Consider the following 57,118-nt stretch of genomic DNA (forward strand, 5'->3'; position numbering starts at 1 on the left):
CACCCGTTCCCATTCCGAACACGGCAGTTAAGCTCTTCAGCGCCGATGGTAGTTGGGGGTTTCCCCCTGTGAGAGTAGGACGCCGCCAAGCCATTTCAAAAGATCAGCCATCCGGCTGGTCTTTTTTTTGCATAATGCTAAGAAAAATCATTGGATATAAAGGGATTATCAATTATGGAAACTTTTATAAAGACATACACGTAATGAAATTCTTCATCATACATTGTAAAAAGCATCCCCGGTTCTCTTAAACTATTTAAATTAATGTATGCGAACAATGGTTTTTGGGGAGAATGCAGGTATGGAGGTGGAGATGTTGGGGACAACAACAACCAAAACAACGGCAGGGGAAACATGCGCGGTTTGTGAAGAAATAAAAGGGATGGGTATACATCTATATACGACTTTTATTTGCGAGGAATGCGAAAGGGATATGATCGGGACGGATACGAACGACCCCAAGTACCAATATTACTTAAAGAAATTAAGAAAAATCACTAATCCTGAAATATTATCATGAAAAAATAGTTTGTGGAAAGTTAAAGAGTCAGAGAAAAAAGAAATGGTGTGTTTCTTTAGTCTCTGATTCTTTTTTTGGTACTTTAGAAGAATGCTTGCCAACACGCTTCAAGCTGCAACCAGACTGTTCGGGGATACATAATCGCCTTCCTATTGTCGTAATATGAGATAAAATTGAACTTATTTGATAAAATGAAAAAATACTATGACGTGAGGGAAGAGAAAAATGAATCAATCTCAGACACCATTGTTCGATGCAATGAGTGCATTTCAAAAAAAAAGCCCAATATCCCTGCATGTCCCAGGACATAAAAATGGATGGGTGTTTAGTAAAAAGGGCCAAGCTTTATATAACTCCCTGCTTGGTATTGATGCCACGGAGTTAAGTGGTTTAGATGACCTGCATGCTCCAGAGGGCGCCATTTTAAAGTCCGAGCAACTACTCGCTGACCTATATGGGGTAAAGCGGAGTTATTTTCTCGTTAATGGGTCAACCGTAGGCAACATTGCCATGATTCTTGCTACCTGCAGGGAAGGCGATAAGGTCCTTGTCCAAAGAAACTGCCATAAATCAATTTTACATGGCTTGATGTTAGCGAATGTACAACCAATCTTTTTACAACCGGTTTATTATGAGAAATGGGGCATTGCTGGCGGTGTAAGTTCAAAATTAATTGATGAAGCCTTGAGTGTACATCCAGATGTAAAAGTGATCATTGTTACCTATCCTAATTATTATGGTCTTGGTGAAGACTTGACGGAAATGGTAAGACTCGCACATCAAAAGGGGATTCCGGTGCTGGTGGACGAGGCACATGGCGCTCATTTTCAGGTAGGAAGCCCGTTTCCAAAGCCAGCCATATTGGCAGGGGCAGATGCCGTTGTCCATTCTGCGCATAAAACACTGCCGGCCATGACGATGGGGTCATTTCTTCATGTGAATTCATCCTTAGTTGATGTCGATCAAGTAGCCTTCTATTTACAAATGCTTCAGTCGAGCAGTCCATCTTACCCGATTATGGGATCGCTCGACTTGGCCAGGGCCTACTTAGCCGCTTTTACATCAGAAGATAAAAGTTCCCTTATTGAAAGGATATTAGATTTCAGAAGCGAATTAGGTGCCCTGGATACAGTAAGGGTGCTGGAGGCGCCACTAGGCATCGCGGCGGACCCGTTGAAAGTGGTCATTCAATCAACAAATGGTTTAAGCGGGTTTGAGTTACAGCAGCTATGTGAAGCCGAAGGCATTTTTACGGAATTGGCTGATCGTGATAATTTATTACTGATTTTACCCTTATTAAAAATGGATGCCGAATTTCCTTTTCATGAAATCGTTCAAACTATAAAAAGTGCCACTGAAGGCAGAATTGGATTCAAGGAAGAGAATCTTGGGGAAAGCTTGCCTGAACGAAGGTCAATGATAGGACTTGAAATGCCATACTCCGTCATGAAACATAGTAAATCAAAACCTGTCGCATTACACAAAGCAGTGGGTGAGGTATCTGCCGAGATGGTCATTCCTTATCCACCAGGGATCCCTTTGATTATGTCCGGGGAAATGATTACTCCTGAACATATATCCACTTTGAGAAGCCTGCTAGAACTGGGATCAAGGTTTCATGGCGGTTCCTCCCTTTCAAACGGAGAATTAATCGTTTATGAAAGCGGGCAGACTGGTTAAAATGTTATACTACAAACAAAGAACCTTGGAGGTACATCGATGAAACGTGGTATTTTTATAACAATGGAAGGGCCTGAGGGTGCCGGGAAAACAACAATTACCCAAATGCTTGGCAAGGCTCTGCAACAAGAAGGCTACCAAGTACTATTAACGCGTGAGCCAGGTGGAGTACCCATTTCGGAACAAATTAGGGAAGTGATCCTTAATAAAGATAATACAGCCATGGACGCGAGAACAGAGGCTTTATTATACGCAGCAGCAAGGCGTCAGCATTTAGTGGAAGTGGTCATTCCTGAGTTGGAACGAGGGGGAATTGTCCTCTGTGACAGATTTATAGACAGCTCGTTAGCCTATCAGGGCCATGCAAGGGGTTTGGATATAGAAGAAGTTTACAATATCAATAAATTCGCAATTGGAGATATGATGCCAGATGCCACGCTCTTTTTTGATATCGACCCAGAAGAGGGATTAAGACGTATCCAGTCCAATGGGGAAAGGGAAGTGAACCGGCTGGATCTTGAAGCCCTCGACTTCCATAAAAAAGTTTGTGAGGGGTATCAATTCATTATAAATAGATGGAAAGACCGTTTCATCATCGTGGATGCAGGCCGGACAATAGATGAAGTACTTGAAGAAACGAAAGCCAGCTTGTTGGATTTTTTAGCAAAAACGGGAAACTGAATATATAGGTTTCCATATTATTCACCCAATACTATTCCAGGCAAGGACTAGTTGATATAATGGAGTTAGTAAAAATTCAGAGTAACCGGAGGATGATGAGAATGAAAATGATCATTGCTGTCGTTCAAGACAAGGATAGTCATCGCCTGCTGAATCAATTAGTGGAAAATAATTTCGGAACGACCAAGCTAGCCAGCACTGGCGGGTTTTTAAAATCAGGTAATACGACTTTTATGATTGGCACAGAGGATGAACGCGTTGACCAAGCCATTCAGATAATCAAACAGAATTGTCAGTCACGATCCCAATTAGTATCACCGGTTTCACCGATGGGCGGGAATGCCGAGTCCTATGTACCTTACCCAGTGGAGATTCAAGTAGGCGGTGCGACCATTTTTGTTCTGCCGGTTGAAAACTTTTTACAATTTTAACGGTTAGTTACAGGGAGGTTCATTATGAAAATCAACCATGATATCCCTATTAAGCTTGATAAATCGCGTCAGGATGCCAAACAGTTCCAAACTGGGAATGGAAGATTTCAACAAATGGTTCAGACACAGGATCAAAAGATGCAAATCCAAACATTAAACCGTTTGATAGGCGATATTGAAGGTGCCGGTCAGCGTTTAGTAAGGTCACGTACTTTTAGGGAATTGGCAAAATATAAAGCATTGGTGAAACGGTTTGTTAAAGAAGCGGTTGAATATGGACTGGAACTGAAACAATCTACGAGCTGGAACGAATATGGACAAAGCCGGCCGTTGAAAACCGTGGAAACGATAGATGCAAGATTAGTTGAGTTAAGCGAGGAAATTCTTAATAAAGAGAAAAGCTCGCTTGAAATATTGGAAATGATTGGCGAGATTAAAGGTTTGCTGATTAATTTATATACTTAAGTGAGTTGATGGTTTTGGATAAAACATGGCAGGACATGAGTGAAATTCAGCCGCAGGTAATGACGATGCTGCAAAATAGCATAACGAAGAACAGGGTGGCTCATGCGTATTTATTTGAAGGGGAAAAAGGGACAGGTAAGCAAGAGATAAGCATTGCCTTTGCCAAAAGCTTACTATGTGAAGCCCCGACAGCAGGTTATGAGCCATGCGAACTTTGTCGGAATTGCAAACGGATTTCAAGTGGGAATCATCCTGATGTCCATTTGATAGAAAAAGACGGTCTCTCAATAAAGAAAGAACAAATCAAGGGGCTGCAGGAAGAGTTTTCGAAAAAAAGCGTAGAGGCAGATCGAAAGGTTTATATGATTGCCGATGCGGACAAAATGTCGGTGGGGGCAGCCAACAGTCTATTGAAATTTTTAGAAGAACCTTCGGCTGATACTGTAGCAATATTGATGACCGAACAGCTTCAGAGGATTCTACCGACAATATTATCTAGGTGCCAAGTGATTTCATTCAAACCATTATCTCCGGAGAATGTGAGACGGAAGCTGATAGAACAGGAGTTAGAACCACAGCTGGCCTCGGTCATCGCACACATAACACAGAATCTGGAAGCTGGAATCGAGCTTAGCCATGATGAATGGTTTGTACAAGCTCAAAAAATAGTGGTAAAATTATATGAAGTGTTAAAAATCAATTCCTTGAAGGCATTGCTGTACCTTCAGACGGATTGGTCCACACACTTTAAAGAAAGAGAACAGGTTGACAGAGGTCTTGATTTGTTACTTCTTATATATAAGGATTTATTATACATTCAGTTGGACAAAAAGGACTTCGTTGTATTCCAAAATAAACTGAAGGAATTTGAAACTCACGCTCTTCATCTTTCCCCAAGACGCCTTGCTGAACATATGGGTTGCATTTTGGAAGCAAAAAGGAAGCTGATGTCCAACACGAATCCACAGCTGTTGATGGAACAGCTTGTGCTGAATTTGCAGGAGGGATCATGATTTGTATGATGTTGTAGGTGTCCGTTTTAAAAAGGCGGGCAAAATATACTACTTCGATCCGGGTGAATTCACTATTCCTAAGGACGATTTTGTAATAGTGGAGACTGTCCGCGGTGTTGAATTCGGTAGAGTCGTTACAGCCCGTAAACAAGTAGATGAAAACGATGTTGTCCTGCCATTGAAAAAAGTACTTCGGGTCGCTGATGCAAAAGATAAGCTGATTGTAGACGAGAACAAGGCGGCTGCAGAAGAGGCTTACTCTATATGTTGTCAAAAGGTTGTGGAGCATAAACTGGATATGAAGCTGGTTGATGTGTCATATACTTTCGACAGAAATAAAGTCGTGTTTTATTTTACAGCGGATGGTCGCGTGGATTTCCGTGATTTAGTCAAAGATTTAGCTGCCATATTCAGAACTCGCATAGAACTGCGCCAAATTGGGGTTAGGGATGAGGCAAAGATGCTTGGTGGCATCGGACCTTGTGGCAGAATGCTTTGTTGCTCCACATTTCTTGGGGATTTTGAACCGGTTTCCATCAAAATGGCGAAGGATCAGAATTTATCATTAAATCCTACAAAAATCTCAGGTTTATGCGGTCGATTGATGTGCTGTCTGAAATATGAAAATGATGAGTATGAAAGTGCGAAGGAAATGCTTCCTGATTTAGGTGAAATGATTAATACGCCTGGTGGCAAAGGCAAGGTAGTGGGGCTTAATATTCTAGAACGCGTACTTCAGATTGAACTAATCGAGCAAGAAAGAGTATTAGAGTATACTCTAGATGAGATTCTTAAAGAGGGAGCCGTTTCTATTCAAGCCACAGATTATTAAGGTGGTGGGAGAGCGTGGATAAGAAAGATATTTTTGAGTCGGTGACCAATATGGAAACCCAGATAGGCCAATTATATAAGCAGCTTGGAGAATTGAAGCAGAACTTAGCTGAAATCCTTGAGGAAAATCAGTCGATCAAGCTGGAGAACGAGCATTTGCGCCATCGGTTGGGCCTTGTGGAAGTCGAAACTGCTCCTGCTGCAGTAAAGGTCAAACAAAAAGTGAAAAACCGTACTGCAAGTGCGGACAAGGTTATGGATATCGGGGAAGGCTATGATAATTTAGCCCGTATCTATCAAGAAGGCTTTCACATTTGCAATCTGCATTTTGGCAGTTTAAGAAAAGAAGGAGATTGCTTGTTCTGTTTATCTTTTTTAAACAAGAAGTGATAATGGAATAATATAAAAGATGTTCCATCTCTTTTACGTGATAGATAGACCGTTTACAATATATAGTGATTCGGGGTCTGACGCATACTATGAGTCAGGCCCCTTTTTGTACGATAGTTATGTCGAAGCATGTTCCCTATACATGCTTTTTCCATACATGATTAGGAGGGTAACAGCAATGGTGGAACTTAAAGGAGATGAGCGCCTGGATTATCTATTGGCTGAGAAATTAAGGATCATCCAGAGCCCGTCGGTGTTCTCTTTTTCATTAGATGCCGTTTTATTATCAAGGTTCGTAAATGTCCCGATCCAAAAAGGGAAAATCGTAGATCTTTGCTCAGGGAATGGGGTCATACCTTTGCTGCTGAGTACAAGAACGAAAGGGCAAATTACCGGTGTTGAAATTCAAGAGCGGTTATATGATATGGCCCAGAGGAGCATGGACTATAATGGCGTATCCTCGCAGATCGAGATGATTCATGGGGATATAAAGGAAATACCAAAACAGATAGGGTATAGCAAATATGATGTAGTTACTTGCAATCCACCCTATTTCCCGACGCCATCTATCGAGGAAATTAACAAAAATGAGCATTTTGCAATTGCCCGACATGAATTAATGTGTAATCTAGAGGACGTCATGCGTGTTTCAAGTCAGTTGTTGCGTCAAGGTGGGAAAGCGGCATTCGTTCATAGACCTGGCCGTCTGATGGATATCCTCCATTTCATGAGGATGTACAGAATTGAACCAAAGCGACTGCAGTTCGTTTATCCAAAGAGTTCAAAAGAAGCGAATACGATTCTTATTGAAGGGATAAAGGACGGCAACCCTGATTTGAAGATTCTTCCTCCGCTTGTTGTATATAATGATCAAAATGAGTATAATCCGGAAATCAGAAGGATTTTATATGGAGAGGAATAAGCATTATTTTTATGTTTTAAAATGCAGGGACGGAAGCTATTATGCTGGGTATACCAATAATTTGGACCGCAGGATTGATGCTCATAATCAAGGCAGGGGTGCAAAGTATACACGTGGCCGGACCCCGGTTGAACTGATTTATCATGAAATATTCGAAACACAGACATTGGCCATGCAGGCTGAATATAAATTCAAGCAATTAACCAGAAAACAAAAGCAAAAGTGGATGGCAAAGGAGGATACATGATATGTGGCAGCAAAAGAGTTTTGAAAAAGAAGGATTGGAGCCAGCTCTATATCTGGTTCCTACACCGATAGGAAACCTTGAGGATATGAGTTTCCGGGCTTTAAGAATCTTAAAGGAAGCGGATGTCATTGCTGCTGAGGACACGCGAAATACAAAGAAATTATGCAACTACTTTGAAATTTCGACACCTATCGTCAGTTACCATGAACATAATAAGGAATATAGCGGAAAGCAGATGCTTGAGAGGCTTCGGTCTGGAGAGGTCATTGCATTGGTAAGTGATGCGGGCTTGCCGACGATATCCGATCCGGGATATGAACTGGTCAAAGAAGCCATTGCCGAACAGTTTAAAGTCATCCCGTTGCCTGGGGCAAATGCTGCATTAACTGCATTGATCGCATCTGGACTGATTCCGCAGCCCTTTTACTTTTATGGCTTTCTACAGCGGGGAGCAAAAGAAAAAAAGCAGGAGCTGGAAAAATTAAAAAAATTGGAATCGACTTGGATCGTTTATGAATCGCCACATCGATTGAAAGATACATTGAAACATATGCATGAAATTTTAGGTGACCGTCGTATAGTATTATGCCGTGAATTGACCAAGAAATTTGAAGAGTTCATTCGAGGGACTGTGAGTGAAGCATTGACATGGGCGACGGAATCCGAAATTCGCGGAGAGTTCTGTTTAATAATAGAAGGAGGGCAATGGTCGGAGGAGGAACCTGAAGAAGCTTGGTGGATGGTCCTTGACATCGTCGGTCATGTTAATCATTATATGGAAACCAAGCAATTCACTTCAAAGGACGCAATCAAGCAGGTCGCAAAAGATCGCAATATGCAAAAACGGGATGTATATCAAGCGTATCATATTGATATACAAGAATAATAAACATAAAAAAAACTTCCGAAGGTCGGAAGTTTTTTTTATATCATTTATTTAGAAGCAGTGAAGTTTTGTTGAATTTCTTGAATAAGTAATTCTGCACCTTCACGGCTAAGGATCAATTTACCATTAGCAAGTGTAAGGTTGTTATCGGAAACTTCACCTGTAACTTGGCAAGTCATGTTTGGTTTGTATTTTTTCAAGATGATGCGCTCATCATCAACATAGATTTCAAGAGCGTCTTTCTCAGCGATACCCAATGTACGACGAAGTTCGATTGGAATAACCACCCGGCCTAACTCATCAACTTTACGAACAATACCTGTAGATTTCATTTTTATAATTTCTCCTCTCAGTTACAATCTAGTACCCTATTTTCTATTTTTTTCGCCATTTTTCGACAAATTTTTTTATAAATTTATAATACCAGCCATTCCCAAATTCGTCAATGATTTATTTTCATTTTTTTGTAAGAAATAGCATGGCTCATTTCGTGTAACAAAAAGGCTTTTAAAGAGAAAAAATCGGTTATGCCTTTAAAAGTAAAGAAATAGCTAGACTACAAGGAACCCCTCACTTCACCAGATTTCGACAAAGTGTGCATATAAAACATACTTCATCATTATATGTTTAATATAATTTAGTTTCAAAACAAAAGTTCTGAATTAAGGATAATTTTCTGAAAAACTTTACGAATATGTGAGTTGTTGCACAAAAAAAGAAATTTAGGTATATTTTGTTGAGGTAAGAGGTAATGCTGTCATAATAAGGGTAGTCACGTCCAGATCACTTATTTTTAAATATAATTTCTTAATTCTATTAACACGATGATTAGATTAGTGATTATTGTCGCATATAGCGTTAAAATAGAGATAATAACTTAAATATATTCTTATGGCTTGGGTCAATCCTTTAGCCGGTTTTTCAAAAGATGAGGAGGGAACGTAGTGCAAGATAAATTAAAAACATTCTATATCACGACACCCATATATTATCCGAGTGGTAATTTACATATAGGGCACGCGTATACGACAGTTGCAGGGGATGCCATGGCTCGTTATAAAAGGATGCGTGGCTTCGATGTCATGTATTTAACAGGAACTGATGAACATGGTCAAAAAATCCAGCGTAAAGCGGCTGAGGAAGGAATCACTCCACAGCAATATGTAGATAATATCGTATCAGGGATTAAAGAGCTCTGGGAAAAGCTTGATATTTCATATGATGATTTCATCAGGACGACGGAAGATCGCCATAAAGAGGTTGTAGCCAAGATATTCAAAAGGCTATTGGACCAGGGTGATATATATTTGGACCAATATGAAGGGCTATATTGTACACCTTGCGAATCTTTCTTCACGGAACGTCAGGTGGAAGAAAGCAATGGAAACTGTCCTGATTGCGGCAGGCCTGTTGAGAAGGTGAAAGAGGAATCTTACTTCTTTAAGATGAGTAAATATGCGGATCGGTTACTGGAGTTTTATGAGGAAAATCCGGATTTCATTCAACCGGAATCCCGCAAAAATGAAATGATCAATAACTTCATCAAGCCTGGATTGGAAGATCTGGCCGTTTCACGTACTACTTTCGATTGGGGCATCAAGGTGCCGGGAGATCCAAAGCATGTTATTTATGTCTGGATAGATGCTTTGACCAATTATATAACGGCATTGGGGTACGGAACGGATAATGATTCTAAATACTTGAATTATTGGCCGGCCGATGTACATCTGGTCGGAAAGGAAATTGTGCGTTTCCATACGATCTATTGGCCGATCATGTTAATGGCTCTTGATGTGCCGCTTCCAAAGAAAGTCTTTGCCCACGGATGGCTTCTCATGAAAGATGGTAAAATGTCCAAATCAAAAGGAAATGTAGTGGATCCCGTTACATTGATTGATCGTTACGGTTTGGATTCTTTACGCTACTATTTATTGCGTGAAGTTCCATTTGGTTCCGATGGAGTATTTACACCGGAAGGGTTTGTTGAACGGATCAATTTTGACCTGGCAAATGATTTAGGGAATTTATTAAATCGAACAGTTGCAATGGTCAATAAGTATTTTGATGGTGTAATTCCAAATTACGATGGATCCAATGGTGAATTCGAAAAGGCTTTGCTTGAAATGAACCAAGAAACGGTAGGCAAGTATGAGGAAGCAATGGAAAACATGGAATTTTCAGTTGCACTAACATCCATTTGGCAATTAGTGAGCAGAACTAACAAATTCATCGATGAAACCCAGCCATGGACTCTTGCTAAAGATGAATCAAGGAAAGCGGACCTTGCTAGTGTCATGGTTCATTTGGCGGAATCATTACGCAGGACGGCAATCCTTTTGAAACCGTTCTTGACGCAAACACCGGAAAAAATCTTTGCTCAGCTTAGCATCAAAGATGATGTGTTGAAATCCTGGGACAGTTTAGCGGAGTTCGGTCAAATTCCTGCTGAAACAAAAGTTTTGAAGGGAGATCCGATCTTCCCTCGTTTGGATATGGAAGAGGAAGTTTTATATATTAAAGAACAAATGCAGGGCGATGCACCTAAGGCCGAGGAAAAAGTGGAAGTGGAGATTCCCGAGGTTGATGAAATCACTATTGATGACTTTACAAAAGTGGAGCTTCGTGTTGCTCAGGTCATGGAAGTTGAACCAGTAAAGAAGGCGGATAAGCTTCTTAAACTTCAGCTTGATTTGGGCTATGAGAAACGGCAAGTCGTTTCAGGCATTGCACAGCATTATAAACCCGAAGATTTAGTGGGCAAAAAGGTGATATGCGTAACGAATTTGAAACCTGTTAAACTTCGTGGCGAGCTATCGCAAGGAATGATTTTGGCGGGAAGCCAAGATGGTGTACTCTCAGTCGCTACAATAGATTCATCGATTCCAAATGGTTCAAAGGTGAAATAAACCGATGAAAACATAAAGGTGTTTCATATGAAACATTTTTATGTTTTTTTCTTTATGCTTTTGGAAAAAGTACTTTTATACAGGTTTTGTTTTTAGTGCTGGATTATTAGTTGGGCATATAAGGTCCTTTGTAATCTGTTTGTTACCTAAATGTGAAACATAAAACTTTCATTTTTTTATAAAATAGTGCTAGAAAGGAAGAAAAATAATGTTATTTGATACACATGTACATGTTAATGCGGAACAATTCAACGAGGATCTCGAAGAAGTAATAGAAAGAGCTAAGGAAGCAGGAGTCAATAATATGGTTGTCGTTGGTTTTGACCGGCCTACTATTATAAGGGCAATGGAATTGATAGAAGCTTATGATTTCATGTATGCCGCAGTCGGCTGGCATCCTGTCGATGCTATAGATATGACAGAAGAGGACTTACAATGGATCGAGGAATTATCCAACCATCCAAAGGTTGTGGCCATTGGTGAGATGGGCCTGGATTATCATTGGGATAAATCACCGAAAGATGTTCAAATGGAGGTATTCAGGAAGCAAATCCGTCTGGCAAAAAAGGTTGGGCTGCCCATTATCATCCATAATCGGGAAGCGACCGCGGATATCGTGAACATACTCAAGGAAGAAGAGGCATCAAGGGTTGGAGGCATCATGCATTGCTTTAGCGGAAGTGCGGAAACGGCTTTGGAATGCATTAATATGAATTTTTATATTTCATTGGGTGGCCCTGTAACCTTCAAGAATGCAAAAAAACCAAAGGAAGTGGCAGCGGCCGTACCTTTAGACCGTTTACTGATAGAGACCGATTGTCCATATTTGGCTCCCCATCCTTATAGGGGGAAGCGTAATGAACCTTCGTATGTGAAGCTTGTTGCTGAACAAATTGCAGAAATCAAACAACTTACAATCGAGGAAGTTTCCCAGGCGACAACAGAAAATGCCAAAAAATTATTCGGCATTAACTGACATTTTATTTTACAATATCTCCCGGGGTTCGCTAGCTAAAATCGTATTATTTTAAACTTTCTACAAATCTCGCTCCAACTATAGGCTTATTATGTCGAGAAGTCACCCTTTCTTTTTCAATATGGAATATGCATAATAGGTAGTAATTTCCTGAATGAGAAGTGAATGGGTTGACAGCTTGATAACTAAGTCTATATAATCACCGGGAGGAAGGAGGAGTTTTTCATTCTATTAAAAACTATGAAAAACCTTATTCCCAAACCTTTTGGGAAGAAGAGAATGGCAATTGCCATTTGCAGTGCTATTCTTGTTTCTACAGCATTGGGAATACTAATATATCAAGGTACAAAGGATACAGTAACAATCATGCTAGACGGAAAAAAAGAGGTAGTGCGTACACACGCGGCTACTGTAAATGATATGTTGGAAGATTTAGAGATTACCGTTCAAGCCGCAGACTATGTCCATCCATCAAGAGCCACGAAGGTTGATGATGATTTAGAGGTGGTTTGGAAGCCTGCACAAAAAATCGTCATGGTACAGGATGGTAAGACGGAGGAAGTCTGGTCCACTGCAGAAACGGTAGAAGATCTTTTAAAGGATCAAGATCTTAGTGTGAAGGAACAGGATAAGATCACCCCTTCAAAAAATACGAAGCTGAAAGCGAATATGGAAGTTGCCATAGACAAAGCCTTTTCACTGAAATTAGTGGTAGGTGGAAACGAAAAGCAGGTCTGGTCAACTTCGACTACTGTCGCTGACTTTTTAAAGCAACAAGGAGTAAAACTCAATGATTTGGATCGAGTTGAGCCAGAATTAACCGAAAAAGTTGAAGCTGAGAATACGGTAAACGTAGTTCGAATTGAAAAAGTCACCGATGTAGTGGAAGAACCAGTTGACTTTGCTGTCATAACAAAAAAAGATGACTCTTTATCAAAAGGGAAAGAGAAAATTGTCAAAGAAGGAAAAGACGGACTCATTTCCAAGAAATATGAAGTTGTTAAGGAAAATGGCAAAGAGGTCAAAAGAGAATTACTTTCAGAAAGAGTAGTTAATAAAAAGCAGGATAAAGTTGTAACGGTCGGAACTCGAACGACAGTTGCCCAGGCATCACGCGGAGTAACTAACGTTAGTTCTTCAAGTGGAAAAGAAATATACGTATCATCAACAGCTTATACTGCCAGTTGTAAGGGCTGTTCCGGTGTCACGTCTACAGGCGTAGATCTTAAGAGTAATCCGGGTGCAAAGATCATTGCTGTCGATCCAAGCGTGATTCCTTTGGGGTCGAAAGTATATGTAGATGGATACGGCTATGCTGTAGCTGCTGACAAAGGCGGAGCAATAAAGGGAAATAGGATTGATGTCTTCTTTTCCTCGAAAAATGATGCCTATCGTTGGGGTGTAAAGAGAGTAAAGGTTCGTGTATTGGACTAATAAGGTTTCTCTCGCAGGAGATGAATTCGTCTCCTGTTTTTTGCGTTTTATTTTCCACTTGTTGAAAAACCCTATGTAAAACTGTTTTAATAAGATAGACGTCTCACTATTCCATAAGATTTCAATTTATGTGTGTAAACTTTCATAAATGATTTTGACTGGATTCTCTATCCAGAAAAATTTTACGGGGGACCGGTTACGTTTATCCAAGAGCTAATCAAAGCGCTTACGCTTTTCTGTATGGAGGAAACCATGAAGAAGATTAAAGAGATTATTGTTGTAGAAGGAAAAGACGATACGGTAGCGATAAAAAGGGCTGTTAATGCTGATACAATAGAAACCAATGGTTCCGCGGTGAATGAGTCCTGTATCGAGCAGGTGAGGCTTGCACAAATGACGCGTGGAGCCATCATTTTCACGGACCCTGATTTTCCTGGTCAAAAAATAAGGAACATCATTTCAGAACAAGTAAAAGGATGTAAACACGCCTTTTTAACGAAGGAGGAAGCCCTTCCTAAGTCAGGTAGAGGAATTGGTGTGGAACATGCTTCTCCTGAGGCGATTCGTAATGCTTTAAAGGATGCCCAGTTAATGGATGAAGAGGCTTCAGAAGAGATTTCACAGCAGGATTTAATAGATGCAGGTTTAATCGGCGGGTCCGGTGCCAAGGAACGAAGGGAAAAACTTGGATCTATTTTAAAAATCGGGTTTACCAATGGTAAACAGTTATATAAGAGACTAAAAATGTTCCAAATATCAACTGATGCTTTTGAGAAAGCGATGGTACAGATAATTCAGGAGGAAAATAATGAATAAGGATATTGCAACCCCTGTCAGAACGAAAGAAATATTAAAGAAATACGGATTCTCCTTTAAAAAGAGCTTAGGACAAAACTTTTTAATCGATACGAATATCTTGAAACGTATTGTCGAACATGCCAATTTGACAGAGGAAAGCGGCGCCATCGAAATTGGGCCGGGAATCGGGGCATTGACGGAACAACTAGCGAAAAGCAGCAAAAAGGTTGCGGCCTTTGAGATTGATCAGCGTCTACTGCCCATCTTATCGGATACACTGTCTCCCTATAACAATGTAAACATCATTCACGGGGATGTTCTCAAGGCAGATGTCAAGAAGGTAATCGAGGAGGAATTCGCTGGCTTATCGGACCTGATGGTTGTTGCAAATCTGCCATACTATGTCACGACGCCGATCATTTTAAAGCTATTGTCCGAGGACCTGCCCATTAGAGGCATCGTGTGCATGCTGCAAAAGGAAGTGGCTGATCGAATTGCCGCAAAACCTGGGACAAAGGAATATGGTTCTTTATCCATTGCGATTCAATATTATACCGAAGCCGAAACAGTGATGATCGTACCCAAAACGGTATTCATGCCTCAGCCTAATGTTGATTCAGCCGTAATCCGCCTTACCTTGCGCGATAAGCCAATCGTTGAGGTCCTGGATGAGGACTTCTTCTTCACTGTGACCCGGGCGAGCTTTGCACAGCGCCGGAAAACGATATTAAATAACCTAATCAGTCAGCTGCCGGATGGTAAGTCGAAAAAAGAGCTCATACTTGCTGCTCTCGAAGCCGCAGAAGTTGATCCTTCCAGACGAGGAGAAACACTGAGCATCAAAGAATTTGGCCGCTTAAGTGATGCGTTATTGCCGAATTTCAAATAAAGATAATGTGAAAGATTAAAGTCGGAATGGGGTCACTCCCAGCTTCCGGCTTTTTTTATTTTGATATTGGCATACCATGATGGAACCGTACCCAAAAATGTAATCAATCCCAACCTTTCACCATTCAAGAATGGTTCGCATAACTTAAGAATGAAAATAAACTAGGGCGGGCTGAAAATAAGTCTTCTCATGGGGTGAGGCCATGAATATTCAAATAAACGATATTGTCGGTCGGGTTTCTTATAAATGCGACGTGTTGTTCCGGGTAATCGATATCCGTGATATTGACGGAAGGCGTGAAGCTATTCTTTATGGGGAAGATATCCGACTGATTGCAGATGCACCTTTTCAAGATTTAATGATCATTAATGATAATGAAAGAAATGATCGACAAAAATCGAATGAGGTACTTCAAGAACAATCTTACCGATTATTAACACAAGATCTAGAGCTGCAACAACAAAAAAATGGCTATCAATCGAGTAATGGCTATCGGTATAGCGGTGAATATTTTCAGATACCAGGGAGGGTCCTCCATGTTGATGGGGATGCGTCTTACTTAAGGAAATGCATGGAACTATATCAGAAATTCAGTATTCCGGTCAATGGCATCTATTGCAATGAAAAGGAAATGCCCCAAAGAATCGGGGGGTTGTTGGACCATTATCGGCCGGACATTCTTGTTGTCACCGGTCATGATGCCTATTCAAAATCAAAAGGACCGATGTCCGATATCAATGCCTACCGTCACTCAAAGGATTTTGTACAGACAGTTAGAGAAGCACGAAGGAGGGTTTCCCATTTAGATCAACTGATTATATTTGCCGGGGCTTGTCAATCGCATTTTGAATCATTAATCCAAGCGGGGGCTAATTTTGCAAGTTCTCCCTCCCGTGTTAATATACATGCTCTTGATCCGGTATATATCGTCGGAAAGATAAGCTTTACACCTTTTTCCGATCATATTCATGTTTGGGATGTCCTTCGGAATACATTAACGGGAGAGAAGGGGTTGGGGGGAATTGAGACTAAAGGGGTGTTACGGACCGGGTTGCCTTTCAAGCCATTTCAGGAAGAATGAACGAGCTGCATTTTAAAAGAATGCAGCTTGCTTTTGGTGGGGAAGAATTCGGATATCCTCACAAAAAAACGGTTTTTTTGTTTGGTAATGTCACTAAGTAATGATTTAACTACGAAAATTCGGTTTAATAATTAATGAAATAGTTCGTTTACATAATTTTTCATTTCCCAGGATATAATAAAATTGTTCGCGATTTTGCCGGATTTCAGATAAAAATATATTGACTACATTTTTAAGTGCTGATATAATTTATTATTTTGTTTGCGTATATTTGTGAATTGTGATATACTTAACTTAGTGAGGTGGACCGAAAATGCCAAAAACTCTAGCTGATATTAAAACTGCACTTGATTCAAACCTAGGTAAAAGATTGCTCTTAAAAGCAAACGGTGGAAGAAGAAAGACTGTAGAACGATTTGGAACTTTGGCGGAAACTTATCCGGCTGTTTTTGTAATTGAGCTCGACCAAGATGAAAATGCGTTTGAAAGAGTATCTTACAGCTATGCGGATGTTTTAACGGAAACCGTAGAACTAACATTTTTAAACAAACAACAAGAGATTTAACTTAGACGAGGCAGCGAACAACTATGTTTGCTGCTTTTTGTTTTGTATAAAATATCCTGTGAGCCCCAATAGAGGCTTAAAAAGGATGTAATGAAATAGCTTATGATGCAAACACTAGGCATGTGACGGCATGTGAAAGGGGTTGCTTCGCTTGAGCAGGAAAAAAGGGATTATGTCAAATGGTCTTAAAGAGGAATTGGCTAAAGAACTTGGATTTTACGATGTTGTCCAGAAAGAAGGCTGGGGAGGAATCCGGGCCAGGGACGCAGGTAACATGGTAAAACTTGCTATCGAAAAAGCACAACGTCAATTGGTGAACAAGGAGTAAGATAAACACTTAATTGTATCATGCCGTCATGTTGAAAGTAGCCAGACTTCTTATGCGATGTATAGCTCTATTCATTTTTGCTTACATTGTAGTTAAGGAGTCTGGTTTTTTTATGTATCGGTAATTGCTATTTGGATATGTAGCAAGTCTTTTGGGATTCAGGAAGTGGCTGCTCTCCCATGTGCCTACATGTGTCTATTCCCCTCTAAAGGCCAATCTTAGCTTCATTACATTGAAATTACGATGAAAAAACCTTTAGAATATAAACAAATATGATAGAATAGGACAAGAACTTTTAAGAACGTTAAAGTAGGTGGACATATTGAAGCTTATGGAAAAAGCCCCGGCTAAGATTAATTTGGCTTTGGATGTGCTTTTCAAACGGCCTGATGGGTATCATGAGGTGGAAATGATCATGACGACAGTCGACCTTGCCGATAGAATTGAACTAAAGGAAATAAAGGGGAATCATATCCAAATTCTATCCCATAATCGATTTGTTCCGGATGATCATCGGAATTTAGCTTATCAAGCCGCATTTATTCTAAAGGAACGTTTTGGAATCAATAAAGGTGTTTCTATAACTATAGAGAAAAATATACCTGTAGCCGCAGGGCTTGCTGGTGGAAGCAGTGATGCCGCAGCTACATTGAGGGGCTTAAATAGACTGTGGAAGCTAGGTCTTTCCATGGATGAACTTGCGGAAATAGGAGCTGAAATTGGCTCCGATGTTTCATTTTGTGTATACGGAGGTACGGCATTGGCCAGAGGGCGCGGGGAAAAAATCACGCATCTTCCTGCACCGCCAAAATGCTGGGTCATCTTGGCCAAACCGACGATTGGCGTTTCGACAGCGGATATATATAAAAGGCTCCAAACTTCAAAAATGGAGCATCCGGATGTACCTGGAATGATTACGGCTATTATGGAAAACAATTATCACGATGTATGCGAGGGGTTGGGCAATGTTCTGGAACAGGTGACATTGCAGTTATACCCAGAGGTTGCGAACATTAAAGATCAAATGAAGACATTTGGAGCAGATTCGGTCTTGATGAGCGGAAGTGGTCCGACCGTTTTTGGTTTGGTGGAACATGATTCGCGCATGCAAAGAATTTATAATGGACTTCGCGGATTTTGTGATCAAGTCTATGCAGTCCGTTTACTGGGTGATCGAAACAACCTTGAATAGAAACGTACATTAGTGGTATAGTTGCTATATAATATTCGGAATTCACAAAGGGGGTGTCTCAATGAAATTTCGTCGCAGCGAGAGGCTAGTCGATATGACCAATTATTTATTAGAACATCCGGGGGAACTGGTTTCGCTGACTTATTTTGCTGAAAGGTATAGTTCGGCAAAATCCTCTATCAGTGAAGATTTGACGATCATCAAAGATACCTTTGAACAACGCGGGATAGGATCTTTAACAACCGTTCCAGGTGCGGCCGGTGGAGTGAAATATATTGTTTCCATCAAGGAAGAAGAAGCCAATGCCTTCATTGACGGATTATGCGATACGATTGCTAGTCCCGAAAGGTTGCTTCCTGGCGGTTATCTATATATGACAGACATATTAGGACATCCGCAAACCGTGAATAAGGTTGGAAGGATAATCGCCTCAATGTATGCCAAGAAAAATGTCTCAGTCATCATGACAATGGCAACCAAAGGGATATCATTAGCATACGCCGTGGCAAATTATTTGAATGTTCCAGTTGTCATTGTAAGAAGGAATAATAAAGTAACGGAAGGTTCTACAGTGAGCATCAATTATGTTTCTGGCTCTTCAAAGAGGATTCAGACTATGGTACTCTCTAAGAGAAGCTTGGTTGAGGGTTCGAATGTATTAATTGTAGACGATTTCATGAAGGCTGGGGGTACCATCAACGGTATGGTCAGTCTATTGGATGAATTCAAGGCAACAGTTGCCGGAATTGCGGTGCTGGTCGAATCCGAACATACGGAGGAGTGTCTTGTCGAGGACTATGTTTCATTAATCAAGTTGACGCAGGTAGTCGAAAGAGACAAGAAAATCAATGTCAGCCGAGGGAATTATTTTACGAAAAAGGAATAGGGGGAATCATATCATGAAAACGATACATACGGATGAAGCACCGGCAGCGATCGGACCATATTCACAAGGCGTGATCGTGGATAAGTTATTTTTCAGTTCAGGACAGATCCCACTTACTGCTTCTGGTGAGATGGTGACAGGGGATGTCAAGGAACAAACACACCAGGTCTTTAAGAATCTCCAAGCTGTATTGAAAGAAGCTGGGGCTTCATTGGAAACTGTCATTAAGGCTACAGTATTCATTAAAAGTATGGACGATTTCGGTTCGATTAATGAAGTATACGGAGAATATTTTTCTGCTCACAAACCTGCTCGCTCTTGTGTAGAGGTTGCTCGGCTTCCGAAAGACGCACTAGTGGAAATAGAAGTAGTAGCGCTCGTTAAATAAACGGGCGTTTTTTATTTTTTTAAAGGCAATTCGTAATGGGTAATTTTCCTTTAATATAAGGGTGATTTTTAGTATTTTAAAAAACTAGGCTGAATTTTCTAAAAAAATTACAGATAATAGAAGGAGTTCACGTTTTTTTGTTGAATATGTACTTTAAGTTTTAACAACAACAAAAAGGGATGGTGAGCTTAAATGGAAGTAACTGACGTAAGATTACGCCGTGTGAATACGGACGGTCGTATGAGAGCTATCGCATCAATTACACTGGATAATGAATTTGTGGTTCATGATATTCGTGTGATCGACGGAAACAATGGTTTATTTGTAGCAATGCCAAGTAAACGAACTCCAGATGGAGAATTCCGGGATATCGCTCATCCAATCAATTCCTCGACACGCGGGAAAATTCAAGAAGCTGTCTTGACAGAATATCATCGATTGGGAGAACTTGAAACTGAATTAGAGGAAGCTGGAGCAGGTGCTTCTTAAAATAACATTACTTTTAAACTTTAAAATTATAATTCGTGCATCTAGAGCCTACTTCATAAGTAGTGCTCTTTTTTATTTATTCAAAATCGGATAAGTTTAGAACTTGTCCGCTCATCATGCAGATATTTACTCTAATGAATATATAAACCTACGTTGTTATCTTCAAAAGTTTAAGTACCCGTCCTTTTTAATTTTTAAACCTTTTTTGTCCACCCAGATATTGAAATTCCTGTAAGTGGAATTAAAGGGATGCCACTTAATCTAGCCATCTGGTTGAAGATGAAATGAATTGGTAACCTGATTTCGGAATGGGAGTTAACAAAGGGTGAAGTATGCCCAAATGGCTTGTACATAGGGTATGGCGCACCATGATAGTGTTTTGGGATAATGGGGTTGGCTGGTGTTATAAAAGGCAGGGGACATTGTTTCTGTATTATGCTGTTAATGAAAATGACATCGACCATGATGTAAAATAATTCTCCAAGGTCCAATAATAACATTTAAAACCTTGTCGAAAATCGAACTTTTTTCACCTGATCGGTTGACAATTATATGTACTTTTAATTGTTACCTTGAAAAGAATCACTATTTGAGATAATATTTTTAGTGGATAAAAAGGTGAAAATGGAGGCCTGTTATGAGTAATCGCTATGCAATAATATTGGCCGCTGGGCAAGGTACTAGGATGAAATCTAAGCTTTATAAGGTTTTGCACCCTGTTTGCGGGAAACCAATGGTACAACATGTTATCGATCAAGTCAATCAACTTCAAATAGAAGAAATTGTAACAGTCATCGGCCATGGAGCTGAAAAAGTTCAAGAACAACTTGGTGATTCATGCAAGTATGCCTTACAAGAACAGCAATTAGGTACGGCACATGCTGTAATGCAAGCGGAAAGCGTTTTATCCGTGAAAAGTGGTACGACCCTTGTTATTTGCGGTGATACGCCTCTGATTAAAGCGGAAACGATGAAAGAGCTTATAGCATTGCATGAGCAAAGTCAGGCGAAAGCAACAATCTTAACAGCATATGCAGATAACCCTGCTGGCTATGGAAGGGTCCTTCGCGGTGAAGGCGGACTTGTAGAAAAAATCGTAGAGCATAAGGATGCCTCTGATGAAGAAAGATATGTTAAGGAAATAAATACCGGTACATATTGCTTCGACAATCAAGCATTGTTTAACGCGCTGAAAAAAGTTTCAAATGAAAATGTCCAGGGAGAATATTACTTACCGGATGTTATTGAAATCTTAAAACAGGAAGGCGAAGTGGTGACGGCCTTCCAATCCAGTGATTTCGAGGAAACATTGGGTGTGAATGACCGTGTGGCTTTATCACAGGCTGAGCAGGTTTTAAGAAAACGCATCAATGAAAAGCATATGAGGAATGGTGTAACGATCATCGATCCGCTTACTACGTTCATTGAAGCGGATGTACAAATCGGGCAGGATACAGTCATTAACCCTGGGTCATTCATTAAAGGAAAAAGTATTATCGGGCAGGATTGCTTAATTGGCCCGAATACGGAAATCAGTAATTGTGAAATTGGTGATGGAACGGAAGTCCTCCAATCGGTTGTACATGAAAGCAGTATTGGAAGTTTTGTGAAAATCGGTCCATTCGCACATGTTAGACCTCAATCAGATATTAAGGATTCCGTTAAGATCGGTAATTTTGTAGAAATTAAAAAGACCGTTTTTGGCAAAGGAAGCAAGGTATCGCATTTGAGTTATATTGGTGATGCAGAGGTTGGGGAGAATGTTAATATAGGCTGCGGATCTATTACCGTGAATTACGACGGGAAAAATAAATATTTGACGAAGATTGAAGATAATGTTTTCATAGGCTGCAATTCTAATCTGGTTGCACCTGTAACGGTAGGAGAAGGAGCATATGTAGCTGCTGGGTCAACCATCACGCAAGATGTACCGCAGGATGCCCTATCCGTTGCCCGGGCTCGTCAAGTTAACAAAGAAGATTATGTAAAGAATTTGAAATTTAATAAATAACCGACGGAGGTCATCATGTCAAATCAGTATTTAGATCCTAATTTAAAAGTATTCTCTTTAAATTCAAACTTCGATTTAGCTCAGGAAATTGCTGCTGCAATCGGTGTTGAACTTGGAAAATGTAGCGTAACAAGTTTCAGTGACGGTGAAGTTCAGATTAATATTGAAGAAAGTATTCGTGGCTGTGACGTATACGTAATCCAATCAACAAGCCAACCAGTCAATGAAAATTTAATGGAACTTTTAATTATGATCGATGCTCTTAAACGTGCTTCAGCTAAAACGATCAATATTGTAATGCCATATTACGGTTATGCCCGACAAGATCGTAAAGCGCGTGCGCGTGAACCAATTACAGCTAAACTTGTCGCAAATCTTTTAGAAACGGCTGGTGCCCACCGTGTAATCACATTAGATCTTCACGCACCACAAATTCAAGGTTTCTTCGATATTCTGATTGATCACCTTGTTGCTGTTCCGATTTTAGCTGATTTCTTCAAGGAAAAAGATTTAAGTGATATCGTCATCGTTTCCCCAGATCATGGCGGTGTAACTCGTGCCCGTAAAATGGCCGATCGCCTAAAAGCGCCGATCGCCATTATCGATAAGCGCCGTCCAAGACCGAACGTGGCTGAAGTCATGAACATCATTGGTAATATTGAAGGGAAGACAGCAATACTGATTGATGACATCATCGATACTGCAGGAACTATCACACTAGCGGCCAATGCCCTTGTGGAGAATGGCGCTAAAGCAGTTTATGCTTGTTGTACACACCCAGTCCTTTCAGGTCCTGCCATCGAAAGGATTCAAAATTCAACGATCAAGGAATTGGTCGTGACTAACTCGATTGCCCTATCTGAAGATAAGAAAATCGATAAAATTGTTGGACTTTCTGTAGCACCATTGATTGCAGAGGCAATTATTCGTGTGCATGAGGAACAATCAGTAAGCACATTATTCGATTGATAACATAATAAACAAAAACACGGCGAGCCATCGGGCTCGCCGTGTTTTTGTTTAAAAGTTTCAGAAAATACTTAATTCTTAGTTGACAGATGAGAATAGTAATAATAAAATAGCTATACAAATTCAATTCATATTCATGGAATGAAAAACTGTACTAACGCAGGTACATACTGGTTAACGCCGATCGGACTACCGAAGGCTCCTTTTCACTTACCAATAAAACATTGGGCATCATTTTGCCTATTGTCTTATCGGTGAAGGAAAGGAGCCTTTTATTTTTATATAAATAGTTTAAGAAGGGTGTGCAGAATATGAAGAAAAAACGAAAGATATGGCTCCTATCCATTTTTTGCATCTTCATGCTGATAGTGAGTGCATGTGGGCAGGAAAAGAACAGCTCCACAAGTGCTGACGCAAAAGAATCAGAGAAAACCATCCAAATCGGTTATCAAAAATTCGGGACATTAAATATTTTAAAATCAAAAGGGAATCTGGAAACACGTTTAAAAGAAGTGGGATATACCGTCGATTGGACTGAATTCCCTGCAGGACCTCAGCTGCTTGAAGCCTTGAATGTCGGCAGCATTGATTTTGGGCACACAGGGGAGGCGCCGCCGATATTTGCACAAGCAGCCAAGGCACCACTTGTCTACATTGCCAATCAACCGGCAAACCCATCAGGAGAGGCAATAGTCGTACAAAAGGATTCACCCATTAAAAATGTGAAAGAGTTAAAGGGAAAGAAGGTTGGCTTGAATAAAGGTTCAAATGTTCATTACCTATTGGTCAAAGCGTTAGAGGAAGCAGGTCTTACTCTTGATGACATTCAGCCCGTCTACTTGCCACCGGCTGATGCGAGAGCTGCTTTTGAAGGAAACCAAATCGATGCCTGGGTAATATGGGATCCATTTTTATCAGCGGCGGAATTGGAGCTTGAAACGAAAACGATCCGGGATGGAGAAGGACTGGTTGCGAATCGAGAATTCTTCTTGGCAACTGATTCATTTGCCCGGAACGAAGAGGCTTTGAAGATCATCAAAGAAGAACTGATAAAAGTTGATAAATTGATTGAAGAAAACCCAGGGGATGTCGCTGAGTTTTTATCTCCGGAAATTGGAATGAGTGTGGAGGCATTAGAAAAAACATTAAATAGAAAAGAATACGGACTTGAGGAGATTTCCAGTACGGTTTTGGATGATCAACAAAATATTGCCGATACATTTTACAATCTTAAATTAATTCCAAGCAAAATTAATGTTCTAGATGCATCTGCAGATGTTAAAAAAAATTAAGGGGGAAATAAAATGAAAGTATTTTGGTTTTTGCCATCACATGGGGAAAGTCGCTATTTAGGATCGACAAAGGGAGGGAGAGCGATTACACTTCCTTATTTAAAACAAATTGCACAGGCAGTTGATCATTTGGGATTTGAAGGGGCTTTGCTTCCAACGGGACGATCCTGTGAGGATGCTTGGGTAGTTGGTTCTTCATTGATTTCTGCAACGGAAAGAATGAAATTTTTAGTTGCTATCCGTCCAGGTTTAATGTCGCCAACCTTAGCTGCGCGTATGGCTTCAAGCTTCGACAGGTTGTCGAATGGCCGTCTTTTGATCAATGTTGTAACTGGGGGGGACCCGGTCGAATTGGCAGGTGATGGCGTATTTCTGGATCATGGGGAACGCTATGAGCAAACAAATGAATTTCTTGATATCTGGAGAAGGGAAATGTCTGGTGAGAGTGTGGAATATGAAGGGGAGCACTTAAAGGTTGAAGGTGGAAATATTCTGTTGCCACCTGTACAAAAACCGTACCCACCGCTCTATTTCGGAGGTTCATCCGATCCAGCCATCGATATATCGGGAAAGCATATTGATGTCTACTTGACTTGGGGTGAGCCGCCGGTGCAAGTGGCTGAAAAAATTGAAAAGGTACGTAAAAAGGCAGCAGAGTACGGACGTGAAGTCAGATTCGGCATTCGCATGCATGTCATCGTAAGAGAAACGGAAGAAGAAGCTTGGCAGGCAGCGGACGAACTCATTAAATATGTGGATGATGAAATGATTGAAAATTCACAAAAGATTTTTGAACGGTTTGATTCAGTGGGACAGAAGAGGATGTCGCAACTTCATAAAGGAAGCAGGGATTCACTCGAAATCAGTCCAAACTTATGGGCGGGTGTTGGTCTAGTGCGCGGGGGCGCCGGTACAGCACTAGTCGGAAGTGCTGAAAATGTTGCCGCCAGAATGAAGGAATATGAAGAAATCGGAATAGAATCCTTTGTTTTATCCGGGTACCCTCACCTGGAAGAAGCGTATAGAGTTGCTGAATTATTATTCCCTTTGCTCCCTGTTGAACAGCAGCAAGCTCCCGTTTCAAAAGCTACTAGCCCATTCGGGGAAATACTGGCTAATGACCACTACCCTACAAAAGGAAGTGAAATTGATGATGCAGAAAAAGTTAAACAAAAAGTTCAATAGGTTCCACCTCATATCATGGCTTGTGCCCATTCTCCTTTTGGTAACTTGGCAGCTGCTGTCATTGTGGGGGATTTTGTCGGATCGGATATTGCCTGCCCCGACTGAAGTATTTCAAGCAGGTGTTGCTTTATTGGAGACAGGTGAACTTATTGATTATATCGGCATCAGTGCTCAGCGTGCCTTCATCGGCTTTTTAATAGGCGGTGTCATTGGTTTTGTACTGGGTTTATTAAATGGATTATCATCCATTGCAGAAACCTTATTCGATACATCGCTTCAGATGTTACGTAACATTCCGCATTTAGCTTTAATACCGCTGGTTATTCTATGGTTTGGTATAGAAGAAGAAGCGAAAATCTTCCTTGTCGCCCTAGGGGTTCTGTTTCCTATCTATTTAAATACATTTCATGGAGTGAAATCGGTGGATAAGGAATTAATCGAAGCGGCGAGGGTTTATGGGCTAAGTGGTTTTTCTTTATTCTGGAATGTGATCCTCCCTGCAGCCTTTCCCTCCATTTTGGTGGGTATCCGCTTCTCCCTTGGAATCATGTGGGTCACATTAATTGTAGCAGAAACTATATCCGCCAATTCCGGAATAGGATATATGGCTATGAATGCCCGGGAATTCATGAGGATGGATATTGTTGTTCTCAGTATTCTCTTATATGCCTTATTGGGAAAAATATCGGACGTTGCGGCCAAAATAATTGAAAAAAGATGCTTAAAGTGGCATCCATCATACCAATGAGGAGGTCATTTGCATGAAAAGTGGAAATTCGTTGGAGTTGCAGGGTGTAAGAAAGAATTTTGGGGAGTTTGAAGTATTAAAGGGAATGGACCTCACCTTTAAAAAAGGGGAATTCGTAGCCATTGTCGGCAAAAGTGGATGTGGAAAGAGCACATTGCTTCGTCTTGTGGCAGGACTGGAAAAGCCGACGGACGGGCAGATACTGGTGAATGGAAAGCCTTTGAATGGATTAAATAGATCGTCACGTACGATGTTTCAGGATGGAAGGCTGTTTCCTTGGAAAAAAATCCTTGAAAATATTGGTGTAGGCTTAAAAGGGGATTGGAAGCCAAGTGCTATGGAATTATTGGAGCAAGTGGGCCTTGCCGATCGAGCAAATGAGTGGCCGTCCGTTTTATCTGGGGGGCAGAAACAAAGGGTGGCATTAGCGAGGGCATTGGTGAACCAACCTGACATACTCCTCTTGGATGAGCCGTTAGGGGCATTGGATGCTTTGACTAGAATTGGCATGCAAAGGCTGATTGAGGAACTATGGAGGAAAAGGGACTTTACTGCCTTACTTGTTACACATGATGTTGAAGAAGCCGTAATGCTTGCCGATCGTGTCTTATTAATCGAAGAAGGCAAAGTCGTCATGAATAAGGAAATCAATCTGCCGAGACCGCGGAAAAAGGATAGCATTCAATATTCATCACTAGCAGCCCAAATCCTTAACCGGGTGATGCAAGTTGAGGGGGAAATGGAAAAAAAGGCGATTCACGCTTGAATCAGAGAAAAAAATGAAAAAAGTTTTTTGTAGCAAATTCCTATGTTTACCATATGTTTATCACCTTCTTGCTCCCTTTGGATTTTACCTTTCATGTTTAATGCTTCGCCATTTAGGGAAATGTTAAATATAGAGAAACTTGCAATTCATATTCAGGAAGGCGGAGGATGTATGAGTAATATATTAGCTGCAAAAGAACGTACGGATTCAAAACACTCTAATTTAAGGAATTTGAGAGAAAGCGGCGAAATCCCTGCGATAGTATATGGCAATAAAAATGACAGTACGGCCATTTCAGTCAATAATATTGAGCTTCAAAAGACAATCAAGGAAATAGGCCGTAATGGAATCATTTCTTTGGACTTGGAAGGTAAGAATTATAAAGTCATGCTCTCTGACTATCAAAAGGATCCATTAAAGAACTCCATTTATCATGCAGACTTTTTAATTGTAGATATGTCCGCCCAATTACAGGCACAAGTACGCGTTAACCTTGTAGGTGTTTGTAAAGGCGTGAAAGACGGCGGGGTCCTTCAGCAGTCTCTTCATGAAGTGACGGTTACAGCTAAACCTAATGACATTCCTGACTCCATCGATGTTGACGTTACCGAACTTCAGGTAGGAGATACAATCTACATATCCGATATTCAAACGAATAAACAAGTTACAATCGACAACGATGGTGAAGAAGTCGTTGCATCTGTTCTGGCTCCTCGTCAGGAAGAGGAAATAAGTACAGGTGAACAGCAAGATGGCGGTATCCCTGAAAATGAAGAAGGCAGGGAAACCAAGGCATCACCAGAGTCATGATGCCGGGATTAAACAAGTGAATCGTGATATAATAGGCGTAGCTCTTAACGAGTTACGTCTTTTCAATCTCTGGATCATCCATTTAAGCCGGACCATTTTTTCGTGGTCGACTCCTTTAATAGGGTTTTTACTAATTAGTTCTCCGGTAGCTTGCAGGCAAGGTTGAAATTAGGGTACTATTTTTCTAAGGTCAATGATCTTGGAAAAACTTCGTCCCAGCGTAACTCCCTAAATAACCGTAATGACGGAGTGTGAATCATGAAAATTATTGTAGGGTTAGGGAACCCAGGTAAACAATATGAAAAAACTCGGCATAACGTCGGATTTGAAGTAATAGATGAGTTATCCAAAAGATGGTCGATCCCACTTGATCAAGCAAAGCATAAGGGGATCTATGGTGCAGGAATGGTAAAGGGAGAAAAGGTTTTATTGCTTAAACCCTTAACCTACATGAATTTGTCAGGAGAATCCATTTCGGCTGTCATGCATTTCTTTAAGGTGGATATTGCGGATGTTGTCATTATATATGATGACCTTGATTTGCCTCCAGGGAAGCTTCGCCTTCGTCAAAAAGGAAGTGCAGGCGGTCATAATGGGATAAAATCTTCAATTGCCCATTTGGGTACGCAAGAATTCAATCGAATCAGAATAGGGATTGGCCGCCCGATTGGCCGTATTCCGGTATCTGACTATGTCTTAGGGCGCTTTTCGCCTGAAGAATGGGATCATGTCGGTGCAACGATCGAAAAAAGTGCAGCTTCTTGTGAAGCCTGGTTGGAAAAACCATTTCTACAGGTAATGAACGAATATAACCAATAAGCAGAGAGTAGATATAAGTAAAGAATAATATCTTCCTGTTTCGCTGAATAAAACCCCTCTATTTTTGTACATACTAACACTATTACTAAAATAGGGGGTTACCAAATGGCTCTCCATTATCGATGCCGACATTGCGGAACTAAGCTGGGCTCAATCGAGGCACACTCACTGAGTACGGAGCAGTTAGGTTTTAATCAACTTACCGATGAAGAGCGACAAGAGATGATCGTTTATGATTCTGAAGGGGATATGCATGTAAGGGCGATATGTGAAGACTGTCATGAATCGCTGCAAAGAAACCCTGATTTATATGAAAACGATTATATTATTCATTAGCGGGAGAGGGCTTTGGACAAAATCCAAAGCATTTTTCCGTTTGTCTGGAATCCAGGGCACAAAAAAGTGCCTTTAATAAAAAGGACGCTTGGTTAAATGGCCAAGTTCTAATACAAAGAATTCAAATGTTTTTCGCACGTTAAGAGAGGGGGGAAATAAAATGAATGGATTACAGAACTTGTTCTCCAAACAAGATGATGTTCATTCGTTAATAGCCGGCATCGATGAAGGACTTAAGGAGCAAATCGTCTCTGGTCTGACAGGTTCCTCGAGATCACTATTGCTGGCTTCCGTATATGAAAAGACGAATAGGCCTATTTTATTGGTTACCCATAATTTATTGCAAGCACAAAAATTCCATGAGGACTTATCCAGTTTCATTCCCGAGGAAGAATTATATATATATCCAGCCAATGAATTGATAGCGGCTGATTTGAGTGTAGCCAGCCCGGAATTAAGGGCTCAACGTGTAGAGGCATTGAACTTTTGGGCGGAAGGAAAAAAAGGGATTGTCATTGCGCCAATTCCAGGGGTACGTCGTGTGCTTCCTCCAAAGGATATTTGGAAGAGGCATCAGCTAGCATTTAATTTAGGGGAAGACATCGAGCTTGAATCAACGCTTAATAAATTCATTGCCATGGGTTATAACCGGTCTGAAATGGTTGCTTCTCCAGGTGAATTCAGTATCAGGGGCGGTATAATCGATATTTATCCGATCACCGAACCTAATCCAATACGAATTGAATTATTCGATACCGAAATAGATTCAATAAGGACCTTTTCAAGCGAAGATCAGCGATCCATCGAGAAACTCAAGAAGGTGACGATTGGTCCCGTCAGTGAGGCTTTGCTAGAGACAGAGCATATCGAAAGAATTATAACAAGGCTCGAGAGCGGATTAAGTAAAAGCTTGAAAAAACTTAAAGACGAGAAAACTAAGGAACAGCTGGTTCAAACGATCAGTTATGAACTTGAACAGCTGAAAATGGGAAATATACCTGACAAAATCTTTAAATACTTAAGTTTAGCGTATGAGGATCCAGCTAGTTTAATAGATTATTTACCGGTAAATGGTTTGGTTTTCTTAGATGAAATCAGTAGAATCCAGGAAATCAATGATTCTTTGGAAAAGGAAGAGGCTGGTTGGTACACAGACCTTTTAAGTCAGGGACAAATTATCCATGATATAAAATTGGCTCATCCCATGCAGGAATTAATAGTGAAATCCAGCAGGCCGTTTGTATACCTTTCATTGTTTTTACGGCATGTACCGCATACGAATCCTCAGAATATCCTGAATTTTGCCAGTAAACAAATGCAAAATTTCCATGGACAGATGAATGTGTTCAAAGCTGAACTGGAACGTTGGAAAAAAGGTAAATACACAGTCGTCATACTTGGACAGGATGAAGAACGGGTAAAAAAGCTGCATTCGGTTTTGGCCGATTATGATATAGAGGCCGCAGAACTGTTTAATGCGGACAGCATTCTTCCAGGTAAAGTACAGATTTTACGCGGCAGTCTGAATAGCGGCTTTGAATTACCTATGCAAAAATTCAGTATCATAACGGAAACGGAATTATTCAATAAGAAGTCAAAGAAATCAATACGGAGACAGAAACTATCGAATGCGGAGCGAATCAAAAGTTATTCCGAACTGAAGATCGGTGACTATGTCGTTCATGTTAACCACGGAATCGGTAAATACTTGGGTATTGAGACCCTTACGATCAACGGGGTCCATAAAGATTACCTGAATATTCGTTATCAAGCGGATGACAAATTGTATGTTCCTGTCGACCAGATTGATCTTGTCCAAAAATATGTCGGTTCTGAAGGAAAGGAACCGAAGCTTTATAAGCTAGGCGGAACGGAATGGAAACGTGTCAAAAGCAAGGTTCAATCATCCGTTGAGAATATTGCCGATGATTTAATCAAGTTATACGCAGAAAGAGAAGCGGCAAAGGGCTATGCCTTTTCACCTGATGGTGATATGCAGAGGGAATTCGAAACATCATTCGCTTATAACGAAACGGAAGATCAATTACGTTCCATCGTCGAAATCAAAAAGGATATGGAACGTGAACGGCCGATGGATCGTTTATTATGCGGTGATGTTGGATATGGGAAGACAGAGGTGGCCATCCGGGCCGCTTTTAAAGCCATAATGGATGGCAAGCAAGTTGCATTTCTTGTTCCGACCACAATCCTCGCCCAGCAGCATTATGAAACATTAAGGGAGCGTTTTCAAGATTATCCGATTTCGATTGGTCATATGAGCCGTTTCCGGACTAAAAAACAGCAAACCGAGACGATTAAAGGATTGAAGGCCGGCACGGTGGATATTGTGGTTGGTACGCATAGGATTTTATCCAAAGATATCGTGTACCGCGATTTGGGATTGCTAATCATTGATGAAGAACAGCGCTTTGGCGTTACACATAAGGAAAAGATCAAACGGTTAAAAACTAATGTGGATGTACTGACTTTGACTGCGACGCCGATTCCAAGAACCCTTCATATGTCCATGTTGGGCGTGAGGGATTTGTCCGTCATCGAAACACCGCCTGAGAACCGGTTCCCGATCCAAACTTATGTCATGGAGTATAATGGCTCGTTGGTAACGGAAGCGATAGAACGGGAATTGGCCAGGGATGGTCAGGTTTACTTCCTTTACAATCGGGTAGAGGATATAGCAAGAAAAGCAGAAGAAATTTCCATGCTTGTGCCCGATGCCCGTGTCACCTATGCTCATGGGCAAATGACAGAGCAAGAACTGGAATCCGTCATGTTCAGCTTTTTAGAAGGCGAATATGATGTTTTGGTGAGTACAACCATTATAGAGACGGGTGTTGATATCCCGAATGTCAATACGCTTATCGTGAATGAAGCGGATAGAATGGGACTTTCACAGCTCTATCAGCTGCGTGGGCGTGTAGGACGATCCAATCGGGTGGCATATGCATTCTTCACTTATAGGAAAGATAAAGTGTTGACTGAAGTGGCAGAAAAACGTCTTCAATCCATTAAGGAATTTACAGAATTGGGTTCAGGGTTCAAAATCGCGATGCGTGATTTATCCATCAGGGGAGCTGGAAACATCTTGGGGGCTCAACAACATGGCTTCATCGATTCAGTCGGTTTTGATCTATATTCACAAATGCTGAAAGAAGCGGTAGATGCGAAACGTAATGACCAGCCAGCCGAAGAAAAGAACACCCTTGAAATTGATGTTGAAGTGGATGCTTATATCCCTGATGCCTACATAATGGATGGACATCAGAAAATAGAAATGTATAAAAGGTTCAGAGGTATTGCTTCGCTTGAAGAAGTGGAAGAATTACAGGATGAAATGATCGATCGTTTCGGAGAGTATCCAGACGAAGTTTCCTTTTTATTCATGATTGCCGAAATGAAGGTATATGCTGAAAAGGCCGGAATTGAAAGCATTAAACAATTAAAGCAGGAAATCAGCATTATCCTTAGGGAAAAGGTCAGCAGCGATGTGGATGGACAAAAGGTGTTCGAGCTGGGATCGAAGTATGGCCGTATGGTCGGCTTCGGCATGGACGGCAATAGAATGAAGCTGGTCCTGCACATAAAGGGCGTAGAACAAAGCAAATGGCTTAATATCTTATTTGAGATGACCAAGGGTTTACAGTATGTAAAAAAAGAGACTCAAGCCACAAAAAACTGAAATTGAATGATAGTCCTCTTGAAGAAATTTTTTTAGGTACCATGGTAAAAAAATGCAACAAAAAGAAAAATTTTTTCAAAGTGCATAGAACTTACCATTAGAAAAATACTAAGTACAATAGCTGGTGATGATTTTGCTACAAAATGAGGATTTATCAAATCAATTAGATGAAAGTGAGGCAACATTAGATGAAAGCAACTGGTATCGTTCGCCGAATTGATGATTTAGGAAGAGTCGTCATCCCGAAAGAAATTCGCAGGACCCTCCGTATCCGTGAAGGAGATCCACTGGAAATATTTGTGGATAGGGATGGGGAAGTCATCCTTAAGAAATACTCTCCTATTAGTGAATTAGGCGATTTTGCTAGGGAATATGCAGAAGCACTTTATGATAGCCTTGGAAATCCAGTTATGATTTGTGATAGGGATACTTACATTGCAGTGGCAGGCGGATCCAAAAAAGAATACTTAAATAAAAGCGTTAGTGAACTAGTGGAAAAAATCATGGAAGAAAGAAATCCTGTCCTGGAGTCTCCAAATGGACAAATTTCATTCGTTGATTCCAATGATGAAGAGGTCCAATCTTATACTGCAGCTCCGATCATTGCGAGTGGCGACCCGATTGGTGCCGTCTTGATTTTCTCTAAAGATAGTACCATTGGTGAAGTGGAACAGAAATCGGTTGAAACAGCAGCAAGTTTCCTAGCTAGACAAATGGAACAGTAACCTTGGACATGCCATTATATTTTTAAAGGTGGAAAGGGCAGCAATCGCGCTGTCCTTTTTGCAATTTCTAAAAAAGAAGTGGATATGGAAATTAATTAACAGTATGGCTGGAATTGAAAAATAACCATTAGAATTATGCTATAATAACTACCACATATGAGTGAAAAGGGGAAAAAGAATGGCTGAAAAGCCTAATAAAACATCAAATGAACTTTTTCGAGGTGCGCTGATTTTGAGCGCAGCTGCGATTATCGTAAAAGTATTGAGTGCGGCCTATCGCATTCCTTATCAGAACATTGCGGGTGACATCGGGTTTTATATCTATCAACAGGTCTACCCCTTCTACGGTGTTGCTTTTACATTATCAACACTCGGCTTTCCGGTAGTCATATCCAAACTTATTGCTGAACGGGAGTCTTCCAAAAATAACTTTGCGGTCAACGACATTTTAATGACATCATTCGTCGTCTTAAGTTCGATAGGAGTCATGATGTTTGCTGCACTGTTCCTTGGCGCTGATTGGATAGCAGGATGGATGAAGGATCCTCGTTTAGCCGGTCTGCTAAGAATCGTTGCCTATTCATATCTATTAATGCCGATTTCATCTGTTTTACGAGGTTATTTTCAAGGAATAAACGACATGTTACCGACAGCAAGTTCGCAGGTCGCTGAACAATGCATCCGTGTGTTGACGATACTGGTTCTTTCAACGATATTCGTGAATCAGGGCTACTCTCCTTATGTGGTCGGCAAGGGAGCGGTCCTCGGTTCGATAACCGGCGGCATGACCGGCCTGGTACTGCTTATTGCTTTCGTTATTTTAAGAGAAGAATGGAAGCTTTTTTTACGGATGAGAATCAAACCGGTAAATTTCATCAGAATCTCCAAAGTCCTGGTTTTCCAAGGGTTGGCCTTTTGTATAACTGGCTTGATCCTTATCTTGTTTCAGTTTGTCGATTCTCTGCACCTATATTCCCTACTAAGGGAAACGGGGATGGGGGAAAAGGAAGCCAAGGAATGGAAAGGGGTATATGACCGGGGACAGCCTTTGCTTCAGCTAGGTACAGTCGTAGCTAATTCTTTTGCATTGGCACTGGTACCTGTAATATCCGGATTCGTTCAGAGGAAAAGTGAACATGAATTATTGAATAAAATCAAATTGGCGCTTCGTGTAAGCGCGACGATAGGACTCGCAGCTGCGATCGGGCTGGTGGTGACGATGGAGCCTGTCAATCATATGCTGTTCACGGATGTTAAAGGGACCATTACTTTAGCAATTTTCTCTTTATCGATATTATTCACATCCGTCATAATGGCAGAGGCGGCAGTGATTCAAAGCTTAGGTTATTCGTTCATACCGGTGATCATTACGCTTGTGGGTGTGGTCAGCAAGTGGGCTTTGAACCTTGTCCTGGTGCCTCATTACAAAATCGCGGGAGCAGCCTCGGCAACAGTGCTTGCGTTTATGATCATGTCTGTATTATTTTATGTGGTATTGAGAGTACATATTAAAAAGACATTAATTGAAAAGAAGCACGTGTTAATAATCTTGAAGAGTACGGTTTACATGGGTACGGCGGTTGTTATATTCAATGGCTTATTCGAATTGATGTCCTCAGGCGAGAGCCGGTTGTTAGCTACGATTCAAGCTTTGACCGGTGTAGGGATCGGTGCAGCCGTTTTTGTGATGACCGCCATTCGTTCAGGCTTATTTGGTGAAGAAGAACTTGCACTTATACCTGCAGGTTCAAAGCTTAAACGATTTATTATAACGAATAGGAGTATACGAAATCATGAATGAGATTACGATAATAGGCCTTGGTGCAGGGGATTTAGATCAGCTTCCACTAGGAATTTATAAAAAATTGCTGCAAACAGAACAATGCTTCATCAGAACAATTGATCATCCGGTTATCGGGGATTTGAAAAAGGAAGGAATCAATTTCACGGCGTTTGACGGGATATATGAAAAGCACGACCAATTTGAAGCGGTATATGAAGAAATTGCCGGAACATTATTACAGGAGGCTTTAAACCGTTCCGTTCTTTATGCAGTTCCGGGGCATCCTATGGTAGCGGAAAAAACGGTTCAGCTTTTGCTCGAAAAGGGTCCGGCTCTTGGAATAGCCATTAAGCTGGAAGGCGGGCAAAGTTTCCTTGATCCCTTGTTTCAGGCTGTTAAAATCGATCCGATCGAAGGGTTCCAGCTATTGGATGGAACAGATCTTTCACCAGATGATTTGCACATTACCCAGCATATGATAATCGGACAGGTGTATGACGCATTCAGTGCGTCCAATGTGAAGCTGACTTTAATGGAAAAGCTACCGGATGACTACGAGGTATATATCGTTACAGCGGCAGGAAGCAGTCAGGAAAAAGTGACAAGATGCGCTCTGTTCGAGCTCGACCGTCAGATGGAGTTAAGTAACTTGACGAGTGTTTATGTCCCGCCTGTTAGGGAAGAAGCTTTACGATACAGGGAGTTTTCTAAGCTGCGGCAGGTCATCGCAGAACTTAGAGGTCCTGACGGATGTCCTTGGGATAAGAAACAAACTCATGAAAGCTTGAAGAAATATCTAATAGAAGAGGCATATGAGCTGATTGATTCCATCGATGAAGAGGACGATGAGGGCATGGTTGGTGAACTTGGGGATGTCCTGCTTCAAGTGATGCTTCATTCACAAATCGGTGAAGATGAGGGCATGTTCACGATAGACGATGTGATTGAAGGCATTACGGCGAAAATGATTCGACGCCACCCTCATGTATTCGGAGATGTTGAAGTGAACGGCGAGGAAGATGTATTAGTGAACTGGCAGAAAATCAAAGAGAATGAAAAAGGGAGCGAAACAAAAGCATCGCAATCCATACTTGATGGGATTGAGAAATCGCTGCCAAACTTACTTCGGGCCGAAGAGTATCAAAAAAGGGCTGCGAAGGTTGGATTCGATTGGGATGAGGTTTCCGAAGCCTGGAAAAAGGTCAGGGAAGAAGTGCAGGAATTGGAAGCTGAAATATTAAGCCCGAAAATGGATGTCGAAAGAATAAAATCAGAGCTGGGCGACCTCTTTTTTGCGCTTGTCAACATTTCACGTTATTATGACATACAAGCGGAAGAAGCCGTCTACAAAGCAAACCAGAAATTCCACCGGCGTTTTACATATATAGAAGAGTGCATTCAAAGGGCAGACAAAAAGTTTGAGGAATATACATTGGAAGAACTGGATTCATATTGGGATGAAGCAAAAGCTAAAGGACTTTAATTAAGGGAGAGATTTTAATGTCGATGAGATTGGATAAATTCCTAAAAGTTTCAAGATTGATCAAGCGCCGCACACTTGCGAAAGAGGTTGCCGATAAAGGGAGAATCACGATTAACGGACAACAGGCCAAAGCAAGTTCAAATGTGAAAGATGGCGATGAATTGACTGTACGATTCGGTCAAAAGCTCGTTACGGTACGTGTCGATAAAATTCAAGAAACGACCAAAAAAGAAGCGGCTGCAGATATGTATACCATCGTAAAGGAAGAAAAGCTAGCGGAGGAGTAAGGACAGGCTTGGTTCTAATTCCGCTCTTACGGACATACACTTGTACAAAATCAGTGGTACTGTGAGGGATGAAAAAATGAGCCAATATAATGATCCGAATGCTGGTTACACAAAGGGAACGACCCAAGAGCACGATGTAACGATGAAAGGCCGCCGTTTGCTTGATATTACCGGTGTCAAACAAGTTGAAAGTTTTGATAATGAGGAGTTTCTGCTCGAAACTGTAATGGGATTCTTATCTATCCGGGGCCAAAACTTGCAAATGAAGAATTTAGACGTTGATAAAGGCATCGTCTCCATTAAGGGAAAGATTTTCGACCTTGTTTATTTAGATGAGCAATCAGGGGAGAAAGCTAAAGGCTTCTTTGGCAAATTGTTCAAATGACCTTAACGATTCAATTTTATACGTTGCTTGCGATGATAGGCATGGGCAGTGGCTTTGGAGCTGCCCTGGATACGTATAGCCGGTTCCTGAAACGATCAGAAAGGAAAAGGTGGATTGTATTCATCCATGACTTCCTTTTCTGGATCATTCAGGGTCTCCTTATTTTTTATGTTTTGTTTTTAGTGAATGAGGGAGAGTTTCGCCTTTATTTATTTTTGGCCTTATTATGCGGTTTTTCAGCTTATCAAGCACTTTTCAAAGGTTTCTATCAACGTTTTTTAGAGTTTTTGATAATACTTGTGATAAAGTTGGCGAGATTTATAACGAATTCGGTTCACATGCTGATATTTGTTCCGATAAAATGGGTAATAGTATCTGTAATAGCCATTATCTTCGGGATATGTAAGTTCGTTTTAGCATTATTAAAATGGGCGGGGAAAATACTTCTTTTCATTTTGAATATTTTCTGGAGGCCATTAAAATGGATTTTGATCTATATATGGAATTTATTGCCGGTTTTTGTTACGAAAAACGTCGGGAAGTTTTATAATAAAGGAAAAGGGATTTTATTGAAAATAAAGAATTCTATATTTAGAACGCTAAATAGATGGAGAAATAAAAAGAAATGAGGAGCGATAAAAAATGAGTAGCCTGCGTAAAAGGAAAGTGGCAAAAATAGAAAATCCCTACGTCGCTCAACAAGAGAAAAAAGTACAAACCGTAGAAAAAAAGAAGCGTGGTCTAATGCGTAGATTAACTCTTTACTCAGTTTTCGCCGCTGTCTTTTTGATTTTTGCCGTTTCCACCCTCATAACGCAAAATGTTGCACTGGATGAGAAAGTACAACAGAAGGAAGAATTGAAGGGAAAGTTAGCTGAATTGAAAAAAGACGAGACCCTTCTTAAAGAAGAAATCGTAAAGCTTAATGACGACGACTATATAGCGAAAATAGCCAGACGGGATTATTTCTTATCTGAAAAAGGCGAAATCATATTTACCCTTCCAAAAGGGAAGGAAGATAGTGACTAATATTGACACTGTTTTTTTACTTTCGTTATAATATAGAGTGAAGAGATTTTTTAACATTTCTAAGGAGGAACATTTTTTTTATGTCAATCGAAGTAGGCAGCAAGTTACAAGGTAAAGTAACAGGCATAACTAATTTTGGTGCATTTGTAGAGCTACCTCAAGGTTCAACCGGTCTTGTCCATATCAGTGAAGTGGCTGATAACTATGTCAAGGATATCAATGATCATTTAAAAGTGGGCGATACAGTTGAGGTGAAAGTCATCAATGTTAAAGATGGCAAGATTGGCTTGTCCATAAAAAAAGCGATAGACCGTCCTGAAGCTGAGCAAAAACCTGCATACACACCACGTCCGCGCCAAGGAAGAGGGAATGACAGCCGTTCCAAAGACTTCCGCTCGAAAGGTAATGGTTTCCAACCGAAGGAAAACTTTGAGCAAAAAATGGCTAAATTCTTAAAAGATAGCGAAGACCGCTTAACGACCCTTAAACGTAGCACCGAAACGAAACGGGGAGGTCGAGGAGGAAGACGCGGATAAAACTGCTGCTGAAAATAATAGTTTAGCAACTTTTCCTGTGAAATTATTCATAGTGTAGATAAAGGCAAGCTTGCCGGCTTGTCTTCTTTTAATTATCAACAACATAAAAAAAGCGCCTCTTTACACTTACTGAGATAGGTGTAAAGAGGCGCTTTTGTATTTGATGACCCGTACGGGATTCGAACCCGTGTTACCGCCGTGAAAGGGCGGTGTCTTAACCGCTTGACCAACGGGCCATTATTTTCATGAAAAAAGATAGCGGCAGAGGGGATCGAACCCCCGACCTCACGGGTATGAACCGTACGCTCTAGCCAGCTGAGCTACGCCGCCATAATGATAAGTGCTACTGAAGCACAAGTTATATCTTACATTCGTGAAGAATAAATGTCAACAAAAAAAATAAAGTTTGTCGGTTTCCATTTCCTGATTATTTATTCGTGTTATTTTCCGCAAAAATAACCTAAAAACTTTGCTTTTCTTCAAAAAAAAAAGAACACCCGTTTCTGTATTGGAAAAAAAGGCACAAAAACCTGTATACAAATGATTGTTCAAGAAGAATTTCGTCGAACGTTTTTCTTATCCGCTTATAAAATTCTGACAAAAAAATAAACAAGCCCTCTATATAATAAAAATCACTAATACGAATGGGGTGTTGAAATGGAAAAAGTAGAAAGACCTATGATGGAACCTCTTGGTGATGTTCAGTTAAAAGAAGCGAAGGCAGGGGCCATCAATTGGATCCAACAACTGCAAATGAAGACGGAAGACATATTCATAAAAAAAGGTATCTCTTTAGCAATTATTGGTTTTTTATTAGGACGGGCATTAATTCTTTCACAGCTGGCACCATTTGGACTTCCGTTTTTCGCAGCCGTGTTTCTCATGAGACGTGACAGGGCACCACTTGCTTTATTCGGATTGATTGCAGGTGGGCTGACCGTTCACTATTCTAATAGTTTAGTCATCTTTGCATCGGCGTTTCTGCTCCTGTTATTTCATAAGATCAAGAAGCCCGCCGTGGAAGGACAATTCAAGACGATGTCGATGTACGTTTTTGCTTCACTATTCCTGGTCAACCTGGCCGAGCAATATCTGGTATTCCGAACGATTCAGCTGTACGACTTAATGATGATAGGAGTAGAGGCGGGACTCGCAATGATCTTAACCTTAATCTTCATACAGTCCATCCCGCTGCTGACCATTCGGACAAAGTCCCAATCATTAAAGACGGAGGAAATCGTCAGCATCATCATCCTGCTGGCTTCGGTGATGACCGGAACCATAGGCTGGATGATATACGATTTATCACTCGACCATATATTCTCGCGATACTTGGTCCTCCTCTTCGGGCTGGCGGGAGGGGCCGCCATAGGCTCCACTGTAGGTGTAGTTACTGGATTGATATTCAGCCTGGCAAGTATTGCTAGTCTCTATCAAATGAGCCTTCTCGCTTTTTCCGGGCTTCTGGGCGGTCTGTTGAAGGAGGGAAGGAAGATAGGGGTTGCCGCGGGCCTCATGATTGCTACGTTACTGATAGGTTTATATGGTGAGGGCACCGGCAATATTATGGTGACCCTCTATGAATCAATTATAGCTGTGGCCCTATTTATATTGACACCGTCATCCATAATCAACAAAATAGCGAAACATATACCAGGAACAGTCGAGAATTCTGATGAACAGCAGCAGTATGCCCGGAAAGTGAGGGATGTCACCGCTCAAAGGGTGGAGCAATTCTCACATGTATTTGAGGCGCTCTCAAATAGCTTTTCCCAAGTGGATGAAAGGGGGAGATTGGAGGAAGATGAGAAAGAATTCGACTACTTCTTAAGTAATGTAACGGAAAAGACGTGCCAGCTTTGTTTTAAAAAGGAACAGTGCTGGTCCAAGAACTTTAATACAACCTATGACGGCATGCAGGAAATTATGCTTCAATTAAGTGAAAATAATGGTCAGCTTCCCCAAAAGACTTCGAAGGAATGGGGGAAATATTGTAGCCGCGGCCCTCAGGTCATTGGGGCGATATCACAGGAGCTTACTTATTTTGAAGCCAACCAAAAATTAAAAAGGCAGGTGAAGGAAAGCCGGAAGCTAGTTGCGGATCAATTGCGGGGAGTTTCGGCAGTAATGGATGATTTTGCGAAAGAAATTCAAAGGGAAAGGAAGAATCATCATGTACATGAAGAATCCATTTTGGAAGCCATCCAGGATTTTGGACTGCACATAGGGTATGTAGAAATATACAGTCTAGAACAAGGGAATGTTGATATAGAAATGAGTGTCCCATACTGCCAGGGCAGAGGGGAATGTGAAAAATTGATTGCACCTATGCTTTCTGACATTTTAGGGGAAACGATAGTCGTTCATTCAGAAGAGTGTGCAACGTATCCAAACGGGCAATGTGAGGTGATATTTAGGTCAGCAAAAAAATTCACGGTCGAAACGGGTGTTGCTCATGCTGCCAAGGGGGGAGGGCTTGTATCAGGAGATAGTCATACGACCATGGAAATTGGCTGCGGCAAATTCGCAATAGCCATTAGTGATGGAATGGGAAATGGGGAAAGGGCCCATTTTGAAAGTACAGAGACATTGAAGCTGCTTCAAAAATTTTTACAATCGGGAATTGAAGAAAAAATAGCCATTAAATCCGTAAACTCCGTATTATCTCTACGCACTACCGATGAAATATTTTCGACTCTTGATTTGGCAATGATTGATCTTCAGGACGCAAAGGCTAAGTTTTTAAAAATCTGTTCAATACCGAGTTTCATTAAAAGGGGGGATAGGATAATAAAAATTGAATCAAGTAACCTCCCTATGGGAATCATCCAGGATTTCGATGTTGATGTTGTATCAGAAGAGCTCAAGGCAGGGGACATACTAATCATGATGAGCGATGGAGTGTTCGATGGCCCCTCACATGTTGAAAATATCGAGTTCTGGCTTAAACGGAAAATCAAGGAAATGGAAACAGACGATCCGCAGGAAATCTCTGATTTAATATTGGAAGAGGTCATCCGAACAAAAGGGATCATAGATGATGACATGACAGTGGTAACATCGAAAATCAAGCATAACACACCGAAATGGGCATCCATTCCCGTTTCTCCAAAACGCAAAAAGGCCCAGTAGGCCGTTTATATATATAATAAATAAAACAAAAAAATGAGGTGGTGAAATGGAAGAAGGTTAAAAGGTAAGGAGACTTTTCAATCACTCCACTCCATGATGTGACTTGATGCGATGTCTTAGCGTATAAATTCCCCCTTTTTAGTCAATTATGGTAACAAATTGATAGGAAGGGAGAGCAAATCATGAAAGCAGGAACATTAAAACAGATTTTGCTTATAACTGACGGATGTTCAAATCATGGTGAGGAGCCGTCTGCCATGGCTGAATTAGCAAGGAAGCAAGGCATAACAATCAATGTCATAGGTGTCATGGAAAATGATGTTATAGATGAAAAGGGTCTTAAGGAGATCGAGAAGATTGCTGGTTCAGGAGGTGGCGTAAGTCAAATAGTCTATTCCCAGCAGTTGTCACAAACCGTCCAAATGGTGACACAAAAGGCAATGACTCAAACTATACAGGGAGTTATCAATCGCGAACTTCAACAAATACTTGGAGATTCAAAAACGATGGAGGATCTTCCGCCGGATAAACGAGGAGAAGTGATGGAGGTGGTCGATGAGCTTGGGGAAACGAGCAAGCTCGAAGTACTGATTCTTGTTGATACCAGTGCAAGCATGAAACATAAACTGCCTACAGTAAAAGATTCCTTATTAGATCTTTCCCTTAGCATGAATGCAAGAATGGGTGACAGCAGTTTTTCCGTATTCGTATTTCCTGGGAAAAGAAATGATGTTGAAAAGTTGCTGGATTGGACCCCGAACCTTGAAGCCCTGACGGCAACTTTTCCAAAGCTTAGTACAGGGGGACTCACTCCGACAGGTCCAGCCATTCGTGAAGCTTTAACATATTTCAATAAAAAACGTTCATTGAGGGGATTGTTATCACATGATGATGAACAATACTTTGAGGAATCAATGTAAACTCCTGCCTGGCAGTTTGGTCACTGGAAAATGGAATAAGAACCAGTACAAAATAATTAAGGAATTGGGGTGTGGAGCGAACGGGATCGTCTATTTGGTTGAAAGCAAAAATCGTCATTATGCTTTAAAGCTCAGTGATAATGGGACGTCCATTATTTCGGAGATGAATATCCTAAAATCCTTTTCAAAGGTCCAGGGGTCTACCCTTGGACCTTCCTTTTTGGAAGCGGATGATTTCATGAAAACAGGAAAGCAGCTCCCTTTTTATGTCATGGAATATATCCACGGACACGATTTTTTGCGTTTCATCGATAAGAAAGGGTCATCATGGATTGGAGTCTTAATGCTTCAGCTTTTAACCAGCTTGTCTGCCTTGCATACCAATGGCTGGGTGTTCGGCGATTTAAAACCTGAGAATTTGATCGTGACTTCACCAGCCTATAAGGTGAGGTGCGTGGATGTAGGCGGAACCACCTTAATTGGGCGATCTGTTAAAGAATTCACCGAGTTCTTTGACAGGGGTTACTGGGGTCTTGGATCAAGAAAGGCAGATCCGCAATATGACTTGTTCGCTGTGGCGATGATTATAATCAATTCGGCCTATCCTGGACGTTTCCACAAGCAAGGGGAGGGGTATAGACAGCTTAACGACTTGATTAAGCAGAAAAAGGAATTGCACCCATATAGAAAGATGTTGGATAAAGCACTTCACGGGCAGTATGATTCTGCCCTCCAAATGCGGGAGGATTTGGTCACGGTGCTAAGTAAGCAAAATCACTCGAAGAAAAAGGGTCCGACCAAGGCAGCTACCGGCCAGTCACAAACAATTCAACCTGCAACGAGACAAGCAAGAAGGTCCCAAAACCATTCAAAAAAGAAAAGTGGCGGTTTTTTTGAAACTTTTTTGTTGGTTGCCATCATTTCGATGCTCTATGTTCTTTACATATATGAACAGTTGTTATGATATAGTTATTAGGTGAAATGCCATGGAATAATTGAAACCATTTCATGATTGAATCGTATAAAACTAATGCCTGTTCATAAAGAAGGAAGATTGTATGTTAAAGGAAAAAGTTCTGAGCACCATTTATAGAAACGAATTGATTAAGGAGAACTCGAAGTTGCTAATAGGCGTTTCCGGAGGGCCGGATTCATTGGTGCTTCTCCATATCCTTAAGGAAATTCAATCTCTTTTTCATTACGAGATGATTGTTGCGAGTGTTGACCATATGTTTCGTGGTGAAGAATCCTATGAGGATTATAAATATGTCGAGCATATATGTGAACGGTGGGGCATTACATTTGAGGGAAAAAGGATCGATGTTCCAGCCCGGATGAAACAGACGGGGGAAAGTTCACAAATAACGTCAAGAAAGCTGCGTTTTGCCTTTTATGAAGAAATGATGGATAAGCACCAAGCCTCCACTCTTGTCCTGGGGCATCATGGAGATGATCAAATCGAAACGATGCTCATGCGTTTAACAAGAGGGGCGACAGGGAAGGCAAGGGCAGGTATTCCTATAAAGAGACGTTTCCATACCGGAAATCTGATCAGGCCTTTTCTTGAAATCACGAAAAGCCAAATAATCGAATATGCGGGCCTTCATGATATCGAACCAAGATTTGATCCGAGCAATGAAACCGGTGTCTATGCTAGAAATCGTTTTAGACATGAAGTCCTTCCGTTTTTAAAGAAAGAAAATGGCAAGGTTCATGAGCATTTTCAACGATTCAGTGAAGAGCTTTATGAAGATGAAGAGTTTTTTTTGAACCTGGTTTCAAGCAAAATGTCCGATGTTTGGATCACACAGGATAAAGATCAAGCGGTTATTCAGATTGATAAGGTTCTCGCGATGCCTAAACCTTTACAAAGAAGGGCGATTCAACTAATATTAAACTATCTTTATTTGGAGAGACCTTCATCGCTTTCGGCATTACATATTGACCAACTTTTAGTTTTGTTTTTGAATCCTCAACCATCTGCAGAATTGCATCTTCCGGAGGGCCTTATTGCGGAAAAATCATATCAAACTTGCACGTTTAGGTTTTTCCGGCAAAAAAGCCAAAAATATTCCTATAAATTACAAATTCCCGGTGAGACTATTCTTCCGAATGGATATAAGATTAAAGCGCACTATATAAAAGAAGAAATTCCGGTACTTAGAGGAAATCATTCTTTTATACTTCCCGAATCAGCTGTTCAGCTTCCTCTTACAGTCCGAAACAGGAATGAAGGCGAGCGGATGGCCGTCAAGGGATTAGGTGGAACTAAAAAGTTAAAGGATATTTTTATTAATGAAAAGATCCCGATGCTAGAAAGAAATGTGTGGCCGGTCATCATCGATCAAACGGGAACGGTCATTTGGCTGCCTGGTTTAAAGAAATCGAATGTTGAGCCGGATATAATTTCTGATGAAAAATCTTTAATCTACTTAGAATATAAAAAAGCTTAATTCTTCATGGGGGGCAATTAATTACAATGACCATGCAAAACGACATTGAAAAGGTTTTAATAACAGAGGAAGAACTTCAAAAGAAAATCAGGGAATTGGGTGCGCAGATTGAAGCTGATTACCAAGGTAAGTTCCCGTTGGCCATCGGAGTGCTGAAAGGCGCCATGCCATTTATGTCAGATTTACTGAAACGCGTTGATACACATCTTGAAATGGACTTTATGGATGTTTCAAGCTATGGTAACTCCACTGTATCTTCCGGTGAAGTGAAAATCATCAAGGATCTTGATACATCAGTTGAGGGCCGGGATATTTTAATCATCGAAGATATTATCGACAGCGGTTTGACTCTTAGCTATCTTGCGGAACTTTTCCGTTATCGAAAAGCAAAATCAATTAAAATCGTTACCTTATTGGATAAACCAACAGGCAGGAAAGCGGATATCACTCCGGACTATGCCGGGTTCATCGTACCGGATGCATTTGTTGTCGGATATGGTCTTGATTTTGCGGAAAAGTATCGTAATCTCCCGTATATTGGCATATTGAAGCCTGAAATTTACTCGAATTAATCGTACCTGTTTGAAAGAGAAGACCAGATAAAAACAGCGGTGTTAAATTATTGTAATTCATTAATTTTGTATGATAGTATTTACTATAGTTTGTTTACCCGTGGGAGGAGGTAAGGGATGAATCGGATCTTCCGTAATACCATATTTTATTTACTGATCTTTTTGGTCATCATTGGGATTGTAAGCATTTTTAATAATAACAATGAACCAAACGTAAAATTGACCCAAGATGAATTCTATAAGCATTTGGAGAGTGGGGACGTTACATCACTTACGATGCAGCCCGAAAGCAGTGTATTTGAAATCACAGGAAAGCTCAAAGGTTATGAGGAAAACAAATTCTTTGTGACGTACGTGCCTTTCAGTGAGTATTCGCAAAGCCGGATCAATGACGCTGTAACCAAGCTGGATAAAGACATCATCACTGTCGAACCTCCAGAAAAGACAAGTGGCTGGGTGACATTTTTCACTTCCATCATTCCATTTGTAATCATTTTTATCCTCTTCTTCTTTTTACTTAACCAAGCTCAAGGCGGCGGCGGTGGCCGCGTCATGAACTTCGGGAAAAGTAAGGCGAAATTGTATAATGATGATAAGAAAAAAGTGCGCTTCAATGATGTTGCCGGAGCGGACGAAGAAAAGCAGGAACTTGTCGAGGTCGTCGAATTCTTGAAAGACCCTCGCAAATATGCCGAGCTTGGTGCCCGTATTCCTAAAGGGGTACTTTTAGTTGGGCCTCCTGGTACAGGTAAAACTTTACTGGCACGAGCAGTGGCTGGTGAAGCCGGAACTCCTTTCTTCTCAATCAGTGGTTCTGATTTTGTTGAGATGTTTGTGGGTGTCGGTGCATCCCGTGTTCGTGATTTGTTTGAAAATGCTAAGAAGAATGCACCATGTATCATCTTTATCGATGAAATTGATGCAGTCGGACGTCAACGTGGCGCAGGTCTTGGTGGCGGTCACGATGAACGTGAACAAACATTGAACCAACTCCTGGTGGAGATGGATGGTTTCGGTGGTAATGAAGGAATCATAATCATTGCTGCGACTAACCGTGCTGATGTATTGGATCCGGCATTATTGCGTCCAGGACGTTTTGACCGTCAAATAACGGTAGGCCGACCTGATGTCAAGGGCCGTGAAGAAGTGCTTAAAGTGCATGCACGCAATAAACCTTTAGCAGAAACGGTCGATTTGAAAGCGATCGCTCAGCGTACCCCAGGATTTTCTGGTGCCGATCTTGAAAACTTACTGAATGAAGCGGCTCTTGTAGCTGCCCGTCAAGATAAGAAGAAGATCGACATGTCCGATTTGGATGAAGCTTCGGATCGTGTTATCGCTGGACCTGCCAAGAAAAACCGTGTCATTTCCAAAAAGGAAAGAAATATCGTAGCGTGGCATGAAGCGGGCCATACCATTATTGGATTGGTTCTGGATGATGCCGAGGTCGTTCATAAAGTTACGATTGTCCCTCGTGGTCAAGCTGGCGGTTATGCAGTTATGCTGCCGAAAGAAGATCGTTTCTTCATGACGGAACCTGAGCTTAAAGATAAAATCGTAGGACTATTGGGTGGCCGTGTAGCCGAAGAAGTTACATTCGGAGAAGTGAGCACCGGTGCGCATAACGACTTCCAGCGTGCAACGGGCATAGCTCGGAGCATGGTTATGGAATATGGTATGAGTAAGCTTGGACCGCTTCAATTCGGTAATTCCCAAGGTCAGGTCTTCCTAGGCCGCGATTTCAACAATGATCAAAACTATTCAGATGCAATAGCATATGAAATCGATCTTGAAATTCAACGTATCATCAAGGAAGCTTACGAAAGATGTAAGAAGATACTTACTGAAAATCGTGAAAAACTTGATTTGGTTGCAAAAACCTTGCTTGAAGTGGAAACACTTGATGCTGAACAAATCAAAAGTTTATTCCATAAGGGTAAATTGCCAGAACGTGATTATACTGCACTGAATGGGAATTTAACCACTGATGAGAATGTCAAGGTGAACATCAATAAGAAGAAGGAAGAAAAAGAGGCCCTATTAGATCCATTGGATAAAAGAGGACCTGAGGACCTTGAAATAACGGAGGAAGGTTTGAATACCCCTCCAATCAAAGAAGGTGCACCTCAAGATCAGCCGCTTTCCTTCCCGAACGAAGATGACAATAAAAAGTCTTAAGTTGACTTAATTCAAAAGGGTATTTCCGCCTCGGAAATACCCTTTTCTTAACTTTTATGATAAGGTTTTTTGGGGTACCTTTCGAAAAGTGCGACTAATAGCGTGGGAAATAACAGTGTGTTATGATGTTGGAGAATAATTTACCGGAGTGATGAAACGATGATTTTTGTATTGGATGTTGGGAATACGAATACTGTATTAGGCGTATACGATGAAGATATTTTAAAATATCATTGGCGAATAGAGACTAACCGTCACAAGACAGAAGACGAGTATGGAATGATCATAAAGTCTTTGCTGCAACATGAGGGTCTTTCGTTTGATCAATTTGATGGAATCATTATTTCTTCGGTAGTTCCGCCAATTATGTTTGCGCTTGAACGCATGTGCAAAAAATACTTTGGAATTAAACCGCTAATAGTTGGACCTGGAATAAAAACTGGATTGAATATTAAATACGAAAATCCCCGTGAGGTGGGAGCTGACCGAATCGTTAATGCGGTTGCAGGCATTCAGGAATATGGAAGCCCTCTCATTATCGTGGATTTTGGCACGGCCACGACTTATTGCTACATAAACGAGGATAAACAATACATGGGCGGAGCCATTGCTCCGGGTATAAATATTTCTACGGAAGCACTTTATTCAAAAGCAGCCAAACTTCCAAGAATAGAAATCAGCCGGCCGGAAGGGATTATTGGGAAAAATACGGTGTCCGCGATGCAGGCTGGCATTTTGTATGGATATGTTGGGCAGGTAGAAGGAATCGTTAATCGAATTAAGGTGCAAAGTAATCTAGAACCAACGGTAATAGCGACAGGTGGGTTGGCTACCTTAATTGCCAATGAGTCCACTGTTATTGACGTTGTGGAGCCATTTTTGACCTTAAAGGGGCTGCAGTTGATTTATAAACGTAATCGTGAGCAAGTGAAGAAGTAATACAAAGCTTGAAAGGAGCAAAATAAATGAAGGATTATCTAATAAAGGCGTTAGGCTATGAAGGACAGGTACGGGCCTATGCTGTTTCAACAACAGACACCGTAGGAGAAGCGCAGCGTCGCCATTATACATGGCCTACTGCTTCTGCTGCCCTTGGACGGGCTATGACGGCAGGCGTTATGATGGGCGGAATGTTAAAAGGTGAAGAAAAGCTAACGATTAAAATCGAGGGCGGTGGACCGATTGGTTCCATCCTGGTCGACAGCAATGCAAAGGGAGAAGTCCGCGGATATGTCACTCACCCGCAAACCCACTTTGATTTGAATGAGCAGGGAAAGCTGGATGTAAGGAGAGCGGTGGGTACCGATGGATTGCTGACTGTTATTAAAGACATTGGTCTTCGTGATTACTTTTCGGGGCAAGTACCGCTTGTATCGGGAGAGTTAGGTGAAGATTTCACTTATTACTTTGTTACTTCCGAACAGGTGCCATCATCTGTGGGGGTTGGGGTTCTCGTGAATCCGGATAATTCAATTCTTGCAGCGGGTGGATTTATCATTCAGTTGATGCCGGGTACATCCGAAGATACGATTTCCAAAATCGAAAATCGACTAAGCACAATAACTCCTGTTTCCAAAATGATTCAAAGTGGCATGACTCCTGAAGAAATCCTAATCGAAATTTTAGGTGAGGGCAATGTGAATATACTAGAAAAAATGGATGTCCAATTCTCCTGTCAATGTTCCAGGGAAAGAATTGCGAATGCATTGATTAGCCTAGGGCAAGCTGAGATCCGGGATATCATTGAGACAGACGGACAAGCGGAGGCGCATTGTCATTTTTGTAATCAGACCTACCAATTCTCGAAGGAAGAACTCGAGAAATTAGAGGCAGAAACAAAAAAATAATTTACGGGGGATAAGGGTTTGCCAAAACAAAAGCTTCGGGCGATTATTGCTGGCCTTGCCTTGTTGAACCTATTGACTATCATTATCTTTGTCATAAAACCACTTATCATTTCAAAATCCGTCATTGGGGAAGAAACGGCCGCAAAGGTTGGATCCAAGGATATTTCCCGGGAAGCATGGATTAATGAGCTCGAAAAAAGATATGGGGAAGATGTACTTGAGGAAATGGTCGATAAAGAGGTAGTGAAACAGGCAGCTGAAAAATACAAAGTGAAGACTTCGGATGAAGAGCTTGATCGGGAACTTAAAATGATGAAAACGATGTATGGGACTGCCGGTCAGAACCTTAATAAAAGTAACGATCAACTGAGGCAGGAAATTCAGTCGAGTCTCCTTCTCGAGAAGCTCCTCACCAAGGACGTTTCGGTTTCCGAATCGGCAATGCGGAGTCATTATGATAATAATAAAGATATCTATAGAATTCCTACTGCTTTCCATATTTCCCATATCACCACTTCTACAAAAAAGCAGGCAGACCAAGTCATACGTGAACTGGAGAAAGGTGTCTCCTTTGATGTCTTGGCAATGGAGAAGTCCCTTGATGAATTCACTGCCAATCAAGGAGGCGACATGGGTTATATATCCCAGGATAACGAGCAAGTCTCAAAGGAATACATTGCCGCTGCCGAGAAATTGAAGGTGAAAAAGTGGAGTGATGCAATCCAAACGGAGGATGGCTGGGCCGTTCTCTACCTGCATGAAAGAATAAAGGGCAAGCAGTATGAATATGAAGAAGTTAAAGACAAGATTCACCGCCAAATAGCTCTTGAACAGATTCAGGCACCGGTCTCAGGGAAAATTTTCTGGGACGAATTTGATGTAGAATGGTTTTATGGATTGAAGGAAGAAAAGTAGGTCAATGGTTGTGTGAGAAAATTTAGAATATAGTATTTAATCATTGACAATGAACTATTAAAACTGGTAACTTTAAAATTATAAAACCAATAAACATACTCGGTATTGAAATGATAAGGGAGTGGAGAAAATGGCACGTATAGCTAATTCTGTAATCGATTTAATTGGACAAACACCTATTGTTAAGTTAAACAAGCTTCAAAATGAAAACAGTGCAGATATTTATTTGAAACTTGAGTATTTTAACCCAGGCAGCAGTGTAAAAGACCGTATCGCCCTTGCGATGATCGAAGCGGCAGAAAAAAATGGTACCCTTAAGCCAGGTGATACGATCATTGAACCTACAAGCGGAAATACGGGAATAGGTTTGGCAATGGTAGCTGCGGCAAAGGGCTATAAATCAATTCTTGTTATGCCGGAGACGATGAGCTTGGAACGCCGTAACTTGCTTCGCGCATATGGGGCGGAATTAGTTCTTACTCCTGGGCCTGAAGGAATGAAGGGTGCAATCGCAAAGGCGACTGAGCTGTCTAAAGAAAAAGGTTACTTCATTCCACAGCAATTCGAAAACGAAGCCAACCCTGAAGTACATCGGAACACTACAGGCCCTGAAATCGTTGAAGCCTTTGGAGATGAAGGCCTGGATGCATTCGTTGCCGGAATCGGTACTGGCGGAACCATAACAGGTGCCGGTGAAGTCCTGCGTGAAAAATTCCCTGACATTAAAATTTACGCTGTTGAACCTGCGGACTCTCCAGTATTATCGGGTGGTACTCCAGGACCCCATAAAATCCAAGGAATCGGAGCAGGCTTCGTTCCTAGCATTTTGAATACAGATCTCTATGACGAAATCATTCAAGTAAATACAGAGGAATCGTTTGATTATGCCCGCCGCGCAGCAAAAGAGGAAGGAATCCTTGGCGGTATCTCTTCTGGAGGCGCAATTGCAGCTGCCATTAAAGTGGCTGAAAAACTGGGTAAAGGCAAAAAGGTCCTTGCCATCATACCGAGTAATGGTGAACGCTACCTAAGTACACCATTATATAACTTTGAGTAAGACAGACACTAAATGAGAAGCGAAGTTCCTATGGGGCTTTGCTTTTCTTTTTGTGGCAAAGTATGCAGAAGTATCCCTGATTTTCATGGAGCTTGCACTATACCTATGTAAATGGGTAAACTCGTATATATAGATTTCTTTAGGCGAAGGAGAACGTTGGATGTCATTAGCAGGAGCACCAAAAATAAAATGCGGTTCATTTGAATTGGATTACAGCAAGAAAACCCTAATCATGGGGATTTTGAATGTTACGCCGGACTCCTTTTCGGATGGCGGAAAATATAATCGGATAGATGCTGCTTTGAAGCATGCCGAACGAATGGTTAACGATGGGGCGGATATATTGGATGTAGGCGGTGAGTCAACCCGTCCTAACTACGAGAGGATATCGGATGAAGAGGAAATAGAGAGAGTCGCCCCGATAATTGAGGCGATATCGCGTAATATTGAGGTTCCAATATCGGTCGATACGTATAAATCAAGAGTTGCAGAAGAGGCGGTAAAGGCAGGAGCCCATATATTAAATGATATTTGGGGAGGTAAAGCTGATTCCTTGATGTCAAAGGTTGCAGCGGAATATAAGGTGCCGATTATCTTGATGCATAACAGGGATAATATGGAGTATGGACATTTTGTCCGGGATGTACTTCAAGATTTATTCGAAAGCATCATATTGGTAAAGGATGCGGGAGTCAAGGATGAAAACATCATTCTCGATCCAGGTATTGGATTTGCGAAAGATTTAAAGTTTAATTTGGAAATGATGAGGAATCTTGATAAGCTGGTATCATTAGGTTATCCCGTGCTGCTGGCGACATCGAGAAAGTCCATGATTGGCCATGTTCTGGACCTGCCGCCTAGTGAGAGGATGGAAGGCACTGCCGCTACAATTTGCCATGGAATTCAACAAGGCTGTCAGATGGTTCGTGTACATGATGTGAAGGAAATGGCCCGGGCTGCAAAGATGATGGACGCTCTATTAGGAAAAGGTGAATGAAATGGATAAGATATATGTGAATAAGATGGAGTTTTATGGTTATCATGGAGTTTTTCCGGAAGAAACGAAGCTTGGTCAGCGGTTTAAAGTGGACTTAATCGTTCAGACTGATTTAGCCAAGGCTGGGAAGAGTGACAAGCTTGAAGACTCGATCAACTATGGCGAGTTATATGAAGTGTGTAAAAGTGTTGTTGAGGGAGAACCTTTTAAGTTAGTGGAAGCTGTCGCTGAAAAAATTGCCTCAGAACTACTTAATAAATATTCTTCCATCGAGACTTGCACCGTGAAGGTTTATAAACCAGATCCCCCGATAGCAGGCCACTATGAGTCTGTTGCTATAGAGATTGTAAGGGGACGCTGATTGTGATAAATACTGCTTACCTTTCAATAGGGTCGAACTTAGGGGATCGCCTTGAAACATTCCAAAGAGCTTTCCAATTATTGTCTGAGAATCCGCATATCAAGATGTTGGCCTGCTCTTCTTTATATGAAACAGACCCGATAGGATATGAAGACCAGGACTGTTTTTTAAATGCTGTTCTTAAAGTGGAAACCGATTTAGAACCCGAAGACTTACTTAACGCGTGTATGAAAATCGAACAAGATCTAGGAAGAAAAAGGGAAATTAGGTGGGGTCCCCGGACTATAGACCTTGACATTTTGTTATATAATCAAGAAAATATTGAGACAGAGATTCTTTCAGTCCCGCACCCTCGTATGCATGAGAGGGCTTTTGTTATCGTGCCTTTAATGGAAGTGGACCCTGATATATCACTTCCGCAAATGGATGCACCTTTGAGCGACCTGCTTGAACAGATTTCGGATAAAGAAGGAGTTCGATTATGGAAGGTGAAAAATGGGGAAGGCGTATTCGCGCTTTTCGAAAGTTAAAGGGTTATACCCAGGAAGGGTTTGCGAGGGAAATAGGTGTTTCCGTTTCCTTGCTGGGAGAAGTTGAACGAGGGAACCGCAACCCTTCAGAAGCATTTTTACTGGAAGTGGCGGAAATTCTTCATGTTTCCATTGAGGAGCTTCAGCCACCTGAGGATAAATGAAAGAATGTTATAGGAGGTCAACGTGTTAAAAATAGGCGATATAGAAATGAAGAATCCAGTAGTGCTGGCACCGATGGCGGGAGTCTGCAACTCGGCATTCCGCTTGACCGTCAAGGAATTTGGTGCTGGTCTTGTTTGTGCGGAGATGGTCAGTGATAAAGGAATCGTTTTACAAAATGCTAGAACGATGAATATGCTTTATATAGATGAAAGAGAAAAGCCGTTAAGCTTGCAAATCTTTGGCGGTGAAAAGAAATCTTTGGTCGAAGCTGCACAATTTGTAGATAAAAATACAAATGCTGATATCATTGATATCAATATGGGCTGCCCTGTTCCTAAAATCACTAAATGTGATGCGGGTGCGAAGTGGCTTCTCGATCCAAATAAAATTTATGAGATGGTTTCAGCGGTGGTTGATGCCGTTGAAAAGCCGGTAACGGTTAAAATGCGCATTGGCTGGGATGATGAGCATGTTTTTGCGATTCAGAATGCTCAGGCTGTTGAACGCGCAGGCGGAAAAGCCGTTTCTATGCATGGCAGGACACGAGTTCAAATGTATGAAGGAAAAGCTAACTGGGACATCATCCGTGAAGTGAAGAAGTCGATTAATATTCCCCTTATCGGTAACGGTGATGTGGAAACTCCACAGGATGCGGAAAGAATGCTGAAGGAAACGGGTGTTGATGGAGTCATGATCGGCCGTGCAGCCCTAGGTAACCCGTGGATGATTTACAGGACTGTAAAATATCTAGAAACCGGTCAACTTATGGATGAACCTTCAGTTCGTGAAAAGATGGACGTTTGCGTGCTTCATATGGATCGACTGATTGCGTTGAAAAATGAAAATGTAGCAGTTCGTGAAATGCGTAAGCATGCTTCTTGGTATTTAAAGGGTGTTAAAGGGAATGCTCAGGCTCGCAAAGGAATTAATATTTGTGAAACAAGGGAAGATGTTGTAAATCTTCTTTATGGACTTGTTGATGATATTGAAGCGAAGCAACAAAATATCCAAATGGTCTGATGTTTGACATTACCTTCCTATTTTCCTATAATACGCTTATCTTAACTGCCAGTAATCCTGGCAGTTTTTATATGTATATAAACAATGTTTTAAGATAAAAAGCTGTTGAATTCCTTTACTTTATGTAAGAATAAATATGTATGCAAAAGAATTTTTGATTAATTATATAAGGCATTTATTAATAAAGATGGAGATGATTTTCGTGAGTCATGAAGAATTGAATGACCAACTGCAGGTAAGGCGCGATAAAATGCAGGCCATGATTGATAATGGACAAGACCCTTTCGGGAGCAGATTCGAACGCACACATAACACTCAGGAGATAATCAGTGCTTATGGTGGATTAGAAAAGGAAGAGCTTGAAGAAAAAGAAATTGAAGTTACGATTGCTGGCCGTGTCATGACGAAGCGCGGAAAAGGGAAAGCGGGATTTGCCCATATCCAGGATATTAGCGGCCAAATCCAAATCTATGTCCGTTTGGATAACATAGGGGAAGATTCTTACCAAATTTTCAACCAAACAGATCTTGGTGATCTCGTTGGGGTAACTGGCGTTATCTTCAAAACGAAAGTCGGGGAACTTTCCATTAAAGCTAAAGAGTATGTGTTCCTTGCTAAGGCGCTTCGCCCGTTACCTGATAAATTTCATGGCTTGAAGGACGTTGAAGAACGCTATCGTAAACGTTATGTCGATTTAATTACAAATGAGGAAAGTAAAAATACGTTGATCATGCGCAGTCGTATTGTACAAGCCATGAGACGGTATTTGGACGATCATGGATACCTTGAAGTGGAGACGCCGCTATTGCACTCTGTTGCTGGTGGAGCTGCTGCACGCCCTTTCCTTACTCACCATAATGCCTTGGATATGCCTTTGAATTTAAGGATCGCCATTGAACTGCACCTAAAACGCTTAATTGTCGGCGGATTGGAGAAAGTTTATGAAATTGGCCGGGTTTTCAGAAATGAAGGAGTGTCCACAAGGCACAATCCTGAATTCACATTGATCGAATTGTACGAAGCTTATGCGGATTACCAAGATATCATGAGCTTAACGGAAAACCTGATTGCCCATATAGCTCAAGAAGTTCTTGGGACGACGACCATCCAGTATGGGGAGTATGAGATTGAGTTGAAACCGGAATGGAAACGACTTCACATGGTTGACGCTGTAAAAGAATATACTGGTGTGGACTTCTGGACTGAAATGAGTAAAGAAGAAGCCCAGCAGCTTGCTAAAGAAAATGGGATTGAAGTTAAGGAATCCATGGAGTTCGGCCATATCGTAAATGAATTCTTTGAACAAAAGGTCGAAGATAAGTTAATTCAACCTACATTCATCTACGGGCATCCAGTGGAAATCTCTCCTTTAGCAAAGAAAAATCCGGAAGATTCCCGTTTCACAGATCGTTTTGAGTTATTCATTGTAGGTAGGGAGCACGCAAATGCCTTCACTGAACTTAATGATCCCATTGATCAACGTCAACGCTTTGAAGCTCAATTGAAAGAACGAGAGCAAGGTAATGATGAAGCTCATGAAATGGATGAAGATTTCTTGGAGGCATTAGAATACGGAATGCCGCCGACAGGCGGACTGGGAATTGGTGTTGACCGTTTGGTTATGCTATTGACCAATTCTCCTTCTATACGTGACGTCCTGTTATTCCCTTTAATGAGACATCGCTAATATAAGCAAAAATGAGTTATGATTGCAGGGCCGAATTCGGATGGCCGGGATCATGGGCGTAGCTCTTGATCCTGGTAAGTCCAATTCGGTTTTTGTTTTTTAATTATAATTTCATGTCTTTCAATACAGTGGATTCTAGGGTTTATAAGAAAAACAACATTATCTCAAAAAAACTTTATAAAAGGTATTGCGCAGTTAACGTAATGGTGTTATATTTATATCTGTCGTTACGAACGAGTTGCAAACAGATTACAAACTTTAAAAAGTTTTAAAAAAGTTGTTGACTTGCAGTAATGAAAATGTTATTATAAATAAGCTGTCCCGAAAGACATTGCTCTTTGAAAACTGAACAAAACAAAGCGCCAACGTTAAATTTTAAGTGAGCACACACTATCAAAAAAGCAAATGAGCAAGTCAAACATTTC

58 protein-coding genes, 2 tRNA genes and 1 rRNA gene are annotated in these 57,118 nt (G+C 41.1%); 58 read left to right on the plus strand and 3 right to left on the minus strand.

What is annotated here, in order from left to right; genetic code table 11:
- The 12 genes from rrf to rsmI form a co-directional block, all read left to right on the plus strand.
- Positions 1–91 (plus strand): 5S ribosomal RNA (rrf, locus tag ACQKMF_RS25245); the annotation flags it as partial.
- Positions 92–301: 210 nt separating this feature from the next.
- Positions 302–520: a sigma factor G inhibitor Gin gene (locus tag ACQKMF_RS25250; RefSeq protein ID WP_101225890.1), complete on the plus strand. Its 219-nt coding sequence runs from the start codon at positions 302–304 to the stop codon at positions 518–520.
- Between the two features lie 225 nt (positions 521–745).
- The gene (locus ACQKMF_RS25255; protein ID WP_427575502.1) at positions 746–2,200 is read left to right on the plus strand and encodes an aminotransferase class I/II-fold pyridoxal phosphate-dependent enzyme; all 1,455 of its coding nucleotides are present in this window, start codon (positions 746–748) and stop codon (positions 2,198–2,200) included.
- Positions 2,201–2,239: 39 nt separating this feature from the next.
- Entirely contained in the window at positions 2,240–2,881 is a 642-nt protein-coding gene (gene tmk / locus ACQKMF_RS25260; RefSeq protein WP_230178754.1) for a dTMP kinase, read from the plus strand.
- A 101-nt stretch (positions 2,882–2,982) separates the two neighbouring features.
- Entirely contained in the window at positions 2,983–3,312 is a 330-nt protein-coding gene (locus ACQKMF_RS25265) for a cyclic-di-AMP receptor (protein WP_034316369.1), read from the plus strand.
- A gap of 24 nt (positions 3,313–3,336) precedes the next feature.
- On the plus strand, positions 3,337–3,777 hold the full coding sequence (locus ACQKMF_RS25270; RefSeq protein ID WP_350300832.1) for a YaaR family protein: 441 nt from the start codon (positions 3,337–3,339) through the stop codon (positions 3,775–3,777).
- Positions 3,778–3,791: 14 nt separating this feature from the next.
- Positions 3,792–4,790 carry a DNA polymerase III subunit delta' gene (gene holB / locus ACQKMF_RS25275; RefSeq protein WP_101225933.1) on the plus strand — a complete coding sequence of 333 codons (999 nt, stop codon included), beginning with the start codon at positions 3,792–3,794 and terminating at the stop codon, positions 4,788–4,790.
- A 1-nt stretch (position 4,791) separates the two neighbouring features.
- A complete protein-coding gene (locus ACQKMF_RS25280) occupies positions 4,792–5,622 on the plus strand; it encodes a PSP1 domain-containing protein (RefSeq protein ID WP_101225894.1) in 831 nt (276 codons plus the stop codon).
- 50 nt (positions 5,623–5,672) lie between these two features.
- Entirely contained in the window at positions 5,673–6,011 is a 339-nt protein-coding gene (gene yabA / locus ACQKMF_RS25285; RefSeq protein WP_397315131.1) for a DNA replication initiation control protein YabA, read from the plus strand.
- Positions 6,012–6,189: 178 nt separating this feature from the next.
- Positions 6,190–6,933 (plus strand): tRNA1(Val) (adenine(37)-N6)-methyltransferase, encoded by a 744-nt coding sequence (locus ACQKMF_RS25290; RefSeq protein WP_101225896.1) that lies wholly within the window; start codon positions 6,190–6,192, stop codon positions 6,931–6,933.
- On the plus strand, positions 6,920–7,180 hold the full coding sequence (locus ACQKMF_RS25295; protein ID WP_101225897.1) for a GIY-YIG nuclease family protein: 261 nt from the start codon (positions 6,920–6,922) through the stop codon (positions 7,178–7,180). Before ACQKMF_RS25290 ends, ACQKMF_RS25295 begins: the two co-directional genes overlap by 14 nt.
- Before the next feature lies 1 nt (position 7,181).
- The gene (rsmI, locus tag ACQKMF_RS25300; RefSeq protein WP_101225898.1) at positions 7,182–8,066 is read left to right on the plus strand and encodes a 16S rRNA (cytidine(1402)-2'-O)-methyltransferase; all 885 of its coding nucleotides are present in this window, start codon (positions 7,182–7,184) and stop codon (positions 8,064–8,066) included.
- Positions 8,067–8,113: 47 nt separating this feature from the next.
- Here the strand turns inward: rsmI and ACQKMF_RS25305 are convergent, their stop codons facing one another.
- Positions 8,114–8,398: an AbrB/MazE/SpoVT family DNA-binding domain-containing protein gene (locus tag ACQKMF_RS25305; RefSeq protein WP_048689982.1), complete on the minus strand. Its 285-nt coding sequence runs from the start codon at positions 8,396–8,398 to the stop codon at positions 8,114–8,116.
- Positions 8,399–9,010: 612 nt separating this feature from the next.
- Between ACQKMF_RS25305 and metG the strand changes: the two genes are divergently transcribed.
- The 30 genes from metG to ACQKMF_RS25455 all read left to right on the plus strand — a co-directional run bounded on the left by metG (position 9,011) and on the right by ACQKMF_RS25455 (position 38,859).
- Entirely contained in the window at positions 9,011–10,972 is a 1,962-nt protein-coding gene (metG, locus tag ACQKMF_RS25310; protein ID WP_101225899.1) for a methionine--tRNA ligase, read from the plus strand.
- A gap of 208 nt (positions 10,973–11,180) precedes the next feature.
- A complete protein-coding gene (locus tag ACQKMF_RS25315) occupies positions 11,181–11,948 on the plus strand; it encodes a TatD family hydrolase (protein ID WP_101225900.1) in 768 nt (255 codons plus the stop codon).
- A gap of 279 nt (positions 11,949–12,227) precedes the next feature.
- A complete protein-coding gene (locus ACQKMF_RS25320) occupies positions 12,228–13,382 on the plus strand; it encodes a G5 and 3D domain-containing protein (RefSeq protein ID WP_230178756.1) in 1,155 nt (384 codons plus the stop codon).
- Positions 13,383–13,634: 252 nt separating this feature from the next.
- Positions 13,635–14,198 carry a ribonuclease M5 gene (gene rnmV, locus ACQKMF_RS25325; RefSeq protein ID WP_402945526.1) on the plus strand — a complete coding sequence of 188 codons (564 nt, stop codon included), beginning with the start codon at positions 13,635–13,637 and terminating at the stop codon, positions 14,196–14,198.
- Positions 14,191–15,069, plus strand: coding sequence for a 16S rRNA (adenine(1518)-N(6)/adenine(1519)-N(6))-dimethyltransferase RsmA (gene rsmA, locus ACQKMF_RS25330; RefSeq protein ID WP_427575508.1), 879 nt, complete (start codon positions 14,191–14,193; stop codon positions 15,067–15,069). Before rnmV ends, rsmA begins: the two co-directional genes overlap by 8 nt.
- Positions 15,070–15,271: 202 nt before the next feature.
- A complete protein-coding gene (gene yabG, locus ACQKMF_RS25335) occupies positions 15,272–16,150 on the plus strand; it encodes a sporulation peptidase YabG (RefSeq protein WP_101225904.1) in 879 nt (292 codons plus the stop codon).
- A gap of 313 nt (positions 16,151–16,463) precedes the next feature.
- Entirely contained in the window at positions 16,464–16,715 is a 252-nt protein-coding gene (gene veg / locus ACQKMF_RS25340; RefSeq protein WP_061440325.1) for a biofilm formation stimulator Veg, read from the plus strand.
- Between the two features lie 151 nt (positions 16,716–16,866).
- Positions 16,867–17,043 carry a small, acid-soluble spore protein, alpha/beta type gene (locus tag ACQKMF_RS25345; RefSeq protein WP_101225905.1) on the plus strand — a complete coding sequence of 59 codons (177 nt, stop codon included), beginning with the start codon at positions 16,867–16,869 and terminating at the stop codon, positions 17,041–17,043.
- A gap of 322 nt (positions 17,044–17,365) precedes the next feature.
- The gene (gene ispE, locus ACQKMF_RS25350; RefSeq protein WP_101225906.1) at positions 17,366–18,235 is read left to right on the plus strand and encodes a 4-(cytidine 5'-diphospho)-2-C-methyl-D-erythritol kinase; all 870 of its coding nucleotides are present in this window, start codon (positions 17,366–17,368) and stop codon (positions 18,233–18,235) included.
- Positions 18,236–18,296: 61 nt separating this feature from the next.
- On the plus strand, positions 18,297–19,121 hold the full coding sequence (purR, locus tag ACQKMF_RS25355; RefSeq protein WP_101225907.1) for a pur operon repressor: 825 nt from the start codon (positions 18,297–18,299) through the stop codon (positions 19,119–19,121).
- 10 nt (positions 19,122–19,131) lie between these two features.
- Complete coding sequence (locus ACQKMF_RS25360; protein WP_202190662.1) at positions 19,132–19,509, plus strand: RidA family protein; 378 nt, start codon at positions 19,132–19,134, stop codon at positions 19,507–19,509.
- A 192-nt stretch (positions 19,510–19,701) separates the two neighbouring features.
- Complete coding sequence (gene spoVG / locus ACQKMF_RS25365) at positions 19,702–19,998, plus strand: septation regulator SpoVG (protein ID WP_034316332.1); 297 nt, start codon at positions 19,702–19,704, stop codon at positions 19,996–19,998.
- A 637-nt stretch (positions 19,999–20,635) separates the two neighbouring features.
- A complete protein-coding gene (gene glmU, locus ACQKMF_RS25370) occupies positions 20,636–22,009 on the plus strand; it encodes a bifunctional UDP-N-acetylglucosamine diphosphorylase/glucosamine-1-phosphate N-acetyltransferase GlmU (RefSeq protein ID WP_101225909.1) in 1,374 nt (457 codons plus the stop codon).
- Positions 22,010–22,024: 15 nt separating this feature from the next.
- Positions 22,025–22,978, plus strand: coding sequence for a ribose-phosphate diphosphokinase (locus ACQKMF_RS25375; protein WP_061440331.1), 954 nt, complete (start codon positions 22,025–22,027; stop codon positions 22,976–22,978).
- Between the two features lie 311 nt (positions 22,979–23,289).
- Complete coding sequence (locus tag ACQKMF_RS25380) at positions 23,290–24,270, plus strand: sulfonate ABC transporter substrate-binding protein (protein ID WP_402945532.1); 981 nt, start codon at positions 23,290–23,292, stop codon at positions 24,268–24,270.
- A 12-nt stretch (positions 24,271–24,282) separates the two neighbouring features.
- Positions 24,283–25,455 carry an FMNH2-dependent alkanesulfonate monooxygenase gene (ssuD, locus tag ACQKMF_RS25385; RefSeq protein WP_427575512.1) on the plus strand — a complete coding sequence of 391 codons (1,173 nt, stop codon included), beginning with the start codon at positions 24,283–24,285 and terminating at the stop codon, positions 25,453–25,455.
- Positions 25,421–26,203, plus strand: a complete 783-nt coding sequence (gene ssuC, locus ACQKMF_RS25390; protein WP_230178759.1) for an aliphatic sulfonate ABC transporter permease SsuC — start codon at positions 25,421–25,423, stop codon at positions 26,201–26,203. The genes ssuD and ssuC overlap by 35 nt, the downstream gene beginning before the upstream one ends.
- 13 nt (positions 26,204–26,216) lie before the next feature.
- Positions 26,217–26,969 (plus strand): ATP-binding cassette domain-containing protein, encoded by a 753-nt coding sequence (locus ACQKMF_RS25395; protein WP_402945537.1) that lies wholly within the window; start codon positions 26,217–26,219, stop codon positions 26,967–26,969.
- A gap of 171 nt (positions 26,970–27,140) precedes the next feature.
- Positions 27,141–27,779 carry a 50S ribosomal protein L25/general stress protein Ctc gene (locus tag ACQKMF_RS25400; RefSeq protein WP_427575515.1) on the plus strand — a complete coding sequence of 213 codons (639 nt, stop codon included), beginning with the start codon at positions 27,141–27,143 and terminating at the stop codon, positions 27,777–27,779.
- 258 nt (positions 27,780–28,037) lie between these two features.
- On the plus strand, positions 28,038–28,598 hold the full coding sequence (gene pth / locus ACQKMF_RS25405; RefSeq protein WP_101225913.1) for an aminoacyl-tRNA hydrolase: 561 nt from the start codon (positions 28,038–28,040) through the stop codon (positions 28,596–28,598).
- A 105-nt stretch (positions 28,599–28,703) separates the two neighbouring features.
- Positions 28,704–28,934 carry an anti-sigma-F factor Fin family protein gene (locus tag ACQKMF_RS25410; protein ID WP_034316319.1) on the plus strand — a complete coding sequence of 77 codons (231 nt, stop codon included), beginning with the start codon at positions 28,704–28,706 and terminating at the stop codon, positions 28,932–28,934.
- 160 nt (positions 28,935–29,094) lie between these two features.
- Positions 29,095–32,631, plus strand: coding sequence for a transcription-repair coupling factor (gene mfd, locus ACQKMF_RS25415; protein WP_230178761.1), 3,537 nt, complete (start codon positions 29,095–29,097; stop codon positions 32,629–32,631).
- A gap of 188 nt (positions 32,632–32,819) precedes the next feature.
- Positions 32,820–33,356 carry a stage V sporulation protein T gene (gene spoVT, locus ACQKMF_RS25420; RefSeq protein WP_063235918.1) on the plus strand — a complete coding sequence of 179 codons (537 nt, stop codon included), beginning with the start codon at positions 32,820–32,822 and terminating at the stop codon, positions 33,354–33,356.
- A 178-nt stretch (positions 33,357–33,534) separates the two neighbouring features.
- Positions 33,535–35,157: a putative polysaccharide biosynthesis protein gene (locus ACQKMF_RS25425; RefSeq protein WP_402945544.1), complete on the plus strand. Its 1,623-nt coding sequence runs from the start codon at positions 33,535–33,537 to the stop codon at positions 35,155–35,157.
- A complete protein-coding gene (gene mazG / locus ACQKMF_RS25430) occupies positions 35,150–36,622 on the plus strand; it encodes a nucleoside triphosphate pyrophosphohydrolase (RefSeq protein WP_402945547.1) in 1,473 nt (490 codons plus the stop codon). Before ACQKMF_RS25425 ends, mazG begins: the two co-directional genes overlap by 8 nt.
- A gap of 23 nt (positions 36,623–36,645) precedes the next feature.
- Positions 36,646–36,909: an RNA-binding S4 domain-containing protein gene (locus ACQKMF_RS25435; protein WP_034316386.1), complete on the plus strand. Its 264-nt coding sequence runs from the start codon at positions 36,646–36,648 to the stop codon at positions 36,907–36,909.
- A gap of 76 nt (positions 36,910–36,985) precedes the next feature.
- Positions 36,986–37,294: a sporulation protein YabP gene (yabP, locus tag ACQKMF_RS25440; protein ID WP_101225917.1), complete on the plus strand. Its 309-nt coding sequence runs from the start codon at positions 36,986–36,988 to the stop codon at positions 37,292–37,294.
- On the plus strand, positions 37,291–37,923 hold the full coding sequence (gene yabQ / locus ACQKMF_RS25445) for a spore cortex biosynthesis protein YabQ (RefSeq protein ID WP_101225918.1): 633 nt from the start codon (positions 37,291–37,293) through the stop codon (positions 37,921–37,923). The genes yabP and yabQ overlap by 4 nt, the downstream gene beginning before the upstream one ends.
- 13 nt (positions 37,924–37,936) lie before the next feature.
- Positions 37,937–38,323, plus strand: a complete 387-nt coding sequence (locus ACQKMF_RS25450) for an FtsB family cell division protein (protein WP_101225919.1) — start codon at positions 37,937–37,939, stop codon at positions 38,321–38,323.
- A gap of 80 nt (positions 38,324–38,403) precedes the next feature.
- Positions 38,404–38,859, plus strand: coding sequence for a S1 domain-containing RNA-binding protein (locus ACQKMF_RS25455; RefSeq protein ID WP_101225920.1), 456 nt, complete (start codon positions 38,404–38,406; stop codon positions 38,857–38,859).
- 164 nt (positions 38,860–39,023) lie between these two features.
- On the opposite strand, the gene ACQKMF_RS25460 is transcribed toward ACQKMF_RS25455, so the two are convergent.
- Positions 39,024–39,095: transfer RNA gene (locus tag ACQKMF_RS25460), tRNA-Glu, on the minus strand.
- Positions 39,096–39,115: 20 nt separating this feature from the next.
- Positions 39,116–39,189: transfer RNA gene (locus ACQKMF_RS25465), tRNA-Met, on the minus strand.
- A 327-nt stretch (positions 39,190–39,516) separates the two neighbouring features.
- Between ACQKMF_RS25465 and spoIIE the strand changes: the two genes are divergently transcribed.
- The 16 genes from spoIIE to lysS all read left to right on the plus strand — a co-directional run bounded on the left by spoIIE (position 39,517) and on the right by lysS (position 56,693).
- Positions 39,517–41,991: a stage II sporulation protein E gene (gene spoIIE, locus ACQKMF_RS25470; RefSeq protein ID WP_101225921.1), complete on the plus strand. Its 2,475-nt coding sequence runs from the start codon at positions 39,517–39,519 to the stop codon at positions 41,989–41,991.
- Between the two features lie 182 nt (positions 41,992–42,173).
- Positions 42,174–42,911, plus strand: coding sequence for a VWA domain-containing protein (locus ACQKMF_RS25475; protein ID WP_101225922.1), 738 nt, complete (start codon positions 42,174–42,176; stop codon positions 42,909–42,911).
- On the plus strand, positions 42,877–43,875 hold the full coding sequence (locus ACQKMF_RS25480; RefSeq protein ID WP_311735959.1) for a protein kinase domain-containing protein: 999 nt from the start codon (positions 42,877–42,879) through the stop codon (positions 43,873–43,875). Before ACQKMF_RS25475 ends, ACQKMF_RS25480 begins: the two co-directional genes overlap by 35 nt.
- 94 nt (positions 43,876–43,969) lie before the next feature.
- Positions 43,970–45,364: a tRNA lysidine(34) synthetase TilS gene (gene tilS / locus ACQKMF_RS25485; RefSeq protein ID WP_427575521.1), complete on the plus strand. Its 1,395-nt coding sequence runs from the start codon at positions 43,970–43,972 to the stop codon at positions 45,362–45,364.
- Between the two features lie 32 nt (positions 45,365–45,396).
- Positions 45,397–45,936 carry a hypoxanthine phosphoribosyltransferase gene (gene hpt / locus ACQKMF_RS25490; RefSeq protein ID WP_101225937.1) on the plus strand — a complete coding sequence of 180 codons (540 nt, stop codon included), beginning with the start codon at positions 45,397–45,399 and terminating at the stop codon, positions 45,934–45,936.
- Positions 45,937–46,053: 117 nt separating this feature from the next.
- Entirely contained in the window at positions 46,054–48,114 is a 2,061-nt protein-coding gene (gene ftsH / locus ACQKMF_RS25495) for an ATP-dependent zinc metalloprotease FtsH (protein WP_101225924.1), read from the plus strand.
- A gap of 159 nt (positions 48,115–48,273) precedes the next feature.
- Positions 48,274–49,053, plus strand: a complete 780-nt coding sequence (locus tag ACQKMF_RS25500) for a type III pantothenate kinase (RefSeq protein ID WP_427575523.1) — start codon at positions 48,274–48,276, stop codon at positions 49,051–49,053.
- A gap of 26 nt (positions 49,054–49,079) precedes the next feature.
- On the plus strand, positions 49,080–49,961 hold the full coding sequence (gene hslO, locus ACQKMF_RS25505) for an Hsp33 family molecular chaperone HslO (RefSeq protein WP_101225926.1): 882 nt from the start codon (positions 49,080–49,082) through the stop codon (positions 49,959–49,961).
- A gap of 18 nt (positions 49,962–49,979) precedes the next feature.
- The gene (locus ACQKMF_RS25510; protein WP_230178769.1) at positions 49,980–50,876 is read left to right on the plus strand and encodes a peptidyl-prolyl cis-trans isomerase; all 897 of its coding nucleotides are present in this window, start codon (positions 49,980–49,982) and stop codon (positions 50,874–50,876) included.
- A 130-nt stretch (positions 50,877–51,006) separates the two neighbouring features.
- The gene (gene cysK / locus ACQKMF_RS25515) at positions 51,007–51,933 is read left to right on the plus strand and encodes a cysteine synthase A (protein WP_427575525.1); all 927 of its coding nucleotides are present in this window, start codon (positions 51,007–51,009) and stop codon (positions 51,931–51,933) included.
- A gap of 160 nt (positions 51,934–52,093) precedes the next feature.
- Positions 52,094–52,930 (plus strand): dihydropteroate synthase, encoded by an 837-nt coding sequence (folP, locus tag ACQKMF_RS25520; RefSeq protein WP_230178771.1) that lies wholly within the window; start codon positions 52,094–52,096, stop codon positions 52,928–52,930.
- 1 nt (position 52,931) lies between these two features.
- Positions 52,932–53,291 carry a dihydroneopterin aldolase gene (folB, locus tag ACQKMF_RS25525; RefSeq protein WP_101225929.1) on the plus strand — a complete coding sequence of 120 codons (360 nt, stop codon included), beginning with the start codon at positions 52,932–52,934 and terminating at the stop codon, positions 53,289–53,291.
- 2 nt (positions 53,292–53,293) lie between these two features.
- On the plus strand, positions 53,294–53,821 hold the full coding sequence (gene folK / locus ACQKMF_RS25530) for a 2-amino-4-hydroxy-6-hydroxymethyldihydropteridine diphosphokinase (RefSeq protein ID WP_427575528.1): 528 nt from the start codon (positions 53,294–53,296) through the stop codon (positions 53,819–53,821).
- Positions 53,773–53,985 carry a helix-turn-helix domain-containing protein gene (locus ACQKMF_RS25535; RefSeq protein ID WP_289323312.1) on the plus strand — a complete coding sequence of 71 codons (213 nt, stop codon included), beginning with the start codon at positions 53,773–53,775 and terminating at the stop codon, positions 53,983–53,985. The genes folK and ACQKMF_RS25535 overlap by 49 nt, the downstream gene beginning before the upstream one ends.
- A gap of 22 nt (positions 53,986–54,007) precedes the next feature.
- On the plus strand, positions 54,008–55,006 hold the full coding sequence (dusB, locus tag ACQKMF_RS25540) for a tRNA dihydrouridine synthase DusB (RefSeq protein ID WP_427575530.1): 999 nt from the start codon (positions 54,008–54,010) through the stop codon (positions 55,004–55,006).
- Between the two features lie 187 nt (positions 55,007–55,193).
- Entirely contained in the window at positions 55,194–56,693 is a 1,500-nt protein-coding gene (gene lysS, locus ACQKMF_RS25545) for a lysine--tRNA ligase (RefSeq protein ID WP_202190663.1), read from the plus strand.
- The last annotated feature ends 425 nt before the right edge of the window (positions 56,694–57,118 follow it).

It is taken from the genome of Peribacillus sp. NPDC101480 (assembly GCF_050277335.1).
In the GTDB taxonomy this organism is placed as follows: domain Bacteria; phylum Bacillota; class Bacilli; order Bacillales; family DSM-1321; genus Peribacillus.

Excerpts from the sequence above, each read along its gene's own strand:
- yabG (WP_101225904.1), top strand. The coding sequence starts at position 15,272 with ATGAATATTCAAATAAACGATATTGTCGGTCGGGTTTCTTATAAATGC.
- ACQKMF_RS25435 (WP_034316386.1), top strand. The coding sequence starts at position 36,646 with ATGAGATTGGATAAATTCCTAAAAGTTTCAAGATTGATCAAGCGCCGC.
- ACQKMF_RS25425 (WP_402945544.1), top strand. The coding sequence starts at position 33,535 with ATGGCTGAAAAGCCTAATAAAACATCAAATGAACTTTTTCGAGGTGCG.
- yabP (WP_101225917.1), top strand. The coding sequence starts at position 36,986 with ATGAGCCAATATAATGATCCGAATGCTGGTTACACAAAGGGAACGACC.
- cysK (WP_427575525.1), top strand. The coding sequence starts at position 51,007 with ATGGCACGTATAGCTAATTCTGTAATCGATTTAATTGGACAAACACCT.
- ACQKMF_RS25255 (WP_427575502.1), top strand. The coding sequence starts at position 746 with ATGAATCAATCTCAGACACCATTGTTCGATGCAATGAGTGCATTTCAA.
- tilS (WP_427575521.1), top strand. The coding sequence starts at position 43,970 with ATGTTAAAGGAAAAAGTTCTGAGCACCATTTATAGAAACGAATTGATT.
- lysS (WP_202190663.1), top strand. The coding sequence starts at position 55,194 with ATGGAGATGATTTTCGTGAGTCATGAAGAATTGAATGACCAACTGCAG.
- ACQKMF_RS25535 (WP_289323312.1), top strand. The coding sequence starts at position 53,773 with ATGGAAGGTGAAAAATGGGGAAGGCGTATTCGCGCTTTTCGAAAGTTA.
- ACQKMF_RS25305 (WP_048689982.1), bottom strand. The coding sequence starts at position 8,398 with ATGAAATCTACAGGTATTGTTCGTAAAGTTGATGAGTTAGGCCGGGTG.
- ACQKMF_RS25270 (WP_350300832.1), top strand. The coding sequence starts at position 3,337 with ATGAAAATCAACCATGATATCCCTATTAAGCTTGATAAATCGCGTCAG.
- ACQKMF_RS25295 (WP_101225897.1), top strand. The coding sequence starts at position 6,920 with ATGGAGAGGAATAAGCATTATTTTTATGTTTTAAAATGCAGGGACGGA.
- yabA (WP_397315131.1), top strand. The coding sequence starts at position 5,673 with ATGGAAACCCAGATAGGCCAATTATATAAGCAGCTTGGAGAATTGAAG.
- mfd (WP_230178761.1), top strand. The coding sequence starts at position 29,095 with ATGAATGGATTACAGAACTTGTTCTCCAAACAAGATGATGTTCATTCG.
- hslO (WP_101225926.1), top strand. The coding sequence starts at position 49,080 with ATGAAGGATTATCTAATAAAGGCGTTAGGCTATGAAGGACAGGTACGG.
- ACQKMF_RS25250 (WP_101225890.1), top strand. The coding sequence starts at position 302 with ATGGAGGTGGAGATGTTGGGGACAACAACAACCAAAACAACGGCAGGG.
- spoVT (WP_063235918.1), top strand. The coding sequence starts at position 32,820 with ATGAAAGCAACTGGTATCGTTCGCCGAATTGATGATTTAGGAAGAGTC.
- rsmA (WP_427575508.1), top strand. The coding sequence starts at position 14,191 with ATGAATAAGGATATTGCAACCCCTGTCAGAACGAAAGAAATATTAAAG.
- spoIIE (WP_101225921.1), top strand. The coding sequence starts at position 39,517 with ATGGAAAAAGTAGAAAGACCTATGATGGAACCTCTTGGTGATGTTCAG.
- rnmV (WP_402945526.1), top strand. The coding sequence starts at position 13,635 with ATGAAGAAGATTAAAGAGATTATTGTTGTAGAAGGAAAAGACGATACG.
- folP (WP_230178771.1), top strand. The coding sequence starts at position 52,094 with ATGTCATTAGCAGGAGCACCAAAAATAAAATGCGGTTCATTTGAATTG.
- tmk (WP_230178754.1), top strand. The coding sequence starts at position 2,240 with ATGAAACGTGGTATTTTTATAACAATGGAAGGGCCTGAGGGTGCCGGG.
- rsmI (WP_101225898.1), top strand. The coding sequence starts at position 7,182 with ATGTGGCAGCAAAAGAGTTTTGAAAAAGAAGGATTGGAGCCAGCTCTA.
- spoVG (WP_034316332.1), top strand. The coding sequence starts at position 19,702 with ATGGAAGTAACTGACGTAAGATTACGCCGTGTGAATACGGACGGTCGT.
- ACQKMF_RS25480 (WP_311735959.1), top strand. The coding sequence starts at position 42,877 with ATGATGATGAACAATACTTTGAGGAATCAATGTAAACTCCTGCCTGGC.
- ACQKMF_RS25410 (WP_034316319.1), top strand. The coding sequence starts at position 28,704 with ATGGCTCTCCATTATCGATGCCGACATTGCGGAACTAAGCTGGGCTCA.
- yabQ (WP_101225918.1), top strand. The coding sequence starts at position 37,291 with ATGACCTTAACGATTCAATTTTATACGTTGCTTGCGATGATAGGCATG.
- hpt (WP_101225937.1), top strand. The coding sequence starts at position 45,397 with ATGCAAAACGACATTGAAAAGGTTTTAATAACAGAGGAAGAACTTCAA.
- ACQKMF_RS25395 (WP_402945537.1), top strand. The coding sequence starts at position 26,217 with ATGAAAAGTGGAAATTCGTTGGAGTTGCAGGGTGTAAGAAAGAATTTT.
- pth (WP_101225913.1), top strand. The coding sequence starts at position 28,038 with ATGAAAATTATTGTAGGGTTAGGGAACCCAGGTAAACAATATGAAAAA.
- mazG (WP_402945547.1), top strand. The coding sequence starts at position 35,150 with ATGAATGAGATTACGATAATAGGCCTTGGTGCAGGGGATTTAGATCAG.
- ACQKMF_RS25450 (WP_101225919.1), top strand. The coding sequence starts at position 37,937 with ATGAGTAGCCTGCGTAAAAGGAAAGTGGCAAAAATAGAAAATCCCTAC.
- glmU (WP_101225909.1), top strand. The coding sequence starts at position 20,636 with ATGAGTAATCGCTATGCAATAATATTGGCCGCTGGGCAAGGTACTAGG.
- ACQKMF_RS25375 (WP_061440331.1), top strand. The coding sequence starts at position 22,025 with ATGTCAAATCAGTATTTAGATCCTAATTTAAAAGTATTCTCTTTAAAT.
- ACQKMF_RS25475 (WP_101225922.1), top strand. The coding sequence starts at position 42,174 with ATGAAAGCAGGAACATTAAAACAGATTTTGCTTATAACTGACGGATGT.
- ACQKMF_RS25400 (WP_427575515.1), top strand. The coding sequence starts at position 27,141 with ATGAGTAATATATTAGCTGCAAAAGAACGTACGGATTCAAAACACTCT.
- ACQKMF_RS25290 (WP_101225896.1), top strand. The coding sequence starts at position 6,190 with ATGGTGGAACTTAAAGGAGATGAGCGCCTGGATTATCTATTGGCTGAG.
- ACQKMF_RS25320 (WP_230178756.1), top strand. The coding sequence starts at position 12,228 with ATGGCAATTGCCATTTGCAGTGCTATTCTTGTTTCTACAGCATTGGGA.
- folB (WP_101225929.1), top strand. The coding sequence starts at position 52,932 with ATGGATAAGATATATGTGAATAAGATGGAGTTTTATGGTTATCATGGA.
- purR (WP_101225907.1), top strand. The coding sequence starts at position 18,297 with ATGAAATTTCGTCGCAGCGAGAGGCTAGTCGATATGACCAATTATTTA.
- ftsH (WP_101225924.1), top strand. The coding sequence starts at position 46,054 with ATGAATCGGATCTTCCGTAATACCATATTTTATTTACTGATCTTTTTG.
- ssuC (WP_230178759.1), top strand. The coding sequence starts at position 25,421 with ATGATGCAGAAAAAGTTAAACAAAAAGTTCAATAGGTTCCACCTCATA.
- ACQKMF_RS25315 (WP_101225900.1), top strand. The coding sequence starts at position 11,181 with ATGTTATTTGATACACATGTACATGTTAATGCGGAACAATTCAACGAG.
- ssuD (WP_427575512.1), top strand. The coding sequence starts at position 24,283 with ATGAAAGTATTTTGGTTTTTGCCATCACATGGGGAAAGTCGCTATTTA.
- ACQKMF_RS25265 (WP_034316369.1), top strand. The coding sequence starts at position 2,983 with ATGAAAATGATCATTGCTGTCGTTCAAGACAAGGATAGTCATCGCCTG.
- ACQKMF_RS25455 (WP_101225920.1), top strand. The coding sequence starts at position 38,404 with ATGTCAATCGAAGTAGGCAGCAAGTTACAAGGTAAAGTAACAGGCATA.
- veg (WP_061440325.1), top strand. The coding sequence starts at position 16,464 with ATGCCAAAAACTCTAGCTGATATTAAAACTGCACTTGATTCAAACCTA.
- ACQKMF_RS25380 (WP_402945532.1), top strand. The coding sequence starts at position 23,290 with ATGAAGAAAAAACGAAAGATATGGCTCCTATCCATTTTTTGCATCTTC.
- ACQKMF_RS25500 (WP_427575523.1), top strand. The coding sequence starts at position 48,274 with ATGATTTTTGTATTGGATGTTGGGAATACGAATACTGTATTAGGCGTA.